Genomic DNA, 40,872 nt, shown 5'->3' with positions numbered 1-40,872 from the left:
TCTTTTTTTTTTGGTCTCGCGGGGGGGGGGGGGGGGGGGGGGCGTGGGGGGGTCGGGGGGGGGGGCCCCCCCCCCCACTCCGGGGCGGCATATGTAGACCGGTCTGCATATTTCGGATGCTCCGGGGGCGGGAGGGAACCGGGGTGTGATCGGTGGGCGTCCGGAGAGGGGTGGGGGTTGCGGGGGGCGGTGTGCCGACGGGCCGTTCGGCGAGGACCCTGGGACGTCTGGGAGACTGACCCTGATGACAACTGCGAAGACGACCGTTATGGCCACTCTCACCGAAGGCGCGCGAGCCGAGGCGACCATCGATCTCGCCGCCCTGCGCGGCAACCTCGACGCGCTGCGCGAGCGTATCGGCGGCGCCACGGTGATGGCCGCGGTCAAGGCGGACGCCTACGGGCACGGCGCCGCCCGGTGCGCCCGGGAGGCGGTCGCCGCAGGAGTCCGCTGGCTGGGCACCGCCACGCCGGACGAGGCGCTCGCCCTGCGCGCCGCCGGCATCCGGCCGGACCAGGCCCGCATCCTCTGCTGGCTGTGGACCCCCGGCGGCCCCTGGCGCGAGGCCCTCTTCGCCGACCTCGACATCTCGGTCAGCGGCCAGTGGGCGCTGACCGAGCTGCTCGCCGCCGTCCGCGCCACCGGGATCCCCGCCCGGGTCCACCTCAAGGCCGACACCGGCCTCGGCCGCAACGGCTGCCAGCCGCACGACTGGACCGACCTGGTCGCCGCCGCCCGCCGCGCCGAGCTGGACGGCCTGCTGACCGTCGTCGGCGTCTGGTCGCACTTCGCCGCCGCCGACGAGCCCGGCCACCCCTCCATCCAGGCCCAGCTGGACGCCTACCGCGCCGCCCTGGCCACCGCCGAGGCGGCCGGCCTGCGCCCCGAGGTCCGGCACCTGGCCAACTCGCCGGCCACCCTGCTGCTCCCGCAGTCGCACTTCGACATGGTCCGCACGGGCCTGGCGATGTACGGGCTCTCGCCGGTCCCGGACGTCGGCTCGCCGGCCGACTTCGGCCTGCGCCCGGTGATGTCGCTGACCGCCCGGCTGGCCCTGGTCAAGCACGTCCCCGGCGGCCACGGCGTCAGCTACGGCCACCACTACACCACCCCCGGCCCGACCACCCTGGGCCTCGTCCCGCTCGGCTACGGCGACGGCATTCCCCGGCACGCCAGCGGCATCGGCCCGGTGCAGATCGACGGCAAGTGGCGCACCGTGGCCGGCCGGGTGGCGATGGACCAGTTCGTCGTCGACCTCGGCGGCGACACCCCGCCGATCGGCGACGAGGTGCTGCTCTTCGGCAACGGCGACCGCGGCGAGCCGACCGCCGAGGACTGGGGCCGCGCCTGCGGCACCATCTCCTACGAGATCGTGACCCGGATCGGCTCCCGCGTGCCGCGCCGCTACGTCGGCGGCCTGGACGAGGACCTGCTCGGATGAGCGAGCAGGCCGGCACCGACCCGGCGGGGGCGGTGAGCGGCGTGGCCCGCGCCGTCAAGGCGGCCGGGACGGCCACCGGGGTGAGCCGGGCCGGCCTGATCGGCATCTCGGTCGGCGTGCTCGCGGCCGGCGCCGCCGCGGGCGTGGCGATCGAGCGGCTGACGGTCGGCCGGACGATGCGCCGCCGGGCCCGCGCCGAACTGGACGCCAAGGCCCCCTACGGCTCGCTGCGCGGCCGCCCCCGCACCGTCCCCGCCGCGGACGGCACCGAGCTGTACGTCGAGCTGGACGGCACCGGCGAAGCGGACGGCACCGGCGGGCCGGACGGCGCGCCCGAGCCGCTGACCGTGGTCTTCTGCCACGGCTACTGCCTCAACCAGGACAGCTGGCACTTCCAGCGCGCCGCCTTCCGCGACGGCCTGCGCCTGGTCTTCTGGGACCAGCGCAGCCACGGCCGCTCCGAGCGCTCCCGCTCGTTCCTCGCCGGCGGGTCCGCCAGCATCGACCAGCTGGGCGGCGACCTCAGGGCCGTGCTCGACGCCGTCGCGCCGACCGGCCCGCTGGTCCTGGTCGGCCACTCGATGGGCGGCATGACGGTGATGGCGCTGGCCGACCAGGCCCCCGAGCTGTTCCGCGAGCGGGTGGCCGGCGTGGCGCTGATCGGCACCCTGGCCGGGAACTGGGACGCCGTCACCTTCGGCCTGCCGCAGGCGGGCGCCAGGCTGTTCCGCCGGGTCGCGCCGGGCATGATGAAGCTGCTCGGCCGTCAGGTGGACCTGGTCGAGGCGACCCGCCGGCTGGGCACGGACGTCAGCGCCGTCCTCTACCGGCGGTTCTCCTTCGGCGGGAAGGACGTCGACCCGGGCGTGGCCCGGTTCGCCGAGCAGATGCTGGACGCCACCCCGATCGACGTGGTGGCCGAGTTCTACCCGGTGTTCTCCGCGCACGAGAAGACCGAGGCCCTCGCCGCGCTGCGCGGCATCCCGGCCCTGGTGCTGACGGGCACCAAGGACCTGCTGACCCCGCCCGGCCACGGCGAGGTGATGGCCGAACAACTGCCGGGCGCCGAGCTGGTCCTGGTCGAGGACGCCGGGCACCTGGTGATGCTGGAGCGCCCGGACGCGGTGGACGAGCGGCTGGCCGCGCTGTTCGAGCGGGCCGCCCGCTACCGCGGTGCCGCCGTCCCGCCGGCGCCCCCGGCCGTCGAGGGACGGTAGGGGGAGCCCCGCGGGCCGGGGTCCGCGGACGCCCGGCGCGGGTGGTGCCGGGGATGTGGCACGGTAGCGGGGGCGCCCGAGAGCCGGTGCGCCGCCGTACGGACCGAAGGGCTTGATTCGCGCATGGGCTCGCACGCCACTCTCACCGCCGCCACCCCCGACCGGATGGGCCGGCTCGGCCGGGAGCTGGCCGCGCTGCTGCGGCCGGGGGACCTGGTGCTGCTCTCCGGCGAGCTGGGAGCGGGGAAGACCACGCTGACCCGGGGCCTCGGCGAGGGCCTCCGGGTGCGCGGCGCCGTCACCTCGCCGACCTTCGTGATCGCCCGGGTGCACCCGTCGCTGGTCGGCGGCCCGGCGCTGGTGCACGTCGACGCGTACCGGCTGGGCGGGAACCTCGACGAGATGGAGGACCTCGACCTGGACGTCTCGCTGCCCGAGTCGGTGGTGGTCGTCGAGTGGGGCGAGGGCAAGGTCGAACGGCTCTCGGAGGACCGCCTGGAGGTCCGGATCGAGCGGGCCATCGGCGCCGAGGCTGCGGGCGACGACCTGGACCCGCGCCGGGTGCTGCTGACCGGGATCGGCCCCCGCTGGGACGGCGTCGACCTGTCCGTGCTGGCCTGAGGGCCCGGCGGCGCAGGCCTGCCCGGTCACGGTTTGCCGACAGGCTGTCGGGAAGATGTTGCGGTCGGGGTCCCGGGCGTGGTGGGATGGGTTCTGAGGTTAGGTCTGCCTAACTAGGAGGCGCCATGCCGAGCACCACGCCCGCCCCGGAGCGCGAACCGCGCGGGACCGGGGCCGAGGGGCCCGACCGCCGTGCCGAGGGGGAGCCGATGCGGGCCCTGCTGGCCGCCTGCGCGGCGGCGGAGGCGGTCTCCACTCCGCCCGAACGCCGCCCGGCGGCGGACCCGCGGGCCGGACGGTCGCCGTCGGACGACCGCGCCCACGCCACCCGCCGCGCCGCCTAGCCAGGCCCTCGCCCACGCGCGCCCGCCACGGCCGCGCAGCCCTGTGGCCGCGCGGCCCGCCGGGGTCAGGCGATCACGACCACCTTGGTGTCCTTCGGCGCGAAGTCCCAGAGCAGCTGGCCGTCGGCCCGGCTGCTGCGGATGCCGCCGGTCTTGCCCGTCTTCGGGTCGCCGCTCGCGCCGGCCGTGCCGCTCCCGATCGAGGACGGCGTCCCCGACGCGGACGGCGTCGGCGCGGCGGCCGGGGTGCCGGTGGCGCCGTCGACGGCCGCGCTGAAGCCGAACACCACGCCGTTCTGCTGGGCGAACCGCACCACGTGCTCGATCTGCTTGCCGTCGGTGCCCGTGGTGGTCTGGGTGCGGCTGTACACGGGGTAGCTGCCGGGGAGCGGTTCGACGGTGCCCGGGGTGACCGGGAAGGCGGCCACCACCTGCGGGGTCTTCTTCGGGTCGATCAGCCAGACGTAGTGCGCGCCCACCGAGTAGACGACCCGCAGCCCGGTGCCGGTGCCCGCGGTGGGCAGCGTCGGGACGGTCGGCGTGGGCGTGGCGCTGGGGGTGGCCGAGGCGGCCGGCCCGCCGGACGAGGCGGTGGTGCTCGCGCCGGGGTTGGCGGCGACCGCGCGGTCCTGCGCTCCGTTGGCCTGGAAGGCCAGCAGACTCACCACCGCCAGGGCCCCCAGGGTCAGCCCCGTGACCACCACTCCAGGACCCATCTTCGCCACGTGTGCTCCCACCGCCGTCCCAAAACCGTCGGCCCCATCGTGCCAGGTTCGCCCGTCCGGTCCGCATCGCGTCGGACGTGTGTTCCGCCGTAGGGCCGGTTTTCGATCGGGCGGCGCACACCCGCCGGGCGCGCACCCGCCAGGCGCACACCCACCGGTCCGGGCGCGCACCCGCCGGTGCGGCGCACGCGCCCCGGGCGGCGGGACGGGACCGCGCCCCGACAGGTCGCCGCCCGACCGGTCTAACCTTGACCCGTGCTGCTGCTCGCGTTCGACACCGCTACCCCCGCCGTCACCGCCGCCGTCCACGACGGCACGTCCGTCCTCGCCGAGACCGACCAGGTCGACGCCAGGCGCCACGGCGAACTCCTGCTGCCCGCGATCGACCAGGTGCTGCGGGCGGCCGGTGTCGACAAGCACCGGCTGACCGACATCGCCGTGGGCGTCGGCCCGGGCCCGTACACCGGCCTGCGGGTCGGCCTGGTGACCGCCGCCGCGCTGGGCCACGCCCTGGGCCTGCCGGTGCACGGCGTCTGCACCCTGGACGCGATCGCCCACCGGGCGCGCGCCGAGGGGCTGGCCGGCGAGCCGTTCACGGTGGCCACCGACGCGCGCCGCAAGGAGGTCTACTGGGCCGCCTACGACGCCGAGGGCCGCCGGACCGAGGGCCCGTCGGTGGACCGCCCGGGCGAGCTGACGCCGCCGGCGCGCTCGGTCGGCGCCGGTGCGCTGCTCTACCCGGACGCCTTCCCCGGCGCGCGGGGCCCCGAGCACGTCTCGGCCGGCGCGCTCGCCGGCTTCGCCGCCGCCGAGCTGGCGGCGGGCCGGTCCCTGCTGCCCAACGCCCCGCTCTACCTGCGCCGTCCGGACGCCCAGGTGCCGGCCGGCTACAAGGCGGTGCTCCCGGCGTGACCGGCCCGAGCACCGACGGGGCCGTGCGCACCGCCGCTCCGGCGGCCGTGCTGCGCCCGATGCGCTGGTGGGACATCGCCCCGGTGCTGGCGCTGGAGCTGGAGCTGTTCCCCGAGGACGCCTGGTCCGCCGGCATGTTCTGGTCCGAGCTGGCCGAGGCCCGCCCCGGCGGCACCCGCCACTACACCGTCGCCGAGGCCCCGGACGGCACGGTCGTCGGCTACGCCGGGCTGATGGCGGTGGCCGGCGAGGGCGACGTGCAGACCATCGCCGTGGACGGCCGCCACCAGGGCGCCGGCCTCGGTGCGGCGCTGCTCGCCGACCTGGTCCGGGAGGCCGCCCGGCGCGGCTGCGCGGACCTGCTGCTGGAGGTGCGGGTGGACAACACCCGCGCGCAGCGGCTCTACGAGCGCTTCGGGTTCGAGCCGGTCGGCATCCGGCGCGGCTACTACCAGCCCGCCAACGTCGACGCGCTGGTGATGCGCCTCGACCTCGCGGCCGCCGCCGTCGACGGCGCCGCCGCCCCCGAAGACCTCGACGAACCCGCGGACCACCCGCGACCGGACGTGAAGAAGGACACCCCCCATGGCTGACGAACCGCTCGTCCTCGGCATCGAGACCTCCTGCGACGAGACCGGCGTCGGCATCGTGCGCGGCACCACCCTGCTCGCCGACGCGGTGGCCTCCAGCGTCAACGACCACGCCCGGTTCGGCGGCGTCGTCCCCGAGATCGCCAGCCGCGCGCACCTGGAGGCGATGGTCCCCACCATCCAGCGGGCCCTGGACACCGCGGGCGTCAAGGCGAGCGACCTGGACGGCGTCGCCGTCACCGCCGGCCCCGGCCTGGCCGGCGCCCTGCTGGTCGGCGTGAGCGCCGCCAAGGCGTACGCGTGGGCCCTGGACAAGCCGCTCTACGGCGTCAACCACCTCGCCTCGCACATCTGCGTGGACCAGCTGGAGCACGGCCGGCTGCCGTCCCCGACGATGGCCCTGCTGGTCTCCGGCGGGCACTCCTCGCTGCTGCTCAGCGAGGACATCACCAGCGACGTGCGCCCGCTCGGCGCGACCATCGACGACGCGGCCGGCGAGGCCTTCGACAAGGTGGCCCGGGTGCTCGGGCTCGGCTTCCCCGGCGGCCCGGTGGTGGACCGCACCGCCCGCGAGGGCGACCGGAAGGCGATCGCCTTCCCGCGCGGCCTCACCGGCCCCAAGGACCCGGAGTACGACTTCTCCTTCTCCGGCCTGAAGACCGCCGTCGCCCGCTGGGTGGAGGCCAAGCGCCGGGCCGGCGAGGAGGTGCCGGTCGCCGATGTCGCGGCGTCCTTCCAGGAGGCGGTCACCGACGTGCTGACCCGCAAGGCGGTCAAGGCCTGCAAGGACAACGGCGTCGACCACCTGATGATCGGCGGCGGCGTGGCGGCCAACTCGCGGCTGCGCGAGATGGCCCAGCAGCGCTGCGACCGGGCCGGCATCCGGCTGCGGGTGCCGCGCCCGGGCCTGTGCACCGACAACGGCGCGATGGTCGCCGCGCTCGGCTCCGAGATGGTCTGGCGGGACCGCGCGCCGTCCTCCTTCGACCTGTCGGCGGACTCCTCGCTGCCGGTCACCGAGGTCCACGTGCCGCACCCGGACTTCCACGGCCAGGCGTACCGGGCGCTGGGCGGGCAGGCGTGAGCACCACCGCCGCGATGTGGGAGGCCCGGGCCGCCGACGGGCGGGGCGCCGAGCTCTCCGCCTGGGTCCGGGAGACCGCGCTGCCCGCGCTGCGCGGCCGCGCCGGGCTGCTGCGCACCGAGCTGTTCGCCGCCCCGGGCGAGAGGGTGCTGCTGATCACCTGGTGGTCCGGCGAGCCGGTGCCGCCGCCGGATCCGCCCGCCGCCCTGCTGGGCCGCCCGGTGCACCGCTGGTCGTTCACCAGCGAGCACGTGGAGTAGCCCCGGGCCGCCGTTCGCACGCCCGACCGGGAACCGAACGTCCGACCGTTACCGTGCTAGCGAGCGAGAACGCTGAACGGGAGCGGGGAGCACGGCGCGGTGGACAGGCACGGGTGGAGCAGGACGACGGCGTACGCGGTGGGGGCGGCGGTTCTGCTGGCCGCCGGCACCGGGTGCTCGGGCGGGGGTGACAGCGGCGCCGCGTCCGCGGCCCTGGTGGCGCCGAGCGGTACCACCGCCCCGGCCGGGACCCCCTCACCGCGGCAGGGCGCGGCCACCCCGTCGCCGAGCACGCCCCCCGCCCCGGCCGCCGCGGACGCCGCCGCCTGGGCGAAGTGGAACCTCACGCCGCTGCCGCCCGCGCCCCCGGCGCCCGCCGACAAGCCGGTGAAGCTCCAGCGGACCGGCCCGGTCCCGGTGTTCAGCGAGGTGCGGACCAGCGACAAGGTCGTCTTCGTCACCATCGACGACGGCGCCGAGAAGGACCCGAGGTTCGTCGAGATGCTGACCGACCTCAAGGTCCCGGTCTCGATGTTCCTGACCCGCGACATCGTCAAGGACGACTACGGCTACTTCAAGCGGCTCCAGGCGCTCGGCAACCACGTCCACAACCACACCGTGGACCACGCGCAGCTGAGCAAGGTGACCCCGGAGAAGCAGAAGTCGGAGGTCTGCGACGCCCAGGCCGCGCTCACCCAGCAGTACGGCACCCCGCCGCTGCTGTTCCGCCCGCCGTACGGCGACGGCGCCAACACGCCCGCGCTCAACTCCTCGGTGCAGCAGTGCGGCCCGCGGGCGATCGTGCTGTGGCGCGAGTCGATGCAGATCCACGACATGCAGTACCAGGCGGCGGACAAGAAGCTGCGGCCCGGCGACATCGTGCTCGCCCACTTCCGGGGCCCGAAGGACCTCAAGGGCGAGACGATGACGCAGATGTTCGGGGAGATGCTGGCCCGGATCCAGGAGCAGGGCTTCGCGGTGGCCCGGCTGGAGGACTACATCGCGGCGCCGGCCGGCTGAACCGCCGCGGCCGGTCCGGTCACCGGCCGGCCGAGCATCATCAGCGGGCCGTGGTCGGTGCGGCTGAGGATCACCGTGACCTCGTTCGGGCCGGAGGGCTTCAGCTGGCGGCGCAGCTCCTCCGGGGTGATCGCCATCCCGCGCTTCTTGATCACCACCGTGCCGACGCCGCGGTCGCGCAGCAGCGCCTTGAGCTTCTTGATGTGGAACGGCAGCACGTCGGTGAGCTCGAAGCCGTGCGCGTAGGGGGTGTCGACCAGCTCGTCCGAGGTCACGTAGGCGATCTTCGGGTCGATCAGCCGTCCCCCGACCTGCCGCGCCACCTCGGCGACCAGGTGGGCGCGGATCACCGCGCCGTCCGGTTCGTACAGGTAGCGGCCGACCGGGCCGGCCGGCGGATCGGGCAGCTCGCCGCCGGTGAGGCTGGCCCGCTGCGGCAGCAGGGTGGCGCGGTGCGGGTGCCCGGCCCGGGTGCCGAACCAGAGCACGGCCTCCTTGACGTCGCCGTGGTCGGAGACCCACTCGGCCTCCGCGTCGGCCGGCACCGCCTCGTGCGGGATGCCGGGGGCCACCTTGAGCGCGCCGACCGGGGTGCGCCGGCCGGCCTCGATCGCCCAGGACAGCGGCGGCGCGTACGCCTCGGGGTCGAAGACCCGGCCGCGCGAGGTGCGCCGGGCCGGGTCGGTGAAGACCGCGTCGAAGCCGGTGACGTCGACGTCGGCGACGTCCGCGCAGCGCACCTCGACCCGGTCGGCCAGCCCCAGGGCGGCCGCGTTGGCGGCGGTGGCGGCGCAGGCGGCCGGGTCCCGGTCGACCGCGAGCACCTCGATCCCGGCCCGGGCCAGCGCCAGCACGTCGCCGCCGATCCCGCAGCAGAGGTCGGCCAGCCGCTTCACCCCGAGGTCCGCGAAACGGCGCGCCCGCCACTCGGCGACCTCGCGCCGGGTGGACTGCTCGACGCCGTTGGGCGTGAAGTACATGAGGTCGGCGTCGGCGCCGAACTTGGCCCGTGCCCGCTGCCGCAGCCGGGCCTGCCCGAAGGCGGCGGACACCAGCTCGGCGGGGTGCTCCTTGCGCAGCCGGGTGGCCAGCGCCAGTTCCTCCCCGGGTGCGAAGTCGCGCAGTTCGGCGAGCAGGGCCTGGCCCCGGTCGGTCAGCAGGGGCCGCAGGTCGTCGTTCTCCACCCCGCCATTCTCGCCGGTCGGAGGGTGCCGGGGACGACCGGTACGAAGGCCGGACAGCCGAACGGCGACAGCCCGGCGCCCGGGCGGAGCCTCGCACGGGAGTACGGCCGCTCGTCCGCCCCGCGCGGCCCGACGGGCGCGTCGTTGGCACTCTGGTTGACTGAGTGCTAACCGCAGCCTATGGTCGTCACTAGCACTCCCCACCGGGGGAGTGCTAACGCGACAGTGCGTGTCTGACCCCCGCGACGGCAGATCCGCGAGTTCGCCCCTACCCGTTAGAAAACCCCGTAATCTCCGAAGGGGAGCTCGGACGTGACCACCAGCAGCAAGGTTGCCATCAAGCCGCTCGAGGACCGCATCGTGGTCCAGCCGCTCGACGCCGAGACCACCACGGCCTCCGGCCTGGTTATCCCGGACACCGCCAAGGAGAAGCCCCAGGAGGGCGTCGTCCTGGCTGTCGGCCCGGGCCGCTTCGAGGACGGCCAGCGTCTGCCGCTCGACGTCGCCGTCGGTGACATCGTCCTGTACTCGAAGTACGGCGGCACCGAGGTGAAGTACCAGGGTGAGGAGTACCTGGTGCTCTCCGCCCGCGACGTTCTCGCCATCATCGAGAAGTAAAGACGTCCAGCCACGCCCCGGATCCGTGTCCCAGTGACAGGGGACCGGGGCGTGGCTGTTGGTTCACGTAGTCGAGCGGCCGCCGCGACGGCCGCACCCCCGAGGGAATAGGGAACATGGCGAAGATCCTGCAGTTCGACGAGGACGCCCGCCGCTCGCTGGAGCGCGGTGTCAACAAGCTGGCCGACACCGTCAAGGTGACCATCGGCCCCAAGGGCCGCAACGTCGTCATCGACAAGAAGTTCGGCGCCCCGACCATCACCAACGACGGTGTCACCATCGCCCGCGAGGTCGAGCTCGACGACCCGTACGAGAACCTTGGCGCGCAGCTCGTCAAGGAGGTCGCCACCAAGACCAACGACGTCGCGGGTGACGGCACCACCACCGCCACCGTGCTGGCCCAGGCCCTGGTCAACGAGGGTCTGCGCAACGTCGCCGCCGGCGCCGGCCCGGCCGCCCTGAAGAAGGGCATCGACAAGGCCGTCGCCGCCGTCTCCGAGCACCTGCTGTCGGTCGCCCGCGAGATCGAGGGCAAGGACGACGTCGCCGCCGTCGCCACCCTGTCCGCCCAGGACACGCAGGTCGGCGAGCTGATCGCCGAGGCGATCGACAAGGTCGGCAAGGACGGTGTCATCACCGTCGAGGAGTCGAACACCTTCGGCGTGGAGCTGGACTTCACCGAGGGCATGCAGTTCGACAAGGGCTACCTGTCGCCGTACTTCGTCACCGACGCGGAGCGGCAGGAGGCGGTCCTGGAGGACCCGTACATCCTGATCAACCAGGGCAAGATCTCCTCCATCCAGGAGCTGCTGCCGCTGCTGGAGAAGATCCTGCAGGGCGGCTCCTCCCGCCCGCTGCTGATCATCGCCGAGGACGTCGACGGCGAGGCGCTGTCCACCCTCGTGGTGAACAAGATCCGCGGCACCTTCAACGCGGTGGCCGTCAAGGCCCCGGGCTTCGGCGACCGCCGCAAGGCGATCCTCGGCGACCTGGCCGTCCTGACCGGCGGCACCGTGATCTCCGAGGAGGTCGGCCTCAAGCTCGACCAGGCCGGTCTGGACGTGCTGGGCTCGGCCCGCCGCGTGACCGTCACCAAGGACGAGACGATCGTCGTCGACGGTGCCGGCGAGTCGGAGGCCGTGGCCGGCCGCGTCTCCCAGATCAAGGGCGAGATCGCCAACACCGACTCGGACTGGGACCGCGAGAAGCTGCAGGAGCGCCTGGCCAAGCTGGCCGGCGGCGTCTGCGTCATCCGCGTCGGTGCCGCCACCGAGGTGGAGCTCAAGGAGCGCAAGCACCGCCTGGAGGACGCCATCTCGGCGACCCGCGCCGCGGTCGAGGAGGGCATCGTCGCCGGTGGTGGCGCCTCCCTGGTCCACGCCGCCAAGGTGCTGAACGACGGCCTGGGCCTGTCCGGCGACGAGGCCACCGGTGTCGCGGTCGTCCGCAAGGCGCTGCACGAGCCGCTGCGCTGGATCGCCCAGAACGCCGGCCTGGAGGGCTACGTCATCACCTCCAAGGTCTCCGAGCTGGAGCCGGGCCAGGGCTACAACGCGGCCACCGGCGAGTACGGCGACCTGGTCAAGGCCGGCGTCATCGACCCGGTCAAGGTCACCCGCTCCGCCCTGGAGAACGCCGCCTCGATCGCCTCCCTGCTGCTCACCACCGAGACCCTCGTGGTGGAGAAGAAGGAGGAGGAGGCCGACAACGGTCACGGCCACTCGCACGGCGGTCACGGCCACTCGCACTGAGGCCCGAACGACTGACCGCAGGCCCGGTCCGCGCCCCGCGAGGGGCGGCGGGCCGGGCCTGCGGCCGTTCCGAGCTGTTCCAGTCTTCAACTATCAGTTGAATTTTGCGTATTGCAAAGAATCCCTTATATCTTGGTGGCATGATCGAGGCCCGCCACCTGCGCGTCCTGCGTTCCGTCGCCCGCACCGGCTCCTTCTCCGCCGCGGCCCGCGAGCTGGGCTGCACCCAGCCCGCCATCAGCCAGCAGATGAAGGCCCTGGAGAAGTCCGTGGACACCCCGCTGGTGGTCCGCTCGGGCCGCGGGATGCAGCTGAGCGAGGCCGGGCGGATCCTGCTCAAGCATGCCACCGGGATCCTCGCCGGGCTCTCCGCCGCCGAGGAGGAGGTGGCGGCGATCGCCGGGCTGCGGGCCGGGCGGGTCCGGCTGGTCTCCTTCCCGACCGCCAGCTCGACCCTGGTGCCGCCGGCCGTCGCCCGGCTGCGGGACAGCCATCCGGGCGTGCGCGTGTCGCTGGTCGAGGCGGAGCCGCCCGAGTCGCTGGCGATGCTGCGCGGCGGCGAGTGCGAGGTCGCGCTGGCCTTCCGCTACCCGCAGGCCCCCGGATCCGCCCACGTGCCGGCGCCCGCGCCCGCGCACGGCACGCCCAGGGAGGCACGCGCCGAGGCCAATCTGGAGGCCCAGCAGCTGAGCGCCGGGGCCGACTGGTCCGACCTGGTGGTCACCCCGCTGCTGGACGACCCGCTGGTCGGGCTGCTGCCCGCCGGGCACCCGCTGGCCGGGCGCGGCGGGCCGGTCGGGCTGTCCGAGCTGGCGGCGGAGCAGTGGATCGCCGGCTGCCCGCAGTGCCGGGGCCACCTGGTGGAGCTGTGCGCGGGCGCCGGCTTCGAGCCCCGGATCGACTTCGCGACCGACGACTACCCGGCGGTGGTCGGGCTGGTGGCCGCCGGGCTCGGGGTGGCGGTGCTGCCCGGGCTGGCGCTGGAGTCGGTGCGGTCCGACGGGGTGGCGCCGGTGGCGGTGCACGCCGCCTCGGGGGCGCCGGCGGTGCGCCAGGTGGTCGCGCTGACCCTGCCGGACCTCGCCGAGGTGCCGGCGGTGGCGCTGATGCTGGAGCGGCTGGCGGGGGCGGCGGCCGGGCGCTGAGCCGGGCGCCGAGCCGGCGGCGCGCCGGGCCCGCGGCGGCCGGACGGGCTCCGGCCCGTCCTCACCCCGCGAAGAATCGTTTCTCCCCGCGGCGGGCGGAGTCGAGGTCCTACGACTGGGCCGCGCTCGGCGCGGCGAGCGGCACCTCCACCAGGCGGTTGCGCGAACGGCCCATCATCTCCTCGCGCTCGTCCTCGGTCAGGCCGCCCCAGACGCCGTACGGCTCGCGGACCGCCAGCGCGTGCGCGGCGCACTCGGTGCGCACCGGGCAGCGCATGCAGACCTCCTTGGCGCTCGCCTCGCGCGAGCTGCGGGCCGCGCCGCGTTCGCCCTCGGGGTGGAAGAAGAGCGAGCTGTCCACACCGCGGCAGGCCGCGGAGAGCTGCCAGTCCCAGAGGTCCGCGTTGGGGCCGGGGAGTCGGGAGAAATCTGCCATGGCTCATTCCCTTCAGAGGTCGTCGACCGCGGGCCGGTCGCCGGCGGGTTGCGTCGGCGGCGGCACGGCGGGGCGTCCGGCGCGGTGTGGACACCTGGAAATATGACTTACGGCAACTCCATGGACAAGTCACCCACAGACTGGCACAACAGTCAATGACCATACAAAAGCTCTAAAACCGGGCAAAGTGGGCATGGCGACCAGGTCGGCGATCGCCCGGCGCAAATGCGGCAATCGGGTGGCCGACGGGCGCACACGGAGCCGCGCGGGTGTGCGGGTTGTACGCCGACCGCGCGCGAGCTGCGCAAAAGTGCGGCGTGTGCACCGCGATGCGGCTGATCGGTAACGGGTCGGCCACGTACAGTGGTGGAGATGGCCCCGAAGGCCGTAACTCATTCGAGTGACGGTCGTTGGAAGTGCGGAGGCGGTTAGCGGACGCCGGACGTCGGGAACGATCGCGGGGAATCTCAGGCGATCAGCACGGAGTCTGACGCCGATCGGCCGTGTCGGAGAGGTTCGTACCAGCCAGGAGGCTCAACGTGACGCGGATCAGCTGCGGAGGACGACGGTCATGACTTCCGTTCTCGTTTGCGACGATTCCCCGCTCGCCCGCGAGGCGCTTCGCCGCGCGGTCGCGACCGTACCCGGTGTCGACCGGGTCACCACCGCGACGAACGGGGAGGAGGTCCTCCGCCGCTGGGTGGCCGACCGCTCCGATCTCGTCCTGATGGACGTCCGGATGCCCGGCCTCGGCGGGGTGGAGACGGTCCGGCGGCTGCTGTCCGCCGACCCGGGCGCCCGGATCATCATGCTCACCGTCGCCGAGGACCTCGACGGTGTCGCCCTCGCGGTCGCCGCGGGTGCGCGCGGGTACCTGCACAAGGACGCCTCGCGCGCCGAACTGCGGGCCACCGTCACCCAGGCGCTCGCCGACCCGACCTGGCGGCTCGCCCCCCGCCGGCTGCGCAGCCCGGACATGGGCGCGGCGCCGACCTTGACGGCGCGTGAGATCCAGGTGCTCGAAGGCATGAGCCACGGCCGCAGCAACGCCGAGATCGGCCGCGAGCTGTTCCTCTCCGAGGACACCGTCAAGACGCACGCCCGACGGCTGTTCAAGAAGCTCGGCGCCTCGGACCGCGCGCACGCGGTGGCGCTGGGATTCCGCTGGGGCCTGGTCCGCTGACCGCCGCCGGCACCGCCGGTTCCGGCACGCTCCGCGCGATTGCCCGCGCGGGGGCGTGTGACGTTACGGTCCCGAGGTTGCACCATGGAGGGGTGGAGCACCTCGGGGACCAGCGGACAGGAACTGCGGCGAACCACGCAGCCGCAGGAGACTCGGCGGACGGCGCCGCGGCCGGGACCACCCGGGGCGGCGGGGCGGGAGGCGGGACGGTGCAGGAGGGGCCGGTGGTGCGAGCCGGTGCGGCACCGCATAACGTTCCGGTGCACAACTCCGGACGCGGTGCCGCGTTTTCCCGCGCGACCAGGCACCATGGACCGATGCGTGACGACGTGACCGGGGCTCCCGGCGAGGCTGACCCGGTGGAGGCCGAGCCCTCCGCACCCGGGCCCGGCCCGGCGTACGCGGAACCGGCCGACGGACCCGGCGCGCTCGCCGAGCTCGTGGCGGCCGCCGTCCGGGGCGAGGGCCCGGCGATCGACGCCCTGCTCGCCCACGTCCACCCGCTGGCCCTGCGGTACTGCCGCGGCCGGCTGGTCCGGCTGCCCGGCGGCGCCCGGCACCACGTGGACGACATCGCCCAGGAGGTCTGCGTGGCGGTGCTCTGCGCGCTGCCCCGCTACCGGGACCAGGGGCGCCCGTTCGAGGCCTTCGTCTACGGGATCGCCGCGCACAAGATCGCCGATCTGCAGCGGGCCGCGATGCGCGGGCCCGGTTCGACGGTGGTCGCGCAGGACGACCTGCCGGAGGTGCCGGACGACGCGCTCGGCCCGGAGGAGCGGGCGCTGCTGAGCAGCGACGCGGCCTGGGCGAAGGAGCTGCTCTCCAACCTGCCGGCCCGGCAGCGCGAGCTGGTGCTGCTGCGGGTGGCCGCCGGGCTCTCCGCGGAGGAGACCGGCGAGGTGCTCGGGATGTCGCCGGGGGCCGTCCGGGTCGCCCAGCACCGCGCGCTGAGCCGGCTGCGGGCGCTCGCGGAGGAGTCCTCCTAGGCGCGTCCGACCATGCGCGTCGGATCGGCGCGCGGCGTCGGGGCGCGTTTTCGACCGGCCGGAATGGTCCATGGCCGGGCTGTGTTGTCAAGGGCACACGAGAGCGCATTCGCGGTGCCAGTACCATGGGGTATCGGCGCCTGGGCGGGTCGCCAAAGATTCGACGGTGTGCGCGGGGTTCCCCTGGAGGATCCTCCAACGGCCACCGCGCTTTCGGCGGTCCGAGCGAGTGAGCTGATGACAGCGCCCCCACCCTCAGGGCGCGAGCTGATCGAGCCGGCCACGGAAGGTACCCCCGAAATGTCTTACAACGCCGCAGGCGTACCCGAGAAGTTCGCGATGCTCGGACTCACGTACGACGACGTCCTGCTGCTGCCGGGGGCGTCCGAGGTGCTGCCGAACCAGGTCGACACCTCCTCGCGGGTCTCGCGCAACGTGCGCGTCAACATTCCGCTGCTCTCCGCGGCGATGGACAAGGTCACCGAGTCGCGGATGGCGATCGCGATGGCCCGCCAGGGCGGCGTCGGCGTCCTGCACCGCAACCTGTCGGTCGAGGACCAGGCCAACCAGGTCGACCTGGTGAAGCGCTCCGAGTCCGGCATGGTCACCGACCCGATCACGGTCGGCCCGGAGACCACGCTCGCCGAGGCCGACGCGCTCTGCGCCAAGTTCCGGATCTCCGGCGTGCCGATCGCCGACGAGTCCGGCAAGCTGCTCGGCATCGTCACCAACCGTGACATGGCCTTCGAGACGGACCGCACCCGCCAGGTCCGCGAGATCATGACCCCGATGCCGCTGATCACCGGCAAGGTCGGCATCTCCGGCGTCGACGCGATGGCGCTGCTCCGCCGCCACAAGATCGAGAAGCTGCCGCTGGTCGACGGCGACGGCCGGATCAAGGGCCTCATCACCGTCAAGGACTTCGTCAAGGCCGAGCAGTACCCGAACGCCGCCAAGGACTCCGAGGGCCGGCTGCTGGTCGGTGCCGCCGTCGGCGCCAGCGCGGAGGCCTTCGACCGCGCCCAGGCCCTGGTCGAGGCGGGCGTGGACTTCCTGGTCGTCGACACCTCGCACGGCCACAGCCACAACGCGCTGGCCTGGATCGAGAAGATCAAGTCGGCGGTCAAGGTCGACGTGGTCGGCGGCAACGTCGCCACCCGCGACGGTGCCCAGGCGCTGATCGACGCCGGCGTGGACGGCGTCAAGGTCGGCGTCGGCCCCGGCTCCATCTGCACCACCCGGGTGGTCGCCGGCATCGGCGTCCCGCAGGTCACCGCGATCTACGAGGCCGCGCTGGCCTGCCAGGCGGCCGGCGTGCCGGTCATCGGCGACGGCGGCCTGCAGTACTCCGGCGACATCGGCAAGGCGCTCGCCGCCGGTGCCGACACCGTGATGCTCGGCTCGCTGCTGGCCGGCTGCGAGGAGTCCCCGGGCGAGCTGCTGTTCATCAACGGCAAGCAGTACAAGTCCTACCGCGGCATGGGCTCGCTGGGCGCCATGCAGTCCCGCGGCCAGGGCCGCTCCTACTCCAAGGACCGCTACTTCCAGGCCGAGGTCGCCTCGGACGACAAGCTGGTCCCCGAGGGCATCGAGGGCCAGGTGCCCTACCGCGGCCCGCTCGGCGCGGTGCTGCACCAGCTGGTCGGCGGCCTGCGCCAGACCATGGGCTACGTCGGCGCCGCCACCGTGGCCGAGATGGAGAGCAAGGGCCGGTTCGTCCGGATCACCTCGGCGGGCCTCAAGGAGAGCCACCCGCACGACATCCAGATGACCGTCGAGGCGCCGAACTACAGCGCCCGCCGCTGATCCCGGCACCCGGCCGCAGGGCCCGCCACCGAGGGGTGGCGGGCCCTGCGGGCTGTCCGGGGGACCGCCCGCCGGGGGGCCGGGGGCCGGGCGGGGCCGTGTGGGGGCGGGCGGGTGCGGGATACTGGGAGGCGGCCGGGGTGACCCGGCGGGCATGAGCAACACCACCAGAAGGGCTCGAAGTGACTGAGATCGAGATCGGGCGAGGCAAGCGCGGCCGCCGGGCGTACTCCTTCGACGACATCGCCGTCGTCCCCAGCCGCCGTACGCGTGACCCGAAGGAGGTCTCGATCGCCTGGCAGATCGACGCCTACCGCTTCGAGCTGCCGTTCCTGGCCGCTCCCATGGACAGCGTGGTCTCCCCGCAGCAGGCCATCGCCATCGGCCGCCTCGGCGGCCTGGGCGTGCTGAACCTGGAAGGCCTCTGGACCCGCTACGAGGACCCGCAGCCGCTGCTCGACGAGATCGCCTCGATCACCGACGAGTCCGCCGCGACCCGCCGCCTGCAGGAGATCTACGCCGAGCCGATCAAGGCCGAGCTGATCAAGCAGCGGATCCAGGAGGTCCGCGACTCCGGCGTGGTCACCGCCGCCGCGCTCTCGCCGCAGCGCACCGCCGAGTTCTCCAAGGCCGTCGTGGACGCCGGGGTCGACGTCTTCGTCATCCGCGGCACCACCGTCTCGGCCGAGCACGTCTCCGGCGCCGCCGAGCCGCTCAACCTGAAGCAGTTCATCTACGAGCTGGACGTCCCGGTCATCGTCGGCGGCTGCGCCACCTACACCGCCGCGCTGCACCTGATGCGCACCGGCGCGGCCGGCGTGCTGGTCGGCTTCGGCGGCGGCGCCGCGCACACCACCCGCAACGTGCTGGGCATCCAGGTCCCGATGGCCACCGCCGTCGCCGACGTGGCCGCCGCCCGCCGCGACTACATGGACGAGTCCGGCGGCCGCTACGTGCACGTCATCGCGGACGGCGGCGTCGGCTACAGCGGCGACATCCCGAAGGCGGTCGCCTGCGGCGCCGACGCGGTGATGATCGGCGCCGCGCTGGCCCGGGCCACCGACGCGCCCGGCCGCGGCTACCACTGGGGCATGGAGGCCGTCCACGAGGAGCTGCCGCGCGGCAAGCGGGTCGACCTCGGCACCGTCGGCAGCACCGAGGAGATCCTCACCGGCCCGTCGCACACCCCGGACGGCACCATGAACCTGTTCGGCGCGCTGCGCCGGGCGATGGCGACCACCGGGTACACCGAGCTCAAGGAGTTCCAGCGGGTCGAGGTGACCGTCAACCCGGCGCTCAACCACCGCTGAGCCGGCTCTCCCCGGGGCCCCCGGTCGCACCGCGCGACGGGGGCCCCGTGCCGTGTCCGGAGGGAGCGGGCGGCCACCGGCGGGCGTTCACCGGCGGGCGGCTACTGGCGGGTGGCGGCGCGGCGGGTCAGCAGGAAGCCGCCGATCACGGCGATGCCGTAGAAGACCAGGTCCAGCGGGCGGCGGCCGTCGCGCCAGAGCGGGAGGGCGTCGTGCAGCAGTTCGCCGTACCCGGTGCCGGCCAGCGCGTGCAGCCGGCGGGCCCCGGCGAGCACCTGGCCGAGGAACAGCGCGCCGGACGCCAGCAGGGCGCCCAGCGGCGGCAGCAGCCGGCCCGGGCCGCCGAGCCGGCCCAGCGGCCAGGCGACCGCCGCGGCCGGGGCGATGGCCAGCCAGCCGACGGTGGCCTCCGCGCGGGTCGGCGCGCAGCCGAGCGCCGCGGCGCCGGCCAGCATCGCGAGCACGGCCAGCGCCACGGCCGGGCCCGGCCGGTACCGGGGGCGACCGCGCCGCGGGGTGCCGCCGGCGCTGCCGGTGCCGTCGGCCGCCGGGTCGGCGGCGGGGGCGGCCGGGTCGGCGGGGCGGTAACCGGCCACCGGGGCGCCGGGCATGCCGGGGGCCACGTACCCCTCGGGGGTCTCCGGTTCCGGTGCGACCGAGAAGTGCGAGGCCGTGGGCGGTCGGCCCGACCGGCCGTCAGAGCCCGGTGCGGATGCGGTCATGGACGTCGTGTTCCCCCCGGAAAGACGGTGAGCTGCCGAACGGTAGCAGGGGCCGGATCGGGGTCGACAGAGTTTTCGATCACAGATCGGGCACGGACCGCCGCCCCGGACCGGGGGGCGTGCCAGGGTGGCCGGGGGCCGGGTGGTCGGGGACGCGCGTGACAGGGGATGATGGAGGCTTGGGCGTTCGGGCCCGACGCCGGTCCGACACGCCGTCACCACGACCGCCAGCAGCACATGGGGGAACGTTCCGAAATGACCCAGGCGCAGGGTTCCACCGGCCGCCTCCTGGCCGGACGCTACCGGCTGAACGCGGTGCTCGGGCGCGGCGGCATGGGTACCGTCTGGCGCGCCGAGGACGAGATGCTGGGCCGGACGGTCGCGGTCAAGGAACTGCGGATGAACGCCAGCGTGGAGGAGGACGAGAAGCACCGGCTGATCGTCCGGACCCTCCGCGAGGCCAAGGCGACCGCGCGGATCCGGCACAGCTCGGCGGTCACCGTCTTCGACGTGGTCGAGGAGGACGACCGGCCGTGGATCGTCATGGAGCTGGTCGAGTCGCGCTCGCTGGCGGACGTGGTCCGGGAGGACGGGCCGCTGGCGCCGGCCCGGGCGGCGGAGATCGCGCTGGACGTGCTCGGCGTGCTGAGCGCCGCGCACGCGCTCGGCATCCTGCACCGGGACGTCAAGCCGTCCAACGTGCTGATCGGCGAGGACGGCCGGGTGGTGCTCACCGACTTCGGCATCGCCAGCGTGGAGGGCGACACCTCGGTGACCTCCACCGGCATGCTGGTCGGCGCGCCCTCGTACATCTCCCCGGAGCGGGCCCAGGGCCAGAAGCCTGGACCGCCGGCCGACCTGTGGTCGCTGGGCGGCACCCTGTACGCGATGGTCGAGGGCCGTCCGCCGTACGACCGGGGCTCGGCGCTGGCCACCCTGACGGCCGTGATGACGGAGGAGCTGACCGCTCCGGCGAACGCCGGGCCGCTGCTTCCGGTGATCGAGGGGCTGCTGGCCAAGGACCCGGCGGAGCGGCTGACCGCCTCGCAGACCCGGTCGATGCTCAAGCGGGTGGTCGCGGAGGCGACCGCCCGGGCCGAGTCGACCACCGAGCAGGCGGTGCCGGTCGCGGAGGGCGGGAAGAAGCGGTCGGTCGGCGGGCTGCTCGGGACGGTCCGGGTGGGCAGCCGGGCCGGGGACGCCGGGAGCGGGGAGCCGCCGGCGGCGCCCGCGGGGGCGAAGGAGAAGGCGGGGCCGTCGGAACCCCCGGCGCCGGCGGGGCCCTCGGAGCCGTCGGGGGCCGCGGGCCCGGAGACCGAGGCGGCCCGGCCGGTGACCAGTGAGTGGACGCTGGGCGCGACCCAGGCGGCCGGGGCGGACCCGCGCACCGGCCGGCGGCGCCTCGCCGTGGCGACGGTCGTGGTGGTGCTGCTGCTGATCGCGGGCGTGGTCGCGCTGGTCCAGGCGCTCGGCGACTCCGGCGACGGTTCGGCGGAGGGCGCGCGCGGCACCGCGGCGGCGGACGTCACGCCGGGCGACGCGGCGCCGGCGCCGACCCCGGAGGGCGCCGCCCCGGCGGAGAGCACGGCGGCGGAGCCCGCGCCCGTGCCCAGCGCCACCCCGACGCCCACGCCCACACCGACCCCGACGGCCACCGGGGCCGTGGTGCCGGCCGGGTACCACGAGTACAAGGACCCGGCCGGCTTCTCGATCGTGCTGCCCGACTGGCTGCAGCCGTCGGGCTCGGAGTCGATCCGCCGCACCTTCAAGGGCAACGGCAGCACCCTGCGGATCGAGTGGACGACCACGCCGGGGCCCAGCGCGCTCGCCGACTGGCAGGACGCCGAGCCGGGGCTGCGCGGCCAGGTGACCAACTACCAGCGGGTGCAGCTGCAGTCCGTCGCCTACCGCGAGTGGACCAACGCCGCCGACTGGGAGTGGATCAGCGGCAGCTCGCGGTCGCACTCGCTGAACCGGGGCTTCGTCACCGGTTCCCCGGCCAAGTACGGCTACGCGATCTACTGGACCACGCCGGACGCGGACTGGGCCGCGCCGCAGAACGCCCAGGCCCGGCAGACCGCGTTCGACACCTTCCAGCCCGCGCCCTGAGGCCCGCCCCGACCGCCGGTCGTCAGCCGATCAGGCGCTGCTTCGCGCGGGTGAACTCCTCGTCGGTGAGGGCGCCGGCGGTGTGCAGGGCGGCCAGCCGTTCCAGCTGGTCCAGCAGCTCGGTGCCGGAGGAGGCGGCGGGCGAGGGGCCGGTGGGGGCCGGGGCGGCCAGTGCCTTCCGGGAGGCCTCGCGGGCCAGTCGGGCCGTGGCGCGGAGCTGCTCGGCGAAGACCTCCGCCTTGACCACGTCCTCGAAGCGGTGCGAGCCGGTCAGCGCGACCACCAGCAGTACCTCGCCGTTGATCCGGGTCCGGGTGACGGTCGCGTCGGTGACCGCCTCCAGCGGAACCGGGACCGGGGGCTTGCCGTCCTTGAGGAAGAGCAGCCGGTGGGTGGTCAGGACCAGGACGCCCTTGCGGAAGTGGTCGGGGTGGCGTCCGGCGGTGGAGGCTACCGGCCGCTCCTCGGGGGCGACGTTCGCCTCGACGGAGCGCAGGGCGGCGTCCCGGTTGTCCTTGTTGCTGTTGCCGGCCACGTCGAAGGCCGCGTCGATCAGATCGGTCCAGTCCATGGAGCGAGGGTAGTCCGCCGTCGCGCGGTGCCTTCCGCGGGCGGGGAGGGCCCGAGGCGCGTCCGACCACCCGGGTCGGATCGGCGTGCGGTTCCCGCGGCCGCGGGCCGGGGGCGCGCGTGCCCCGGCGTCGCACGCCCGGCGGGAATCGTCGGACACGCCTTAGGCTTGGCGGTGAGCGGAGAGGAACACGCATGCGAGCGGGCCCGGGGCAGGTGTTGGCGGGGCGTTACCGGCTGATCGACCGTCCGGGGGCGCCGAGTGCGTTCGCCGTGGACGAGCGGAGCGGCGAGGTCGTACGGCTGCGTGCGTGGGAGCTGCCGGCGCGGCTGACCGTGGGTCAGGAGGACGACGCCGAACCGGTGCGCGGGGAGCGGCTGGTGCGCCGGGTGGCGGAGGTCGGTGCCGCCGCGCCGCGGCATCCGCGACTGCTGCAGGGGGCCGGGGCGTTCGTCGAGGGCGACCTGCTCCGGACCGTCGAGGAGGGCCCGGCCGGGCGGCCGCTGGCCGAGGTGCTCGCGGACGGCCCGCTGCCGCCGTACCGGGCGGCGGAGGTGGCGGCCGACCTCGCCGCGGCGCTGCGGGCGCTGCACGACGTAGGCCTGGCGCACGGGAACCTGACCGCGGATTCGGTGCTGGTCTGCGAGGACGGCGCGGCGCTGCTGGGCGGGCTGCTGCCGGGGGTGGCCGAGGAGGTGCTGGCCGAGGAGCTGGGCGGCCCGGGCGGCAGGCGCCGCTACGAGGTCCGGGCCGAGCTGGTCGGGCCGGTGGCCGAGCGCTGGCCGCTGGACGGCGGCCCGGCGGGCGACTGCTGGGCGCTCGGGGTGCTGCTGCACCGGATGGCGACCGGCCGCGCGCCGTACCCGGAGAGCGGGGTGCCGGAGCTGGTGACGGCGGTGCGGGAGGGGCGGCGGGTGCCCTCGGAGGCGTGCGGGCCGCTGGGGCCGCTGGTGGAGCGGCTGGTGCAGCCCGATCCGGCACGGCGGCCGACGGCGGCGGAGATCCGGCTGGAGCTGGCGGAGCTGCTGGCGGGCGCGCCGGAGCCGACGGCGGGCGAGCGGGCGGTGCTGCCCGTGCCGGAGCCGCGCCGTCCGGCCGCGCGGCGCGGTGCGGCCCGTCGCGGCGGTGCGGCGGGGGCGGAGCGGTCGCGGGTGGAGGCGGCCGGCCCGGCCCGGCCGCCGCGGATCCCGCCGGCGATGCTGGGCCCGGTCCTGGTCGGCGGGGTGTTCCTGCTGCTGGTCCTCGGCGTGGTGGCCGTCGTGCTGTTCGCAGGCTGACGGGGCCGGTGGGACCATGGTCGCCACGGTGGCGGGTGGGGGAGATTACCCGGGGGCGACCGGGGCGCCTAATGTGTCCGTGGGATTTGTTCGATTCAGCGGTCTGCACCGAGTGGTCTGCGCCGGGCCCTCCGTCGCGGTGACGGCAGGTGGATGAGGGGGAGCGGTCGCGGATGGGCGCGCAGGACCGGCCGGAGTCGGCCGAGGCGGAGCGGCTGCTGGCCGGGCGCTACGAGCTGGGCGAGCGGCTGGGCCGCGGCGGGATGGGCACGGTGTGGCGGGCCCGGGACCGGATGCTGGACCGCGAGGTCGCGGTCAAGGAGCTGACCGTCAACCACCTCCCCGAGGAGGAGCTGCAGATCCTGCACGCCCGGATGAAGCGGGAGGCCGCCGCGGCCGCCCGGATCAAGCACCCGGGCGTGATCACGGTGCACGACGTGCTGGAGCAGGACGGCCGGCCGTGGATCGTCATGGAGCTGGTCGACGGCCGCTCGCTGGCCGACGTGATCAGCCAGGACGGCACGCTGCCGCCGCGCGCCGCCGCCGAGGTGGGCGGCCAGGTGCTGGCCGCCCTGCACCGGGGCCACCAACTGGGCGTGCTGCACCGGGACGTGAAGCCGGCCAACGTGCTGCTGGAGCACGGGACCGGGCGGGCGGTGCTGCTGGACTTCGGGATCGCGACGTACGAGGGCTCGGCCGAGCTGACCCGGCCGGGCGACCTGGTCGGATCGCCGGACTACCTGGCGCCGGAGCGGGCGCAGGGCGAGCGCCCGGGCCCGGCCTCCGACCTCTGGGGGCTCGGGGCGACGCTGTACGCGGCGGTGGAGGGCGACTCGCCGTTCCGCCGCACCTCGCCGCTGACCACGCTGGCCGCGGTGGTCGGCGATCCGCTGCCGGAGCCGCGCCGGGCGGGGCCGCTGGGGCCGGTGCTGGCCGCGCTGATGGCCAAGGACCCGGCGGACCGGCCGACCGCGGACGAGGCGTCCCGGATGCTGGCCGAGGTGCAGGCCGGGCACACCATGGGGTTCAAGCCGGTCGCGCCGGTGCGGATGCCGACCCAGTCGGTGCCGGTGGTGGACCGGTCGGGCGAGCCGGGCGAGCCGGGCGGGTCGGCGGAGCCGGAGCACCCGGGCCCGGCGGACGGGCGGCCGGAGACGGCTCCGGAGGCGGTCACCGTGCCGCGTCCGGTGGCGGCCGCGGCGGTGGCCGAGGAGCCGCCGGCAGTACCGGCCGTCGGGGGCGAGCCGGCCCGGGAGGGCCGCGAGGGAGCGCCCACCGGCCCGGGCGCGCTGGGGGTGCACGCCGACGCGCCGGTGCGCGGTTCGGCCAAGCGCCGCCGAATGCTGCCGGTCCTGGCGGCCGTGCTGACGGTCCTGCTCGCCGTGGGCGCCGCCGGGGCGGTCTACCTGGCGGACCGCGACGGCGGACCGGGCGGCACCAAGCCGCTTCCGACCGCCGCCGAGTCCCTGCCGGGCGAGGCCGACGGCACGCCCGCGCCGCCCGGCGGCTACCGCTGGGTGGACGACCCGGCGGGCTTCCGCTTCCCGCTGCCCGACGGCACCCCGGCCTGGCAGCGCACCAGCACGCCCGACAACCAGATCTACTACAGCCCCGACAACAAGGTGCACTACCTGCAGTTCGCGGTCACCGTCGGCCAGTCGGTCCGGCCGCTGGAGCACATGCGGCAGATGGAGAGCACCGTCTCCAAGTCGCTGAAGGAGTACAAGCAGCACAAGCTGACCAGCGTCGCGGTGAACGGCCACGAGGCGGCGGTCTGGGAGTTCAGCTACCTGGCCAAGGAGGGCGGCCGCCGCCGGGCGATCGAGGCCGAGTTCATCGACAAGGACGGCACCAGCTACGCGATCTACTCGTCCAGCCCGGAGCGGGGCAGCGAGTGGAACGAGGCCGAGCAGCGTTTCAACGCGGTGCTGCACTACTTCACCCCCACCCGCTGACCGGCGGGCCGCCGCCGACGGCCCGTTTTTTGTTACCGACGGGTACCGAATCGGGCGCGAAGCGCCTAGGCTGCGCCCCATGACGGACCTCACAGCAGCTGCCACGGCCCACGACCCCGCCGGCACCGGCTCGCCGGGCCGCAACCCCGCCGCACCCGGCGGCGGCCGCACCGTCGCCTCGGCCGTGCCGGCGTCGCTGGTCGCCCGGCTCGCCGCCGGGGTCACCGCCACCGGCGAGCCCAGCGTGGTGGAGACCGTCGCCCCGATGACCGGCGAACGGCTGGCCGCCCTGCCGCAGTCGACCCCGGCGGACGTCGAGGTCGCCTTCGAGCTGGCCCGGCGCGCCCAGCCGGCCTGGGCCGCGCTGCCGGTCCGCCGCCGCGCCGCCGTCCTGCTGCGCTTCCACGACCTGCTGATCAAGCGGCAGGACGAGGTGCTCGACCTCATCCAGGCGGAGACCGGCAAGGCCCGGCTGCACGCTTTCGAGGAGGTCCTCGCCGTCGCCATCGCCGCCCGCCACTACGGCCGCTCCGCCCCGGCCTACCTGCGCGACAAGCGGCACCTCGGCGCGGTGCCGCTGCTCACCCAGGCGATCGAGGCCCGCCGCCCCAAGGGCGTGATCGGCCACATCTCGCCGTGGAACTACCCGCTGGAGCTGTCCGTCGGCGACGCCCTGCCGGCCTTCGTGGCGGGCAACGCGGTGGTCAACAAGCCGGACACGCAGACCGCGCTGACCGCGCTCTGGGCCCGCGAGCTGCTGATCGAGGCCGGCCTGCCGGCCGACCTGTGGCAGATCGTGATCGGCGACGGCCCGGTGATCGGCCCGGCCGTGGTCGAGCACGGCGACTACGTCTCGTTCACCGGCTCCACCCGCACCGGCCGCGACGTCGCCCGGCGCGCCGCCGAACGGCTGGTCGGCGCCTCGCTGGAACTCGGCGGCAAGAACGCCATGCTGGTGCTCGCCGACGCCGACCTCGACCGGGCCGCCGAGGGCGCCGTCCGGGCCTGCTTCTCCTCGGCCGGGCAGCTCTGCATCTCGATCGAGCGGCTGCTGGTGCACCGTTCGGTGGCCGACGAGTTCCTGGCCGGGTTCGCCGCCCGCACCCGGGCGCTGCGGCTCGGCGGCGGCCTGGCGTACGGGGCCGACATGGGCTCGCTGGTCTCCGGCCGGCAGCTGGAGACCACCACCCGGCACGTCGAGGAGGCGGTCAAGGCCGGGGCCACCCTGGTGGCCGGCGGGAGGGCCCGGCCGGACCTCGGCCCGTTCTTCTTCGAGCCGACCATCCTGGACGGCGTCACCCCGGACATGGCGGTGTGCGGCGAGGAGACCTTCGGCCCGGTGGTCTCGGTCTACCGCTTCGACACCGAGGAGGAGGCGGTGGCCGCCGCCAACTCCACCCCGTACGGCCTCAACTCCAGCGTCTGGACCAGGGACGTCCGGCGCGGCCGGGCGGTCGCGGCCCGGCTGCGCACCGGCACGGTCAACGTCAACGAGGCCTACGGCGCGGCGTACGGCTCGGCCGGCTCGCCGATGGGCGGCATGGGCGACTCCGGGCTCGGCCGGCGGCACGGCGCGGAGGGCATCCTGCGGTTCACCGAGGCGCAGACGATCGCCAGCCAGCGGCTGCTGCCGCTCGCCCCCGCGCCCGGCCAGGACGACCGGCAGTACGCGGCGATGATGACCGCCGGGCTGCGGATGCTGAAGGCGCTGCGCGTCCGGTAGCCCCGGCGGCCGGCACCCCCGTTTCGTGGACGACTTCCGAAGGAGCAGTGGCAGATGGTGGGTTCGGCTGAGGACCGGGAGTTCGACTACGACGTGGTCGTGGTCGGCTCCGGTTTCGGCGGTTCGGTCTCGGCGCTGCGGCTGACCGAGAAGGGGTACCGGGTCGCCGTCCTGGAGGCCGGGCGCCGCTTCGACCGCGACGAACTGCCCCGGAACTCCTGGGACGTCGCCAACTACCTGTGGGCGCCGAAGCTCGGCCTCTACGGCATCCAGCGGATCCACCTGCTGGCCAATGTGATGATCCTGGCCGGCGCCGGGGTCGGCGGCGGCTCGCTGAACTACGCCAACACCCTCTACGTGCCGCCGAAGGCGTTCTTCGAGGACCGCCAGTGGAGCCACATCACGGACTGGCAGGAGGAGCTGGCGCCGTTCTACGACCAGGCGCGGCGGATGCTCGGGGTGCGGCTCAACCCGACCGTCACCCCGTCCGACGTCCACCTGCGGGCCGCCGCCGAGCGGATGGGCGTCGGCGACACCTTCCACATGGCGCCGGTCGGGGTCTTCTTCGGCGACGGCGAGGACGGCGACGGCACGGCGAAGGCGGCCCCCGGCGCCGAGGTGGCCGACCCGTACTTCGGCGGCGCCGGTCCGGCCCGCCGGGCCTGCGTCGAGTGCGGCGAGTGCATGACCGGCTGCCGGCACGGCGCCAAGAACACGCTGACCGAGAACTACCTGTACCTGGCCGAGCGGGGCGGCGCCGAGATCCACCCGCTCACCACGGTGGCCCGGATCCGTGAGCGGGGCGAGGGCTTCGCGGTGGACGTGCGGCGCACCGACAGCCGCTCCACCACCGACCCGGTCAAGGCCGGGGCGCGGACGATCACCGCGGCGAAGGTGGTGGTCGCGGCGGGCACCTACGGCACCCAGTCGCTGCTGCACCGGATGCGCGCGGCCGGCCACCTGTCCCGGATCTCCGCCCGGCTCGGCGAGCTGACCCGGACCAACTCCGAGGCGCTGGTCGGCGCGCAGACCACCGACCGGCGGTACGGCGCCCGGGCGGACTTCACCAAGGGCGTGGCGATCACCTCCTCGATCCACCCGGACGAGAACACCCACATCGAGCCGGTCCGCTACGGCAAGGGCTCCAACGCGATGGGCGCGCTGTCGATCGCCCAGGTCCGCGGCGGCGGGCGGGTGCCGCGCTGGCTGCGCTACCTCGGCAACTCGGTCAAGCACCCGGTGACCTTCGCCCGTTCGATGAACCAGCACCGGTGGTCCGAGAAGACGATCATCGGTCTGGTGATGCAGTCGCTGGACAACTCGATCACCGTCTCGCTGAAGGAGAAGGGCCTCGGCAAGGGCGCGCTGACCTCCCGCCAGGGCCACGGCGCGCCCAACCCGACCTGGATCCCGGCCGCCGAGCGCGGCGCCCGGGCGCTCGCCGACGAGATCAACGGCTTCCCCGGCGGCAGCGTCGGCGAGATCTTCGACATCCCGATGACCGCGCACTTCCTGGGCGGCTGCCCGATCGGCGACTCCCCGCTGACCGGCGTCGTCGACCCGTACCACCGGCTCCACGGGTACCCCGGGATCAGCGTGGTGGACGGCGCGGCGGTCTCCGCCAACCTCGGGGTCAACCCGTCGCTGACCATCACGGCGCAGGCCGAGCGGGCCATGTCGATGTGGCCCAACAAGGGCGAGCCGGACGCCCGTCCGGCGCCCGGCGAGGACTACCGCCGGGTCGCCGCCGTCCCGCCGGCCGCCCCGGCGGTGCCGGACGGCGCGTTCGGGGCGCTGCGGCTGCCGCTGCTGGCGGTGCCGGAGGTGCCGAAGAAGCAGGCCTGACCCGCGGGCCGCCGGGCGGGCGCACGGCCGGGAGCGTCCCGGCGCCCTTCCGGCGGCGCGTGGCCGGTTGACAGCCGTCCGTACCCGATGGGAGAAAAGGGGCGCCCTGGGGGACCAGGAGATCGTTCGTTCGGACGGGGGGACGCGGTCCATGTCCATCTGCGCATCCTGCGGCGCGGCTTCGGCGGAGGGGGCGCTCGGCTGCGCGTCCTGCGGGAGGCCGCTGGTGCCGCCGCCGGTCCTGCCGCCACCGCCGCCCTCCGTTCCGCCTTCCATACCGCCTTCCGTGCCACCGCCACCGCCGCCGCCTTCCGTGCCACCGCCGCCGCCGCCGTCCGGCGCGCCGTCCGCCGACCTGCCGCCGCCGGTGCTGCCCCCGGCGCCCCCGGCCGCCCCGCCCGGTCCGCCGGCCCCCGGCGGGCCCTGGGGCGCGGGCCGGCCGTACGACCCGGCCGCCGGCCGGCCCGCCGCGCTCGCCCTGCTGACCGGCGCCGACTGGCGCCCGGCGCTGCGCGCGGTCGTCGCGCCCACCGCCGTGCTGCTGCTGGCCGCGCTCGTCGTCGCGATCCCGGTGGGCTTCTTCCCCTACACCGGCCTCCTCGACCCGCCCTCCTACGGCAAGCGCTTCGGCACCGCGCTGGCGATCGTCCTCGGCGCCCTCGGCGCGCCGTTCCGGCTGCACGTCGACACCGGCGGCCGGCCCGACCTCGCGGGCGGCACCGAGGTGCTGGTCCGCGCGGTTCCGCTGACCGTCACCGTGCTGTGGCTGCTCGCGCTCTGGCTCGGCCTGCGGCTCGGGGCGCGCCGCGCCCAGGAGCGCACCGGCGAGCAGCAGACCCGCCGGCAGGCGGCCGGCGAGGCCGTGCGCACCGCCGCGGTCGCGGTCGCGGTGACCGTGCTGCTCGGCCTGGCCGGCGGCGCCGGCTGGCACGAGGGCGGCCCCTTCGGCCCGGACGGCCCGGACGTCCGGGGGCCGGGCGGGACCGCCTACGAGTCCTCGGCCGGCTGGATCGAGGCGGCCGGCTGGACGGCGCTGCTCGCCGGGCTGCTCGCGTTCGCCGTGTACGGCACGGACGCGCTGCGCTGGGCGGCCTGGCGCAACCGGGCGGTGCGCGGCTGGGCGGTCGCCGGGCTGGCGGCCGGCCGCGCGCTGGCGGTCTCGGTCGGCCTGGCGTCGGCGGTCGGCCTCGTGGTGGCCGTGGTCCTGGGCGGTGACGAGGTCGACGGGGGCGGGCCGACCGGCAGCGCGGCGGCCTTCCTGCCCAACATCGGCCTGATGCTGCTCGGGCTGGGCTCCGGGGCGACCTTCCGGACCAGGAGCGAGGTGCCGGGCGCCGAGGACTCGGACTGGTACCGGGACCCGCGCGACGTCGACGAGTACTCCTTCTTCGACCTGCACGGCGCGAACGGCGACTGGCGCTGGACCGGGCTGCTCGCCCTGGCCGCCGCCGCGGTGCTCGGCTGGACGGCGTACCGGCGGCGGCTGGACGCCGCGGACCGGCTCCGGCTGGCGGCGGTGTACGCCGTGGGGCTCAGCCTGCTGATGCCGGTGTCCGGGATGCTGAGCTCCTCGAAGGCCACCGTCCGCGTCCTCGGCCGGAGCCAGGACACCGGGTTCGAGGCGGCGCTCTCACTGGTGCCGTGGACGCTGCTGGCGGCCAACGCCGTCTGGGCGGCGGTCGGCGCGCTGGCGCTTCCGCCGCTGCTGGCGGCCCGCGACCGCCGGGTGCAGGCGCCGTCGGCGAAGCTGCCGGCGCAGTCCGAGGGGGAGTACCCCGCCGGTGGGCCGGTGGTCTCGGAGGTGATCGGCTCGGGCGGCGGGCCGCGGCCCGCCGAGCGGCGGCCGGAGGACGAGGGCCCGGTGGACCCCAGCGTGTGGAGCCGCCGGCCGTAGCGCGCGCGCCGGGGCGCGCCGGAAGCGTCCCGGACGTCCCGGACAGGGCAAAGGGCCCCGCGGGGGAACGGGGCCCTTTGTCGTTCAGCACTCGGCGTCAGGGCAGCGCCGGTGCTGGGTGACGGCGCCGGGGGAGGAGCGCCGTCGGGAGAGTTGGCTCGACGGTCGCGCCGCCGCTCCGGCGGGGGTGGGCCGGCGCGCGGGCGCACAGTGCCGCGGCGGCGGTCCGGCGGGCATGCCCGCATCGGACCATCGCTCACGGAGCGTGAGGCGATAGTCGTTGCCACCGCGGGTCTCGGCGGCACCGGGACGGTCCTCCGCGGGTAGCCCTTCGGCCATCGGGAGAACCTCTTCCACGCAGCATCGTCCTGGACGAAGGGCTTGCTCTGCAACCGATTCGGCATGATTCGGTACAGGCCGTTTCCGGCCGGGCCGGCCTCCGGCCCGGCGGGGGCCCGCCGCGGCGGGTGCCGGGGCGGTCGGCGGAGGGGTGGCCGTGATGATCACGGTGCGTAATGGTGCTGGCCGGAGCGCACGGGGACGTGCGCGGCGGCGCGGGGACGGCGGACGGGGTGCGCCGGGATCGCGGCGGGTGCGGCGGCCGGCCCCGGGCGTCCCCGGCGGCCGGCCGCCCCACCTCCTTCGTCCAGTCGCGGCCGGGTTCGCTGTCCCCTGCTGGCCGGCCGCAGCACCCGCGCGCGGTCCCACGGCGCGCCGCTCCCCGGCCGGGGCCGGTTCTCCGCGACGGCGCCACGCGCGCCGGTGGACTGGGGGTGAGCTCCACGCGTGGTCCTGCAGTGCCGTACGGGGCGCCCTGGCCGGGGCGGGGGCGACGCGTCTGGCGGGCGCGGCGCGGATCGTACGGTCCGCCCGGAGCAACGAACCGGCGGCCGGGGCGGTCACGGCCGGTGGGGCGGGCAGACGAGTGAAACGGGTCGGCCCGGTAGACTCGGTGGCAGACCCCCGCCCGTCGCCCGCCGTGCACCCTCCGTAGGGCGCGCCGCGCGACACCTTTCGTACCGCTGCCGGAAGGCCGTCCGTGTCCTCTGCTACTCCCGTCCAGTCCGCACCCGAGACCGACACCGTCCTGGTCGTCGACTTCGGTGCCCAGTACGCCCAGCTCATCGCCCGTCGGGTGCGTGAGGCCCGGGTCTACAGCGAGATCGTGCCGAGCAGCATGCCGGTCGCCGAGATGCTCGCCAAGAACCCGAAGGCGATCATCCTCTCCGGCGGTCCCTCCTCGGTCTACGAGGACGGCGCGCCGCAGCTCGACCGCGCGATCTTCGAGGCCGGCGTGCCGGTCTTCGGCATGTGCTACGGCTTCCAGCTGATGGCCAAGACGCTCGGCGGCACCGTCGACAACACCGGCGCCCGGGAGTACGGCCGCACCCCGCTGACCGTCTCGCGCACCGGCTCGACCCTGTTCGAGGGCGTCCCGGCCGAGCACTCGGTGTGGATGTCGCACGGCGACGCCTGCTCCGCGGCCCCCGAGGGCTTCACCGTCACCGCCTCCACCGACGTGGTGCCGGTCGCGGCCTTCGAGAACGACGAGGCCCGGCTCTACGGCGTCCAGTACCACCCCGAGGTGCTGCACTCCGACCACGGCCAGCAGGTCCTGGAGCACTTCCTCTACCGCGGCGCCGGCCTCGCCCCCACCTGGACCACCGGCAACGTGGTCGAGGAGCAGGTCGCGGCGATCCGCGCCCAGGTCGGCAACAAGCGCGCCATCTGCGGCCTCTCCGGCGGCGTGGACTCGGCGGTCGCCGCCGCCCTGGTCAACAAGGCCATCGGCGACCGGCTGACCTGCGTCTACGTCGACCACGGCCTGATGCGCAAGGGCGAGACCGAGCAGGTCGAGAAGGACTTCGTCGCCGCCACCGGCGTGCAGCTGAAGGTCGTCGACGCGCAGGAGCGCTTCCTCGACGCGCTGAAGGGCGTCAGCGACCCGGAGGAGAAGCGCAAGATCATCGGCCGGGAGTTCATCCGGGTCTTCGAGCAGGCGCAGGCCGAGATCATCGCCGAGGCCGGCGAGCACGGCGAGTCGGTCGACTTCCTCGTCCAGGGCACCCTGTACCCGGACGTGGTGGAGTCCGGCGGCGGCACCGGCACCGCCAACATCAAGTCCCACCACAACGTCGGCGGCCTGCCCGAGGACCTCCAGTTCGCGCTGGTCGAGCCGCTGCGCAAGCTGTTCAAGGACGAGGTCCGGATGGTCGGCCAGGAGCTGGGCCTGCCGGAGGAGATCGTCCAGCGCCAGCCGTTCCCGGGCCCGGGCCTGGGCATCCGGATCGTCGGCGAGGTCACCAGGGACCGCCTGGACCTGCTGCGCGAGGCCGACGCGATCGCCCGCGAGGAGCTGACCGCGGCCGGCCTGGACCGCGAGATCTGGCAGTGCCCGGTGGTCCTGCTGGCGGACGTCCGCAGCGTCGGCGTCCAGGGCGACGGCCGCACCTACGGCCACCCGATCGTGCTGCGCCCGGTGTCCTCCGAGGACGCCATGACGGCCGACTGGTCGCGCCTGCCGTACGACGTGCTGGCCCGCATCTCCACCCGGATCACCAACGAGGTCCGCGACGTCAACCGCGTGGTGCTGGACTGCACCAGCAAGCCGCCGGGCACCATCGAGTGGGAGTGAGCACTCCCCGCCCCGGCCGGTCCTGAACCGGCTTGAACGGCCGCGCCGTCGATCCCGTACCAGGGTTCGACGGCGCGGCCGTTCGCGGTGGACGGCACCCGCCAGGTGGGCCCTCCCACCGAAAGCGCTCACGAGCGGGCAGAATGCGTCCGGACCTGTCAGGCGGTGACGGGCCGGTGAGGGAAGGTGTGGGGAATGGCGGAGGCCAGCAGCTCCGTGGCGGCCGGGCCGGGTGCGGCCGGTGCCGGGACGACCGGCGAGGGCGCGGCCGGACCGGCACCCGGCACCCCAGGCACTCCTGACGGCGCGGGCCCGGGCCGGGCCGGTCGGATCGCCGCCTGGAAGGCGGCCGGTTCGCGGCTGGCGCTGCTGCCGCTGCGGATCTTCCTCGGCGTCACCTTCGTCTACGCGGCGCTCGACAAGCTCTCCGACAGCCACTACCTGGCCGGGGCCGGCGACCCGGCCTCGTTCGTCTCGCAGACCCGGGCCGTCAAGGGCTCCAGCCCGATCGACTTCCTGCTCGGCCCGGCCCTGTCCCACCCCACCCCGTTCGCCCTGCTGGTCGCCTTCGGCGAGCTGGCGGTGGGCCTGGGCACCCTGCTCGGCCTCTGGGGCCGGCTCGCCGCCGCCGGCGGGGCCCTGATCAACCTCACCCTCTGGCTCACCGTCAGCTGGACCGTCGCGCCCTACTACCTCGGCAACGACCTCGCCTACCTGATGGCCTGGACGCCGCTGGTGCTGGCCGGCACCCCGTACCTCTCGGTGGACGGCTACCTCGCCCGCCGCGCCGCCCGGGACCGGAGGCGCGGCCTGCGCGAGGACCACGTCCGGCGCCGGGCCCTGATGGACGGCGGCATCGCGGCGGTCGCGATGGGCGGCGCCGGACTGCTCACCGGCTCGCTGACCGCCACCTTCGGGCGGGACAAGCCCGGCGCGGACGCGAAGGCGAAGCAGTCCGCCGTCCCGGCGCCGGCCGCCGCGCCGGTCACGGTGGACGCCGCGAGCGTGCCGGTCGGCGGCTCGGCCCAGGTCAAGGACCCGGCCAGCGGTGACGCGGTCTACGTGGTGCAGCCCAAGGCGGGCCAGTACTGCGCGTTCTCCTCGGTCTGCACGCACTCCGGCTGCGCGGTCGACGCGCCGAAGGACGGCAAGCTCTACTGCCCCTGCCACGGCTCCCGGTTCGACGCCGCCACCGGTGCGGTGGTGAACGGCCCGGCGACCAAGCCGCTGCCGAAGTATCGGGTCACCAAGGAGGGCGACAAGCTGCGCCTGGGGCCGCTGGAGAGTTAGGACGGCCCCGGGACAGCCGCTAGGACGCGCCCCGGTCCGGGCCGTGGTCCTCCGGCCGGGAGCGGCGCACCGCCGCCGCCACCGCCCCGGCCAGGCCGCCCAGGCCCAGGACGATGAAGGTCACCGGGATGACGATCCGGCCGTTCACCGAGACATCGTTCACCGCCGCCACCAGGTAGAGCACCGCGATCGCGGTGAACAGCCCCCCGGCGATCAGCGAGAACAGGTCGAGCTGGTGCTTCCTCACTGCTGGACCACCTTGATGTTGCCGAGCCCGACCTTCAGCGTGAGGTCGAGCGTGCCCTTGGATGCCTGTCCGTTCGCCGGGAGCAGCTGGTAGGTGCGCTTCCCCGGCCCGTCGTCGTAGCCGTCCTGGCCCGTGACGCGGACCTCGACCAGGCCGATCTCGCTGCGCACGTTGACCGTCACGCCCGACGGCACCGTCACGGTCAGGTCGCCGGCGCCGAGCTCGGCGGTGGTGGCCAGGGTCGCGCCGGCCGGGTCGATCGCGCTGAGGTCCAGGCGCAGCGAGCCGACCCCCAGCGAGTACTTGGGCTGCAGCTCGGCGGCCGTGGCGACGGTCCAGCTGCGGTCGCCGGCCACGTTCCGGGTGGTGACCGACGAGCCGCCGATCGCGGTCAGCGCGACGGTGAGCAGCAGGCCCGGGACCACCAGCCGGCGGGCCCGGCCGAACTTCGCGCCGAGCAGCAGGGTCAGCCCGATCACCAGCAGCGCGGTGGCCAGCACGGTGCCGGCCCGCACCGTCCCCCCGCCGTCGGCCGAGGCCGACCAGACGGCGCTGGCGGCGCCCACCGCCAGCAGCAGGCCGATCAGGCCGAGCGGGGAGCGCTCGCGCCGGTGCACCACCACGGGGGGGCGCGGCGCGGGCGGCGGGCCCGGCGGGCTCGGCGGGACGGGGCCGGTCTCCTTGCGCAGCGGGTCGCCCTGCGGCAGGTCGGTGCGCTGCCACCACGGCCGGGCCGGGGCGCCGGGCGGCGGGGTCGGGGCGGTGCCGCCGTACGGGTCGCGCTCGGGGTGGCGCGGGTCCCACAGGTAGCCGGACGGGCCGGCGTGCGGGGTGTCGGCCGGGACGGTGCCGGCCTCGCGCGCGGCGGCGTGCCGGGCGCGGGCCTCCTCGGCCGCGGCCGGCTCCTCGCGCGGCCAGCGGTAGCCGTTCTCGGCGGTCCCGGCGGAGGGGGCGGCGTCCGGGAAGTACCGGTCGTACGGGCCGCCCTGCGGTCCGCCGTCGCCGTCCCCGAACCCGTGGCGGTGGCCGTGCCGGTGGCGGCGGCCGCGGATCCGGCCGCCGCGGCGCCGCTCGGGGTCGTAGCGGACGGCGAGGAAGACCAGCCCGGCGAGCAGCAGCAGCGGGAACAGCTGGTCGCCGTCGCCCATCGAGGAGAAGAAGACGCCGGTGCCGATCACGGTCAGCAGCACCGCGCCGACCGACTGGCCGTCCACCCGGCCGGTGAGCACCCGCTGGAGCTCGGTGCGGCCGGAGCGGCCGCCCTTGCCGTCCGCACCCGGCTCGGTCGGCACGATCAGCCAGGCCAGGCCGTAGAGGAAGAGGCCGAGGCCGCCGGAGAGGCAGAGCACGACCGTCACGACGCGGAACACCACCGGGTCGATGTCCAGGTGCCGGCCGAGGCCGCCGCAGACGCCGGCCACCACGCGGTGGTGCTCGGCCCGGGTCAGCGGGGGTCGGTCCGGCGCGGGCGGGGCGCTCGTCCCGGCCTCGTGGAGCTCCTCTGCGCGGTGGTCTTCGGTCATGGCCACCATCCTGGTGGGTGCCGGACCCCCGCCCAACCGGTCCCGTCCCTGCTCGGACCCTGACTTGTCCCTGATAAGGGTCAGGGCCACACCCTGATGCGTCCGGGTCCGCCCGCGTGGAACCATCGGTGCCGTGGCAGCACCCGGTTCCGACCCCCGCCCCCTCGCCCCCGAGCCAGCGCCGTCCGGGGGCGGCGACCCGGCCGCGCCCGCGGACGGGAAACCGCCGTACCGCCGGCTGTACCGCAGCCCGCAGGGGCGGATGCTCGGCGGCGTCGCGCACGGGCTCGCCGTGCACCTCGGACTGCCCGTCAGCTGGGTGCGGATCGCCTTCGTGGTGCTGTTCTTCGCCCAGGGCCTCGGCGCGCTGCTCTACGCGGCGTTCTGGTTCGTGGTGCCGATCGGCATCGGCGAGCCGCGGGCCGGCGCGCACTGGGTGTACGTGAACGGCGCCTTCGTCCCGGTCGGCTCCTGGCAGTCGGGCGGCGGCGGGGAGCTGAGCAAGGGCGGCCGGCGCGGCGGGTGGATCGGCCGGCTGCGCGAGGTGCTGCAGCACGCCCTGCGCGGCGAGCCGGTCGAGGCGGGCGAGGGGGCCGGTGCCTCCGGCTCCGCGTCCGCGGGCCAGCGGCAGGGCGGGCTGGGCCAGCTGGCCGCGCTGGTGATGCTGGTGATCGGTGTGATCGCCCTGCTCAACGCGCTCAACGTGCAGACCGCCAAGCCGTACACCTGGCCGCTGCTGGCGATCGGCGTCGGTGTGGCGCTGGTCTGGCGGCAGGCCGACGACTCGCGCTGGCAGCGCTGGTTCGGCCTGGAGGAGGGCGAGAAGCGGCGCGGCGCCTACACCCGGGTCGGCGTGGGCGTGCTGCTGGTGGTGGCGGGCATCATCGCCTTCCTCGCCACCCAGGGCAGCGGCTCGACGATCGGCTCGGTGGTCGAGGCCTCGCTCGCGGTGCTGGCCGGTGTGCTGGTGCTGGTCGGCCCCTACGCGCTGCGGATGTGGCAGGACCTCGGCGCCGAGCGCACCGCCCGCATCCGGGCCCAGGAGCGCGCCGAGATCGCCGCCCACGTCCACGACTCGGTGCTGCACACGCTGACCCTCATCCAGCGCCGCGCCGAGGACCCCAAGGAGGTGCTGCGGCTGGCCCGGGCGCAGGAGCGCGAGCTGCGGCTCTGGCTCTACCGCCCGGAGGCGGTCGCCGAGCAGGCGCCGGACACCATGGCGGAGAGCCTGCGGGCGGTGGTGGCCGAGGTCGAGGACCGGCACGGCGTCCCGGTCGAGGTGGTGATCGTCGGCGACTGCCCGATGGACGAGCGGATCGCGGCGCAGATGCAGGCCGCGAGGGAGGCGACCGTCAACGCGGCCAAGTACGGTGGCGGGGGACCGGTCCAGGTCTACGCCGAGGTCGAGGGGAGGACCGTGATGGTGTTCGTCCGCGACCACGGCCCGGGCTTCGACCCGGACACGGTGCCCGAGGACCGGATGGGCGTACGCGAGTCGATCCTCGGCCGCATGAAGCGCAACGGCGGCACCGCACGGGTGCGGCCGGCGCCGGACGGCGGGACCGAGGTCGAGCTGGAGATGGAGAGAGCGAATGACTGAGGCAGCGCCGGAGCGCCGCGCGCGGGTCGTGCTGGTCGACGACCACCGGATGTTCCGGACGGGGGTACGGGCGGAGATCGGGCGCACCGAGACGACCGGGATCGACGTGGTCGGCGAGGCCGACGACGTGGAGTCCGCGGTCCGGGTGGTGGCCGAGACGCGGCCCGACGTGGTGCTGCTGGACGTCCACCTGCCCGGTGGCGGCGGCGTCGAGGTGCTGCGCCGCTCGGCCGGGCTGATGGGCGATCCGGGGGGAGTGCGCTTCCTGGCGCTCTCGGTGTCGGACGCGGCGGAGGACGTGATCGGGGTGATCCGCGGCGGCGCCCGCGGCTACGTCACCAAGACGATCACCGGGACCGACCTGGTCGACGCGATCTTCCGGATCTCCGACGGGGACGCCGTGTTCTCGCCCCGGCTGGCCGGCTTCGTGCTGGACGCCTTCGCCGCCACCGACACCCCGCCGGTGGACGAGGACCTGGACCGGCTGACCCAGCGCGAGCGCGAGGTGCTGCGGCTGATCGCCCGCGGCTACGCGTACAAGGAGATCGCCAAGCAGCTGTTCATCTCGGTGAAGACGGTGGAGAGCCACGTCTCGGCGGTGCTGCGCAAGCTCCAGCTGAGCAACCGGCACGAGCTGACCCGCTGGGCCACCGCGCGCCGACTGGTCTGAGCGGGCCGGCCGGTCCGAGCGCGCCGGCCGGGCCGGGCGGGCCGTCCCGCCACCCCGCCGTCCTGCGGCCCCGCCCGGTCCTGTCAAGGGCCGGGCGGGCTTGTCGGCGCGTGGCCATAGACTCGTCAGTGCCATGAGTAGCCTCTTTGACGACCTCCCGCTCCCCGGTTTCGAGGCCCCCGCCGCCGGGTCGAAGCAGCCCGCGCCGCCGATCGACGAGGAGCCGCCGCCGTACGGGGACGACGCCCCGTACGACGCCTACGAGGAGGCGATCCCGGACGGGCTGTTCCACACCGACCACGCCGCCGAGGCGGAGCGGGACGCCTGGTACCGCAACGGCGCCGCCCGCCCCGTGATCGACCCGGCCGCGCTGCTGGAGGGCATGAACGACCCGCAGCGCGAGGCCGTGCTGCACGCCGGCTCGCCGCTGCTGATCGTGGCCGGCGCCGGCTCCGGCAAGACCCGGGTGCTCACCCACCGGATCGCGTACCTGCTCGGCGCGCGCGGGGTGCAGCCGGGCGAGATCCTGGCGATCACCTTCACCAACAAGGCGGCCGGCGAGATGCGCGAGCGCGTCGAGCAGCTGGTCGGCCCGCGCGCCCGGGCGATGTGGGTCTCCACCTTCCACAGCGCCTGCGTGCGGATCCTGCGCCGCGAGTCCAAGCAGCTCGGCTTCACCTCGTCGTTCTCGATCTACGACTCGGCCGACTCGCAGCGGCTGATGGCGTTGGTCTGCCGCGACCTCGACCTGGACCCCAAGCAGTTCCCGCCGAAGTCCTTCACCGCCAAGGTCAGCAACCTCAAGAACGAGCTGATCGACGAGGAGACCTACGCCGATCAGGCCGCCAACCCGATGGAGAAGAAGCTCGCCGAGGCGTACGTCCTCTACCAGCGGCGGCTGCGCGAGGCCAACGCCCTCGACTTCGACGACATCATCATGACGACGGTGAACCTGCTCCAGGCGTTCCCGGACGTCGCGGAGCACTACCGGCGGCGGTTCCGGCACATCCTGGTCGACGAGTACCAGGACACCAACCACGCCCAGTACACGCTGGTCCGCGAGCTGAGCGGCGGCGCGGCCGTCGACGCGCCGAAGCGCACCGTCGACGGCGACTGGGTCGACCCGGCGGCCGGCCGGCTGGCCGAGGTGCCGCCCGCCGAGCTGTGCGTGGTCGGTGACGCGGACCAGTCGATCTACGCCTTCCGCGGCGCGACGATCCGCAACATCCTCCAGTTCGAGGAGGACTACCCGAACGCCACCACGATCCTGCTGGAGCAGAACTACCGCTCCACCCAGACCATCCTGAGCGCGGCCAACTCCGTCATCGAGCGCAACGCCAACCGGCGCAAGAAGAAGCTCTGGACGGCCGGCGAGGACGGCGAGAAGGTCGTCGGCTACGTCGCGGACGACGAGCACGGCGAGGCCCAGTTCATCGCCGACGAGATCGACCGGCTCACCGACGCGGGCGCGGCCAAGCCCGGCGACGTCGCGATCTTCTACCGCACCAACGCGCAGTCCCGTGTCTTCGAGGAGGTGTTCATCCGGGTCGGCCTGCCGTACAAGGTGGTCGGCGGGGTGCGCTTCTACGAGCGCAAGGAGGTCAAGGACGTCCTGGCCTACCTGCGGGTGCTGTCCAACCCGGAGGACACCGTGCCGCTGCGCCGGATCCTCAACGTGCCCAAGCGCGGCATCGGCGAGCGGGCCGAGGCGATGATCGACGCGCTGTCCGCGCGCGAACGGATCTCCTTCGCGCAGGCGCTGCAGCGGGTCGACGAGGCGTACGGGATGGCCGCGCGCTCGGCGAACGCGGTGAAGAAGTTCAACGCGCTGATGGCCGGGCTGCGCCAGGTCGTCGAGTCCGGCGCGGGTCCGGCCGCGGTGCTGGAGGCGGTGCTGGAGGAGACCGGCTACCTCGCCGAGCTCCAGGCGTCGACCGACCCGCAGGACGAGACCCGGGTGGAGAACCTCCAGGAGCTGGCCTCGGTCGCCCTGGAGTACGAGCAGGACCCGGGCGAGCGCCCGGACGCGGGCGAGGACGGCGCGCCGCCGGTCGGCTCGCTGGCCGACTTCCTGGAGCGGGTGGCGCTGGTCGCCGACTCGGACCAGATCCCGGACGAGGACGGGGAGGGCCAGGGCGTCATCACGATGATGACCCTGCACACCGCCAAGGGCCTGGA

Annotated in this window: 34 protein-coding genes (1 of these 34 only partly in view); 27 read left to right on the top strand and 7 right to left on the bottom strand. The window is 74.9% G+C overall.

Translation table 11 applies throughout. The features are described 5' to 3' along the window. Positions 1-268 precede the first annotated feature (268 nt). The 4 genes from alr to ACFC0B_RS14355 all read left to right on the top strand — a co-directional run bounded on the left by alr (position 269) and on the right by ACFC0B_RS14355 (position 3,623). The gene (gene alr, locus ACFC0B_RS14370) at positions 269-1,441 is read left to right on the top strand and encodes an alanine racemase (RefSeq protein WP_376086130.1); all 1,173 of its coding nucleotides are present in this window, start codon (positions 269-271) and stop codon (positions 1,439-1,441) included. Continuing rightward, positions 1,438-2,658 carry an alpha/beta fold hydrolase gene (locus ACFC0B_RS14365; RefSeq protein ID WP_376086129.1) on the top strand — a complete coding sequence of 407 codons (1,221 nt, stop codon included), beginning with the start codon at positions 1,438-1,440 and terminating at the stop codon, positions 2,656-2,658. Before alr ends, ACFC0B_RS14365 begins: the two co-directional genes overlap by 4 nt. A 123-nt stretch (positions 2,659-2,781) precedes the next feature. Next, complete coding sequence (gene tsaE, locus ACFC0B_RS14360; protein WP_376086127.1) at positions 2,782-3,279, top strand: tRNA (adenosine(37)-N6)-threonylcarbamoyltransferase complex ATPase subunit type 1 TsaE; 498 nt, start codon at positions 2,782-2,784, stop codon at positions 3,277-3,279. 125 nt (positions 3,280-3,404) lie between these two features. Continuing rightward, a complete protein-coding gene (locus tag ACFC0B_RS14355) occupies positions 3,405-3,623 on the top strand; it encodes a hypothetical protein (RefSeq protein WP_376086125.1) in 219 nt (72 codons plus the stop codon). A 65-nt stretch (positions 3,624-3,688) separates the two neighbouring features. Here ACFC0B_RS14355 and ACFC0B_RS14350 read toward each other — a convergent pair whose 3' ends face one another. Beyond that, positions 3,689-4,339, bottom strand: a complete 651-nt coding sequence (locus ACFC0B_RS14350) for a hypothetical protein (RefSeq protein WP_376086383.1) — start codon at positions 4,337-4,339, stop codon at positions 3,689-3,691. Between the two features lie 264 nt (positions 4,340-4,603). On the opposite strand from ACFC0B_RS14350, the gene tsaB reads away from it, so the two are divergent. From tsaB to ACFC0B_RS14325, 5 genes are all read left to right on the top strand, one after another. After that, complete coding sequence (gene tsaB / locus ACFC0B_RS14345; protein ID WP_376086123.1) at positions 4,604-5,260, top strand: tRNA (adenosine(37)-N6)-threonylcarbamoyltransferase complex dimerization subunit type 1 TsaB; 657 nt, start codon at positions 4,604-4,606, stop codon at positions 5,258-5,260. A 59-nt stretch (positions 5,261-5,319) separates the two neighbouring features. Next, positions 5,320-5,853, top strand: coding sequence for a ribosomal protein S18-alanine N-acetyltransferase (gene rimI, locus ACFC0B_RS14340; RefSeq protein WP_376086382.1), 534 nt, complete (start codon positions 5,320-5,322; stop codon positions 5,851-5,853). Continuing rightward, positions 5,846-6,934 (top strand): tRNA (adenosine(37)-N6)-threonylcarbamoyltransferase complex transferase subunit TsaD, encoded by a 1,089-nt coding sequence (gene tsaD, locus ACFC0B_RS14335; protein ID WP_376086122.1) that lies wholly within the window; start codon positions 5,846-5,848, stop codon positions 6,932-6,934. The genes rimI and tsaD overlap by 8 nt, the downstream gene beginning before the upstream one ends. Continuing rightward, positions 6,931-7,194: a hypothetical protein gene (locus tag ACFC0B_RS14330; RefSeq protein WP_376086120.1), complete on the top strand. Its 264-nt coding sequence runs from the start codon at positions 6,931-6,933 to the stop codon at positions 7,192-7,194. Before tsaD ends, ACFC0B_RS14330 begins: the two co-directional genes overlap by 4 nt. 99 nt (positions 7,195-7,293) lie before the next feature. Continuing rightward, positions 7,294-8,214 carry a polysaccharide deacetylase family protein gene (locus ACFC0B_RS14325; protein WP_376086118.1) on the top strand — a complete coding sequence of 307 codons (921 nt, stop codon included), beginning with the start codon at positions 7,294-7,296 and terminating at the stop codon, positions 8,212-8,214. On the opposite strand, the gene ACFC0B_RS14320 is transcribed toward ACFC0B_RS14325, so the two are convergent. Beyond that, entirely contained in the window at positions 8,190-9,398 is a 1,209-nt protein-coding gene (locus ACFC0B_RS14320) for a methyltransferase domain-containing protein (protein ID WP_376086116.1), read from the bottom strand. The two genes, ACFC0B_RS14325 and ACFC0B_RS14320, sit on opposite strands and share 25 nt — an antisense overlap. Before the next feature lie 312 nt (positions 9,399-9,710). Here ACFC0B_RS14320 and groES point away from each other — a divergent pair, with 312 nt between their 5' ends. The 3 genes from groES to ACFC0B_RS14305 all read left to right on the top strand — a co-directional run bounded on the left by groES (position 9,711) and on the right by ACFC0B_RS14305 (position 12,912). Continuing rightward, positions 9,711-10,016, top strand: coding sequence for a co-chaperone GroES (gene groES / locus ACFC0B_RS14315; RefSeq protein WP_014136232.1), 306 nt, complete (start codon positions 9,711-9,713; stop codon positions 10,014-10,016). Positions 10,017-10,132: 116 nt separating this feature from the next. Next, positions 10,133-11,767 (top strand): chaperonin GroEL, encoded by a 1,635-nt coding sequence (gene groL, locus ACFC0B_RS14310; RefSeq protein ID WP_376086114.1) that lies wholly within the window; start codon positions 10,133-10,135, stop codon positions 11,765-11,767. 140 nt (positions 11,768-11,907) lie between these two features. Beyond that, a complete protein-coding gene (locus ACFC0B_RS14305) occupies positions 11,908-12,912 on the top strand; it encodes a LysR family transcriptional regulator (RefSeq protein WP_376086113.1) in 1,005 nt (334 codons plus the stop codon). Positions 12,913-13,021: 109 nt separating this feature from the next. On the opposite strand, the gene ACFC0B_RS14300 is transcribed toward ACFC0B_RS14305, so the two are convergent. Further along, positions 13,022-13,348: a WhiB family transcriptional regulator gene (locus tag ACFC0B_RS14300; RefSeq protein ID WP_376086111.1), complete on the bottom strand. Its 327-nt coding sequence runs from the start codon at positions 13,346-13,348 to the stop codon at positions 13,022-13,024. A 571-nt stretch (positions 13,349-13,919) separates the two neighbouring features. Between ACFC0B_RS14300 and ACFC0B_RS14295 the strand changes: the two genes are divergently transcribed. From ACFC0B_RS14295 to ACFC0B_RS14280, 4 genes are all read left to right on the top strand, one after another. Then, positions 13,920-14,531 carry a response regulator transcription factor gene (locus ACFC0B_RS14295; protein ID WP_014136228.1) on the top strand — a complete coding sequence of 204 codons (612 nt, stop codon included), beginning with the start codon at positions 13,920-13,922 and terminating at the stop codon, positions 14,529-14,531. A gap of 317 nt (positions 14,532-14,848) precedes the next feature. Beyond that, entirely contained in the window at positions 14,849-15,517 is a 669-nt protein-coding gene (gene shbA / locus ACFC0B_RS14290; protein ID WP_376086110.1) for an RNA polymerase sigma factor ShbA, read from the top strand. Positions 15,518-15,817: 300 nt separating this feature from the next. Further along, positions 15,818-17,323, top strand: coding sequence for an IMP dehydrogenase (gene guaB, locus ACFC0B_RS14285; protein WP_376086108.1), 1,506 nt, complete (start codon positions 15,818-15,820; stop codon positions 17,321-17,323). A gap of 182 nt (positions 17,324-17,505) precedes the next feature. Continuing rightward, on the top strand, positions 17,506-18,633 hold the full coding sequence (locus tag ACFC0B_RS14280) for a GuaB3 family IMP dehydrogenase-related protein (protein WP_376086106.1): 1,128 nt from the start codon (positions 17,506-17,508) through the stop codon (positions 18,631-18,633). 101 nt (positions 18,634-18,734) lie between these two features. On the opposite strand, the gene ACFC0B_RS14275 is transcribed toward ACFC0B_RS14280, so the two are convergent. Further along, positions 18,735-19,355 (bottom strand): hypothetical protein, encoded by a 621-nt coding sequence (locus tag ACFC0B_RS14275; protein ID WP_376086104.1) that lies wholly within the window; start codon positions 19,353-19,355, stop codon positions 18,735-18,737. 255 nt (positions 19,356-19,610) lie between these two features. On the opposite strand from ACFC0B_RS14275, the gene ACFC0B_RS14270 reads away from it, so the two are divergent. Beyond that, positions 19,611-21,464 (top strand): protein kinase, encoded by a 1,854-nt coding sequence (locus ACFC0B_RS14270; RefSeq protein ID WP_376086102.1) that lies wholly within the window; start codon positions 19,611-19,613, stop codon positions 21,462-21,464. 22 nt (positions 21,465-21,486) lie between these two features. Here ACFC0B_RS14270 and ACFC0B_RS14265 read toward each other — a convergent pair whose 3' ends face one another. Next, positions 21,487-22,035, bottom strand: a complete 549-nt coding sequence (locus ACFC0B_RS14265; RefSeq protein WP_376086100.1) for an SHOCT domain-containing protein — start codon at positions 22,033-22,035, stop codon at positions 21,487-21,489. Positions 22,036-22,229: 194 nt separating this feature from the next. On the opposite strand from ACFC0B_RS14265, the gene ACFC0B_RS14260 reads away from it, so the two are divergent. The 7 genes from ACFC0B_RS14260 to ACFC0B_RS14230 all read left to right on the top strand — a co-directional run bounded on the left by ACFC0B_RS14260 (position 22,230) and on the right by ACFC0B_RS14230 (position 34,654). Beyond that, positions 22,230-23,312, top strand: a complete 1,083-nt coding sequence (locus tag ACFC0B_RS14260; protein ID WP_376086098.1) for a hypothetical protein — start codon at positions 22,230-22,232, stop codon at positions 23,310-23,312. Between the two features lie 173 nt (positions 23,313-23,485). Continuing rightward, positions 23,486-25,267 carry a protein kinase gene (locus ACFC0B_RS14255; RefSeq protein ID WP_376086096.1) on the top strand — a complete coding sequence of 594 codons (1,782 nt, stop codon included), beginning with the start codon at positions 23,486-23,488 and terminating at the stop codon, positions 25,265-25,267. A gap of 79 nt (positions 25,268-25,346) precedes the next feature. Beyond that, on the top strand, positions 25,347-26,990 hold the full coding sequence (locus ACFC0B_RS14250; protein WP_376086094.1) for a succinic semialdehyde dehydrogenase: 1,644 nt from the start codon (positions 25,347-25,349) through the stop codon (positions 26,988-26,990). 54 nt (positions 26,991-27,044) lie between these two features. Next, complete coding sequence (locus ACFC0B_RS14245) at positions 27,045-28,835, top strand: GMC family oxidoreductase N-terminal domain-containing protein (protein WP_376086092.1); 1,791 nt, start codon at positions 27,045-27,047, stop codon at positions 28,833-28,835. Positions 28,836-29,148: 313 nt separating this feature from the next. Beyond that, the gene (locus tag ACFC0B_RS14240) at positions 29,149-30,729 is read left to right on the top strand and encodes a hypothetical protein (RefSeq protein ID WP_376086090.1); all 1,581 of its coding nucleotides are present in this window, start codon (positions 29,149-29,151) and stop codon (positions 30,727-30,729) included. Positions 30,730-31,768: 1,039 nt separating this feature from the next. Beyond that, the gene (guaA, locus tag ACFC0B_RS14235) at positions 31,769-33,364 is read left to right on the top strand and encodes a glutamine-hydrolyzing GMP synthase (RefSeq protein WP_376086088.1); all 1,596 of its coding nucleotides are present in this window, start codon (positions 31,769-31,771) and stop codon (positions 33,362-33,364) included. 195 nt (positions 33,365-33,559) lie between these two features. Then, positions 33,560-34,654, top strand: coding sequence for a Rieske (2Fe-2S) protein (locus tag ACFC0B_RS14230; RefSeq protein ID WP_376086086.1), 1,095 nt, complete (start codon positions 33,560-33,562; stop codon positions 34,652-34,654). A 19-nt stretch (positions 34,655-34,673) separates the two neighbouring features. Here the strand turns inward: ACFC0B_RS14230 and ACFC0B_RS14225 are convergent, their stop codons facing one another. Together ACFC0B_RS14225 and ACFC0B_RS14220 are read right to left on the bottom strand one after the other, a co-directional pair. After that, positions 34,674-34,901 (bottom strand): hypothetical protein, encoded by a 228-nt coding sequence (locus tag ACFC0B_RS14225; RefSeq protein WP_376086084.1) that lies wholly within the window; start codon positions 34,899-34,901, stop codon positions 34,674-34,676. Beyond that, on the bottom strand, positions 34,898-36,424 hold the full coding sequence (locus tag ACFC0B_RS14220) for a PspC domain-containing protein (protein ID WP_376086083.1): 1,527 nt from the start codon (positions 36,422-36,424) through the stop codon (positions 34,898-34,900). The genes ACFC0B_RS14225 and ACFC0B_RS14220 overlap by 4 nt, the downstream gene beginning before the upstream one ends. 262 nt (positions 36,425-36,686) lie before the next feature. Here ACFC0B_RS14220 and ACFC0B_RS14215 point away from each other — a divergent pair, with 262 nt between their 5' ends. From ACFC0B_RS14215 to pcrA, 3 genes are all read left to right on the top strand, one after another. After that, a complete protein-coding gene (locus ACFC0B_RS14215) occupies positions 36,687-38,024 on the top strand; it encodes a PspC domain-containing protein (protein WP_376086381.1) in 1,338 nt (445 codons plus the stop codon). Next, positions 38,017-38,694, top strand: coding sequence for a response regulator transcription factor (locus tag ACFC0B_RS14210; RefSeq protein WP_030300497.1), 678 nt, complete (start codon positions 38,017-38,019; stop codon positions 38,692-38,694). Before ACFC0B_RS14215 ends, ACFC0B_RS14210 begins: the two co-directional genes overlap by 8 nt. A 133-nt stretch (positions 38,695-38,827) precedes the next feature. Beyond that, positions 38,828-40,872, top strand: the 5' portion of a protein-coding gene (pcrA, locus tag ACFC0B_RS14205) for a DNA helicase PcrA (protein WP_376086082.1). The gene runs 601 nt beyond the window's last position; only the first 2,045 of its 2,646 coding nucleotides appear in the window; its start codon is at positions 38,828-38,830; its stop codon lies beyond the right edge, outside the window.

The sequence above is a fragment of the Kitasatospora sp. NPDC056184 genome, from assembly GCF_042268405.1.
In the GTDB taxonomy this organism is placed as follows: Bacteria; Actinomycetota; Actinomycetes; order Streptomycetales; family Streptomycetaceae; genus Kitasatospora.
This window is presented reverse-complemented; position numbering and strand designations above follow the sequence as displayed.

Excerpts from the sequence above, each read along its gene's own strand:
- tsaD (WP_376086122.1), top strand. The coding sequence starts at position 5,846 with ATGGCTGACGAACCGCTCGTCCTCGGCATCGAGACCTCCTGCGACGAG.
- alr (WP_376086130.1), top strand. The coding sequence starts at position 269 with ATGGCCACTCTCACCGAAGGCGCGCGAGCCGAGGCGACCATCGATCTC.
- ACFC0B_RS14215 (WP_376086381.1), top strand. The coding sequence starts at position 36,687 with ATGCTCGGCGGCGTCGCGCACGGGCTCGCCGTGCACCTCGGACTGCCC.
- ACFC0B_RS14300 (WP_376086111.1), bottom strand. The coding sequence starts at position 13,348 with ATGGCAGATTTCTCCCGACTCCCCGGCCCCAACGCGGACCTCTGGGAC.
- ACFC0B_RS14210 (WP_030300497.1), top strand. The coding sequence starts at position 38,017 with ATGACTGAGGCAGCGCCGGAGCGCCGCGCGCGGGTCGTGCTGGTCGAC.
- rimI (WP_376086382.1), top strand. The coding sequence starts at position 5,320 with ATGCGCTGGTGGGACATCGCCCCGGTGCTGGCGCTGGAGCTGGAGCTG.
- ACFC0B_RS14270 (WP_376086102.1), top strand. The coding sequence starts at position 19,611 with ATGACCCAGGCGCAGGGTTCCACCGGCCGCCTCCTGGCCGGACGCTAC.
- ACFC0B_RS14265 (WP_376086100.1), bottom strand. The coding sequence starts at position 22,035 with ATGGACTGGACCGATCTGATCGACGCGGCCTTCGACGTGGCCGGCAAC.
- guaB (WP_376086108.1), top strand. The coding sequence starts at position 15,818 with ATGTCTTACAACGCCGCAGGCGTACCCGAGAAGTTCGCGATGCTCGGA.
- ACFC0B_RS14305 (WP_376086113.1), top strand. The coding sequence starts at position 11,908 with ATGATCGAGGCCCGCCACCTGCGCGTCCTGCGTTCCGTCGCCCGCACC.
- ACFC0B_RS14355 (WP_376086125.1), top strand. The coding sequence starts at position 3,405 with ATGCCGAGCACCACGCCCGCCCCGGAGCGCGAACCGCGCGGGACCGGG.
- ACFC0B_RS14350 (WP_376086383.1), bottom strand. The coding sequence starts at position 4,339 with ATGGGTCCTGGAGTGGTGGTCACGGGGCTGACCCTGGGGGCCCTGGCG.
- ACFC0B_RS14250 (WP_376086094.1), top strand. The coding sequence starts at position 25,347 with ATGACGGACCTCACAGCAGCTGCCACGGCCCACGACCCCGCCGGCACC.
- tsaE (WP_376086127.1), top strand. The coding sequence starts at position 2,782 with ATGGGCTCGCACGCCACTCTCACCGCCGCCACCCCCGACCGGATGGGC.
- ACFC0B_RS14245 (WP_376086092.1), top strand. The coding sequence starts at position 27,045 with ATGGTGGGTTCGGCTGAGGACCGGGAGTTCGACTACGACGTGGTCGTG.
- ACFC0B_RS14260 (WP_376086098.1), top strand. The coding sequence starts at position 22,230 with ATGCGAGCGGGCCCGGGGCAGGTGTTGGCGGGGCGTTACCGGCTGATC.
- ACFC0B_RS14255 (WP_376086096.1), top strand. The coding sequence starts at position 23,486 with ATGGGCGCGCAGGACCGGCCGGAGTCGGCCGAGGCGGAGCGGCTGCTG.
- ACFC0B_RS14275 (WP_376086104.1), bottom strand. The coding sequence starts at position 19,355 with ATGACCGCATCCGCACCGGGCTCTGACGGCCGGTCGGGCCGACCGCCC.
- ACFC0B_RS14365 (WP_376086129.1), top strand. The coding sequence starts at position 1,438 with ATGAGCGAGCAGGCCGGCACCGACCCGGCGGGGGCGGTGAGCGGCGTG.
- ACFC0B_RS14230 (WP_376086086.1), top strand. The coding sequence starts at position 33,560 with ATGGCGGAGGCCAGCAGCTCCGTGGCGGCCGGGCCGGGTGCGGCCGGT.
- groL (WP_376086114.1), top strand. The coding sequence starts at position 10,133 with ATGGCGAAGATCCTGCAGTTCGACGAGGACGCCCGCCGCTCGCTGGAG.
- ACFC0B_RS14295 (WP_014136228.1), top strand. The coding sequence starts at position 13,920 with ATGACTTCCGTTCTCGTTTGCGACGATTCCCCGCTCGCCCGCGAGGCG.
- ACFC0B_RS14220 (WP_376086083.1), bottom strand. The coding sequence starts at position 36,424 with ATGACCGAAGACCACCGCGCAGAGGAGCTCCACGAGGCCGGGACGAGC.
- shbA (WP_376086110.1), top strand. The coding sequence starts at position 14,849 with ATGCGTGACGACGTGACCGGGGCTCCCGGCGAGGCTGACCCGGTGGAG.